General features: G+C 64.7%; 55 protein-coding genes (2 of these 55 running past the window's edge). 32 read left to right on the forward strand and 23 right to left on the reverse strand.

Translation table 11 applies throughout. The annotated features are described in order from the left end of the window. Together msrP and ACT2BZ_RS14980 are read right to left on the reverse strand one after the other, a co-directional pair. On the reverse strand, window positions 1–494 hold the 5' portion of the coding sequence (gene msrP / locus ACT2BZ_RS14975) for a protein-methionine-sulfoxide reductase catalytic subunit MsrP (protein WP_457935931.1). 478 nt of this gene lie to the left of the window's left edge; the window shows 494 of its 972 coding nt (coding positions 1–494); the start codon lies at window positions 492–494; the stop codon falls past the left edge of the window. Window positions 495–615: 121 nt separating this feature from the next. Further along, entirely contained in the window at window positions 616–2,667 is a 2,052-nt protein-coding gene (locus ACT2BZ_RS14980) for an elongation factor G (protein WP_457935932.1), read from the reverse strand. A gap of 192 nt (window positions 2,668–2,859) precedes the next feature. Here ACT2BZ_RS14980 and ACT2BZ_RS14985 point away from each other — a divergent pair, with 192 nt between their 5' ends. Beyond that, window positions 2,860–3,255 (forward strand): (R)-mandelonitrile lyase, encoded by a 396-nt coding sequence (locus ACT2BZ_RS14985; protein WP_457935933.1) that lies wholly within the window; start codon window positions 2,860–2,862, stop codon window positions 3,253–3,255. A 36-nt stretch (window positions 3,256–3,291) separates the two neighbouring features. Here the strand turns inward: ACT2BZ_RS14985 and ACT2BZ_RS14990 are convergent, their stop codons facing one another. The 3 genes from ACT2BZ_RS14990 to ACT2BZ_RS15000 form a co-directional block, all read right to left on the reverse strand. Continuing rightward, complete coding sequence (locus ACT2BZ_RS14990; protein ID WP_457935934.1) at window positions 3,292–5,253, reverse strand: glycosyltransferase; 1,962 nt, start codon at window positions 5,251–5,253, stop codon at window positions 3,292–3,294. 14 nt (window positions 5,254–5,267) lie between these two features. Beyond that, complete coding sequence (locus tag ACT2BZ_RS14995) at window positions 5,268–6,605, reverse strand: HlyD family secretion protein (protein WP_457935935.1); 1,338 nt, start codon at window positions 6,603–6,605, stop codon at window positions 5,268–5,270. Window positions 6,606–6,917: 312 nt separating this feature from the next. Then, the gene (locus ACT2BZ_RS15000; protein ID WP_457941334.1) at window positions 6,918–8,120 is read right to left on the reverse strand and encodes a pyridoxal phosphate-dependent aminotransferase; all 1,203 of its coding nucleotides are present in this window, start codon (window positions 8,118–8,120) and stop codon (window positions 6,918–6,920) included. A 192-nt stretch (window positions 8,121–8,312) separates the two neighbouring features. Here ACT2BZ_RS15000 and ACT2BZ_RS15005 point away from each other — a divergent pair, with 192 nt between their 5' ends. The 3 genes from ACT2BZ_RS15005 to ACT2BZ_RS15015 all read left to right on the forward strand — a co-directional run bounded on the left by ACT2BZ_RS15005 (window position 8,313) and on the right by ACT2BZ_RS15015 (window position 10,766). Continuing rightward, entirely contained in the window at window positions 8,313–9,224 is a 912-nt protein-coding gene (locus ACT2BZ_RS15005; RefSeq protein ID WP_457935936.1) for an EAL domain-containing protein, read from the forward strand. Next, window positions 9,221–10,063 carry an EAL domain-containing protein gene (locus ACT2BZ_RS15010; protein WP_457935937.1) on the forward strand — a complete coding sequence of 281 codons (843 nt, stop codon included), beginning with the start codon at window positions 9,221–9,223 and terminating at the stop codon, window positions 10,061–10,063. Before ACT2BZ_RS15005 ends, ACT2BZ_RS15010 begins: the two co-directional genes overlap by 4 nt. Window positions 10,064–10,154: 91 nt before the next feature. Then, the gene (locus ACT2BZ_RS15015) at window positions 10,155–10,766 is read left to right on the forward strand and encodes a glutathione S-transferase family protein (RefSeq protein ID WP_457935938.1); all 612 of its coding nucleotides are present in this window, start codon (window positions 10,155–10,157) and stop codon (window positions 10,764–10,766) included. Window positions 10,767–10,990: 224 nt separating this feature from the next. Here the strand turns inward: ACT2BZ_RS15015 and ACT2BZ_RS15020 are convergent, their stop codons facing one another. Further along, entirely contained in the window at window positions 10,991–11,203 is a 213-nt protein-coding gene (locus tag ACT2BZ_RS15020) for a cold-shock protein (RefSeq protein WP_457935939.1), read from the reverse strand. A 178-nt stretch (window positions 11,204–11,381) separates the two neighbouring features. Further along, window positions 11,382–12,278 (reverse strand): NAD(P)-dependent oxidoreductase, encoded by an 897-nt coding sequence (locus ACT2BZ_RS15025; RefSeq protein ID WP_457935940.1) that lies wholly within the window; start codon window positions 12,276–12,278, stop codon window positions 11,382–11,384. Between the two features lie 165 nt (window positions 12,279–12,443). On the opposite strand from ACT2BZ_RS15025, the gene ACT2BZ_RS15030 reads away from it, so the two are divergent. After that, the gene (locus ACT2BZ_RS15030; protein ID WP_457935941.1) at window positions 12,444–12,773 is read left to right on the forward strand and encodes a hypothetical protein; all 330 of its coding nucleotides are present in this window, start codon (window positions 12,444–12,446) and stop codon (window positions 12,771–12,773) included. A gap of 6 nt (window positions 12,774–12,779) precedes the next feature. Here ACT2BZ_RS15030 and ACT2BZ_RS15035 read toward each other — a convergent pair whose 3' ends face one another. Further along, complete coding sequence (locus tag ACT2BZ_RS15035) at window positions 12,780–13,352, reverse strand: methylated-DNA--[protein]-cysteine S-methyltransferase (RefSeq protein WP_457935942.1); 573 nt, start codon at window positions 13,350–13,352, stop codon at window positions 12,780–12,782. A 41-nt stretch (window positions 13,353–13,393) separates the two neighbouring features. On the opposite strand from ACT2BZ_RS15035, the gene ACT2BZ_RS15040 reads away from it, so the two are divergent. The 6 genes from ACT2BZ_RS15040 (at window position 13,394) to ACT2BZ_RS15065 (ending at window position 20,449) form a co-directional block, all read left to right on the forward strand. Then, window positions 13,394–14,170: a transglycosylase SLT domain-containing protein gene (locus ACT2BZ_RS15040; protein ID WP_457941335.1), complete on the forward strand. Its 777-nt coding sequence runs from the start codon at window positions 13,394–13,396 to the stop codon at window positions 14,168–14,170. Window positions 14,171–14,350: 180 nt separating this feature from the next. Next, entirely contained in the window at window positions 14,351–14,767 is a 417-nt protein-coding gene (locus ACT2BZ_RS15045) for a hypothetical protein (protein ID WP_457935943.1), read from the forward strand. 254 nt (window positions 14,768–15,021) lie between these two features. Beyond that, window positions 15,022–15,804, forward strand: coding sequence for a FecR domain-containing protein (locus tag ACT2BZ_RS15050; protein WP_457935944.1), 783 nt, complete (start codon window positions 15,022–15,024; stop codon window positions 15,802–15,804). A 208-nt stretch (window positions 15,805–16,012) separates the two neighbouring features. Further along, window positions 16,013–16,912, forward strand: coding sequence for a FecR domain-containing protein (locus ACT2BZ_RS15055; protein ID WP_457935945.1), 900 nt, complete (start codon window positions 16,013–16,015; stop codon window positions 16,910–16,912). A 45-nt stretch (window positions 16,913–16,957) separates the two neighbouring features. After that, the gene (locus ACT2BZ_RS15060; protein WP_457935946.1) at window positions 16,958–19,732 is read left to right on the forward strand and encodes an EAL domain-containing protein; all 2,775 of its coding nucleotides are present in this window, start codon (window positions 16,958–16,960) and stop codon (window positions 19,730–19,732) included. 126 nt (window positions 19,733–19,858) lie between these two features. Beyond that, the gene (locus ACT2BZ_RS15065; RefSeq protein WP_457935947.1) at window positions 19,859–20,449 is read left to right on the forward strand and encodes a hypothetical protein; all 591 of its coding nucleotides are present in this window, start codon (window positions 19,859–19,861) and stop codon (window positions 20,447–20,449) included. Window positions 20,450–20,479: 30 nt separating this feature from the next. Here the strand turns inward: ACT2BZ_RS15065 and ACT2BZ_RS15070 are convergent, their stop codons facing one another. Next, window positions 20,480–20,779, reverse strand: a complete 300-nt coding sequence (locus ACT2BZ_RS15070; protein WP_457935948.1) for a hypothetical protein — start codon at window positions 20,777–20,779, stop codon at window positions 20,480–20,482. A 489-nt stretch (window positions 20,780–21,268) separates the two neighbouring features. On the opposite strand from ACT2BZ_RS15070, the gene ACT2BZ_RS15075 reads away from it, so the two are divergent. The 4 genes from ACT2BZ_RS15075 to ACT2BZ_RS15090 all read left to right on the forward strand — a co-directional run bounded on the left by ACT2BZ_RS15075 (window position 21,269) and on the right by ACT2BZ_RS15090 (window position 23,856). Beyond that, window positions 21,269–21,661: a RidA family protein gene (locus ACT2BZ_RS15075; protein WP_457935949.1), complete on the forward strand. Its 393-nt coding sequence runs from the start codon at window positions 21,269–21,271 to the stop codon at window positions 21,659–21,661. A gap of 63 nt (window positions 21,662–21,724) precedes the next feature. Continuing rightward, entirely contained in the window at window positions 21,725–22,492 is a 768-nt protein-coding gene (locus ACT2BZ_RS15080; protein WP_457935950.1) for a hypothetical protein, read from the forward strand. A gap of 45 nt (window positions 22,493–22,537) precedes the next feature. Next, window positions 22,538–23,266: a DUF5343 domain-containing protein gene (locus ACT2BZ_RS15085; protein WP_457935951.1), complete on the forward strand. Its 729-nt coding sequence runs from the start codon at window positions 22,538–22,540 to the stop codon at window positions 23,264–23,266. Next, a complete protein-coding gene (locus tag ACT2BZ_RS15090) occupies window positions 23,263–23,856 on the forward strand; it encodes a Swt1 family HEPN domain-containing protein (protein WP_457935952.1) in 594 nt (197 codons plus the stop codon). The genes ACT2BZ_RS15085 and ACT2BZ_RS15090 overlap by 4 nt, the downstream gene beginning before the upstream one ends. 350 nt (window positions 23,857–24,206) lie before the next feature. On the opposite strand, the gene ACT2BZ_RS15095 is transcribed toward ACT2BZ_RS15090, so the two are convergent. The 4 genes from ACT2BZ_RS15095 to carB form a co-directional block, all read right to left on the reverse strand. Next, the gene (locus tag ACT2BZ_RS15095) at window positions 24,207–24,356 is read right to left on the reverse strand and encodes a hypothetical protein (RefSeq protein WP_457941453.1); all 150 of its coding nucleotides are present in this window, start codon (window positions 24,354–24,356) and stop codon (window positions 24,207–24,209) included. Window positions 24,357–24,403: 47 nt separating this feature from the next. Beyond that, window positions 24,404–24,682 (reverse strand): type II toxin-antitoxin system HicB family antitoxin, encoded by a 279-nt coding sequence (locus tag ACT2BZ_RS15100; RefSeq protein ID WP_457935953.1) that lies wholly within the window; start codon window positions 24,680–24,682, stop codon window positions 24,404–24,406. A 2-nt stretch (window positions 24,683–24,684) separates the two neighbouring features. Next, a complete protein-coding gene (locus ACT2BZ_RS15105; protein ID WP_457935954.1) occupies window positions 24,685–24,879 on the reverse strand; it encodes a type II toxin-antitoxin system HicA family toxin in 195 nt (64 codons plus the stop codon). An 87-nt stretch (window positions 24,880–24,966) separates the two neighbouring features. Beyond that, the gene (gene carB / locus ACT2BZ_RS15110; protein ID WP_457935955.1) at window positions 24,967–28,449 is read right to left on the reverse strand and encodes a carbamoyl-phosphate synthase large subunit; all 3,483 of its coding nucleotides are present in this window, start codon (window positions 28,447–28,449) and stop codon (window positions 24,967–24,969) included. Between the two features lie 207 nt (window positions 28,450–28,656). On the opposite strand from carB, the gene ACT2BZ_RS15115 reads away from it, so the two are divergent. Further along, complete coding sequence (locus ACT2BZ_RS15115; protein WP_457935956.1) at window positions 28,657–28,881, forward strand: hypothetical protein; 225 nt, start codon at window positions 28,657–28,659, stop codon at window positions 28,879–28,881. Window positions 28,882–28,965: 84 nt separating this feature from the next. Here ACT2BZ_RS15115 and ACT2BZ_RS15120 read toward each other — a convergent pair whose 3' ends face one another. Together ACT2BZ_RS15120 and ACT2BZ_RS15125 are read right to left on the reverse strand one after the other, a co-directional pair. Next, window positions 28,966–30,564: a BCCT family transporter gene (locus ACT2BZ_RS15120; protein ID WP_457935957.1), complete on the reverse strand. Its 1,599-nt coding sequence runs from the start codon at window positions 30,562–30,564 to the stop codon at window positions 28,966–28,968. A gap of 406 nt (window positions 30,565–30,970) precedes the next feature. After that, a complete protein-coding gene (locus tag ACT2BZ_RS15125) occupies window positions 30,971–31,627 on the reverse strand; it encodes a dihydrofolate reductase family protein (protein WP_457935958.1) in 657 nt (218 codons plus the stop codon). A 181-nt stretch (window positions 31,628–31,808) separates the two neighbouring features. On the opposite strand from ACT2BZ_RS15125, the gene ACT2BZ_RS15130 reads away from it, so the two are divergent. Next, on the forward strand, window positions 31,809–31,994 hold the full coding sequence (locus ACT2BZ_RS15130) for a hypothetical protein (protein WP_457935959.1): 186 nt from the start codon (window positions 31,809–31,811) through the stop codon (window positions 31,992–31,994). Between the two features lie 139 nt (window positions 31,995–32,133). Then, a complete protein-coding gene (gene ypfJ / locus ACT2BZ_RS15135; RefSeq protein WP_457935960.1) occupies window positions 32,134–33,048 on the forward strand; it encodes a KPN_02809 family neutral zinc metallopeptidase in 915 nt (304 codons plus the stop codon). Between the two features lie 48 nt (window positions 33,049–33,096). On the opposite strand, the gene ACT2BZ_RS15140 is transcribed toward ypfJ, so the two are convergent. Both ACT2BZ_RS15140 and carA read right to left on the reverse strand, forming a co-directional pair. Next, the gene (locus tag ACT2BZ_RS15140; protein ID WP_457935961.1) at window positions 33,097–34,005 is read right to left on the reverse strand and encodes an SH3 domain-containing protein; all 909 of its coding nucleotides are present in this window, start codon (window positions 34,003–34,005) and stop codon (window positions 33,097–33,099) included. Between the two features lie 186 nt (window positions 34,006–34,191). Continuing rightward, the gene (gene carA / locus ACT2BZ_RS15145; RefSeq protein WP_457935962.1) at window positions 34,192–35,394 is read right to left on the reverse strand and encodes a glutamine-hydrolyzing carbamoyl-phosphate synthase small subunit; all 1,203 of its coding nucleotides are present in this window, start codon (window positions 35,392–35,394) and stop codon (window positions 34,192–34,194) included. A 284-nt stretch (window positions 35,395–35,678) separates the two neighbouring features. Here carA and ACT2BZ_RS15150 point away from each other — a divergent pair, with 284 nt between their 5' ends. Then, window positions 35,679–36,128: a GatB/YqeY domain-containing protein gene (locus tag ACT2BZ_RS15150; RefSeq protein ID WP_457935963.1), complete on the forward strand. Its 450-nt coding sequence runs from the start codon at window positions 35,679–35,681 to the stop codon at window positions 36,126–36,128. A 13-nt stretch (window positions 36,129–36,141) separates the two neighbouring features. After that, window positions 36,142–36,981 carry an aldo/keto reductase gene (locus ACT2BZ_RS15155; RefSeq protein WP_457935964.1) on the forward strand — a complete coding sequence of 280 codons (840 nt, stop codon included), beginning with the start codon at window positions 36,142–36,144 and terminating at the stop codon, window positions 36,979–36,981. A gap of 28 nt (window positions 36,982–37,009) precedes the next feature. Here the strand turns inward: ACT2BZ_RS15155 and ACT2BZ_RS15160 are convergent, their stop codons facing one another. The 3 genes from ACT2BZ_RS15160 to ACT2BZ_RS15170 form a co-directional block, all read right to left on the reverse strand. Then, window positions 37,010–37,237 carry a DUF2061 domain-containing protein gene (locus tag ACT2BZ_RS15160; RefSeq protein WP_457935965.1) on the reverse strand — a complete coding sequence of 76 codons (228 nt, stop codon included), beginning with the start codon at window positions 37,235–37,237 and terminating at the stop codon, window positions 37,010–37,012. Window positions 37,238–37,403: 166 nt separating this feature from the next. Next, on the reverse strand, window positions 37,404–38,600 hold the full coding sequence (locus ACT2BZ_RS15165) for an MFS transporter (RefSeq protein WP_457935966.1): 1,197 nt from the start codon (window positions 38,598–38,600) through the stop codon (window positions 37,404–37,406). A 138-nt stretch (window positions 38,601–38,738) separates the two neighbouring features. Next, window positions 38,739–40,403, reverse strand: a complete 1,665-nt coding sequence (locus ACT2BZ_RS15170) for a Na/Pi cotransporter family protein (RefSeq protein WP_457935967.1) — start codon at window positions 40,401–40,403, stop codon at window positions 38,739–38,741. A 313-nt stretch (window positions 40,404–40,716) separates the two neighbouring features. On the opposite strand from ACT2BZ_RS15170, the gene dnaG reads away from it, so the two are divergent. The 6 genes from dnaG to ACT2BZ_RS15200 all read left to right on the forward strand — a co-directional run bounded on the left by dnaG (window position 40,717) and on the right by ACT2BZ_RS15200 (window position 46,933). Continuing rightward, the gene (dnaG, locus tag ACT2BZ_RS15175) at window positions 40,717–42,651 is read left to right on the forward strand and encodes a DNA primase (RefSeq protein WP_457935968.1); all 1,935 of its coding nucleotides are present in this window, start codon (window positions 40,717–40,719) and stop codon (window positions 42,649–42,651) included. Window positions 42,652–42,947: 296 nt separating this feature from the next. After that, window positions 42,948–44,981: an RNA polymerase sigma factor RpoD gene (rpoD, locus tag ACT2BZ_RS15180; RefSeq protein ID WP_457935969.1), complete on the forward strand. Its 2,034-nt coding sequence runs from the start codon at window positions 42,948–42,950 to the stop codon at window positions 44,979–44,981. 212 nt (window positions 44,982–45,193) lie between these two features. After that, entirely contained in the window at window positions 45,194–45,427 is a 234-nt protein-coding gene (locus ACT2BZ_RS15185; protein ID WP_457935970.1) for a hypothetical protein, read from the forward strand. 103 nt (window positions 45,428–45,530) lie between these two features. Next, on the forward strand, window positions 45,531–45,917 hold the full coding sequence (locus ACT2BZ_RS15190) for a thiol-disulfide oxidoreductase DCC family protein (protein ID WP_457935971.1): 387 nt from the start codon (window positions 45,531–45,533) through the stop codon (window positions 45,915–45,917). 180 nt (window positions 45,918–46,097) lie between these two features. Beyond that, window positions 46,098–46,529 (forward strand): secondary thiamine-phosphate synthase enzyme YjbQ, encoded by a 432-nt coding sequence (locus ACT2BZ_RS15195; protein ID WP_457935972.1) that lies wholly within the window; start codon window positions 46,098–46,100, stop codon window positions 46,527–46,529. Window positions 46,530–46,642: 113 nt separating this feature from the next. After that, window positions 46,643–46,933 (forward strand): HlyU family transcriptional regulator, encoded by a 291-nt coding sequence (locus ACT2BZ_RS15200; RefSeq protein ID WP_457941336.1) that lies wholly within the window; start codon window positions 46,643–46,645, stop codon window positions 46,931–46,933. Between the two features lie 75 nt (window positions 46,934–47,008). On the opposite strand, the gene ACT2BZ_RS15205 is transcribed toward ACT2BZ_RS15200, so the two are convergent. Further along, window positions 47,009–47,641, reverse strand: a complete 633-nt coding sequence (locus tag ACT2BZ_RS15205) for an FMN-dependent NADH-azoreductase (RefSeq protein WP_457935973.1) — start codon at window positions 47,639–47,641, stop codon at window positions 47,009–47,011. Between the two features lie 109 nt (window positions 47,642–47,750). On the opposite strand from ACT2BZ_RS15205, the gene ACT2BZ_RS15210 reads away from it, so the two are divergent. Continuing rightward, complete coding sequence (locus tag ACT2BZ_RS15210) at window positions 47,751–48,695, forward strand: LysR family transcriptional regulator (protein ID WP_457935974.1); 945 nt, start codon at window positions 47,751–47,753, stop codon at window positions 48,693–48,695. 46 nt (window positions 48,696–48,741) lie between these two features. Here ACT2BZ_RS15210 and ACT2BZ_RS15215 read toward each other — a convergent pair whose 3' ends face one another. Further along, window positions 48,742–49,272: an SRPBCC family protein gene (locus tag ACT2BZ_RS15215; RefSeq protein ID WP_457935975.1), complete on the reverse strand. Its 531-nt coding sequence runs from the start codon at window positions 49,270–49,272 to the stop codon at window positions 48,742–48,744. Window positions 49,273–49,392: 120 nt separating this feature from the next. After that, complete coding sequence (locus ACT2BZ_RS15220) at window positions 49,393–50,004, reverse strand: LOG family protein (protein WP_457935976.1); 612 nt, start codon at window positions 50,002–50,004, stop codon at window positions 49,393–49,395. Window positions 50,005–50,117: 113 nt separating this feature from the next. On the opposite strand from ACT2BZ_RS15220, the gene ACT2BZ_RS15225 reads away from it, so the two are divergent. From ACT2BZ_RS15225 to ACT2BZ_RS15245, 5 genes are all read left to right on the forward strand, one after another. Next, window positions 50,118–52,244 carry a LysM peptidoglycan-binding domain-containing protein gene (locus ACT2BZ_RS15225; protein WP_457935977.1) on the forward strand — a complete coding sequence of 709 codons (2,127 nt, stop codon included), beginning with the start codon at window positions 50,118–50,120 and terminating at the stop codon, window positions 52,242–52,244. A 44-nt stretch (window positions 52,245–52,288) separates the two neighbouring features. Then, window positions 52,289–52,621, forward strand: coding sequence for an ArsR/SmtB family transcription factor (locus ACT2BZ_RS15230; protein ID WP_457935978.1), 333 nt, complete (start codon window positions 52,289–52,291; stop codon window positions 52,619–52,621). Window positions 52,622–52,705: 84 nt separating this feature from the next. Then, on the forward strand, window positions 52,706–54,532 hold the full coding sequence (locus tag ACT2BZ_RS15235; protein ID WP_457941337.1) for an ABCB family ABC transporter ATP-binding protein/permease: 1,827 nt from the start codon (window positions 52,706–52,708) through the stop codon (window positions 54,530–54,532). Window positions 54,533–54,638: 106 nt separating this feature from the next. Next, window positions 54,639–54,983, forward strand: a complete 345-nt coding sequence (locus ACT2BZ_RS15240; protein WP_457935979.1) for an antibiotic biosynthesis monooxygenase family protein — start codon at window positions 54,639–54,641, stop codon at window positions 54,981–54,983. Between the two features lie 210 nt (window positions 54,984–55,193). Further along, on the forward strand, window positions 55,194–55,238 hold the beginning of the coding sequence (locus tag ACT2BZ_RS15245) for a phosphatidylserine decarboxylase (protein ID WP_457935980.1). Its footprint extends 654 nt past the window's final position; the window shows 45 of its 699 coding nt (coding positions 1–45); its start codon is at window positions 55,194–55,196; its stop codon lies off the right edge, out of view.

Genomic DNA, 55,238 nt, shown 5'->3' on the forward strand with positions numbered 1-55,238 from the left:
GCCAGAGCCACCAGCGATTTCAGCGGAAAGCCCGCCCACGGGATGGTCATCGACCAGCCCTCGACGCAGCGGTGCCTGTAGAGGCGGGTCTCCAGGGGAATCTTGCGCACGAGATCGTCGAAGGCGAGCGTCATCGGCTGCTCGACCAGGCCGTCTATGGCTATTTCCCAGGGCCGCACAACCAGCTGCTGCGCCGCCGCGGCGATTTCCTTTTGCGTGCCGTATTCGTAGAAATTATTGTAGTTGGCGTTGAACTCCTCGGGCGTCAGATCGCGGTCGAGCGTGTAGCTGTCGTTCTTCGGGGCCGGGTAGAGGTCGGCGGTGGGATCGGCGTCCTGCGCCCGTGCGGGGCCGGGCAGGGCGGCGAGCGCGGTTGCCGACGCCATGGTAATGCCCATCGCCTGCAGGAGGCTGCGGCGGTTGAGATAAGCGGCCTCGGGCGTCGCCAGGGATTCGGCGATCGCCCATGAGGGGCGGCGGTGGATGGCAACCATGTCGATCACTCCTTCGGAACGGCTGGCGGCAATGTCCATTGCCGCGCAGGCGAGAGCAACTCACCTCTGATCACCTTCGCGTGGCGGGCCGCCGATGTTACAGCGGGCCGCGTATTTTTGCCTAGGCGGCCTTGCCGCTCTCGTTCATCACCGCGTCGGCCAGCCGGCCGGAGAGCTCGGTCATATGGTCGAAACTCGCCCGGTAGCTCGCTGCTCCCGCCGTCGCGGAGCGCAGCTCGATGATAAGGTCGCCGATCTCCGACTGCGGCATGGTCGCCTCGACCACATCCCATCCCGGCCAGCCGGGGCGGGCGTCGTAGCCGAGGATCTGGCCGCGCCGCTGTGGCACCAGCGCCGTCACTCTGGCAGTGGCGTCGGACGGCGTCGCGATCTCGACCTTCATCACCGGCTCGAGCAGGATCGGCGAGCATTGCGCCATCCCCTCCTTCATGCCGAGCCTTGCAGCCATCTGGAAAGCCATGTCCGACGAATCGACCGAATGGTAGGAGCCGTCGGAGAGGTTGACCGCGACATCGACGACCGGGAAGCCGAGCGGCCCGGATTTCAGGAAGTCGCGCACGCCGGTCTCGACCGACTGGATGTACTGCTTCGGCACCACGCCGCCGGTGATGGTGTCTGTGAACTCGAAGCCAGAGCCGCGCGGCAGCGGCTTGATGTCGAGCACAACGTCGCCGAACTGGCCATGGCCGCCCGACTGCTTCTTGTGCCGGCCGCGCTGTGTCGCCGCTTTACGGATGGTCTCGCGGTAGGGCACGGCCGGCGGCCGCACCTCGACCGAAATCTGGTTCTTGCCCTCCAGGCGCTCGACGGTGACGCGCAGATGCATCTCGCCATGCCCCGATAGTACGGTCTCGCCGGAGTCCTGGTTGTGGTGCAGCGTCAGCGACGGGTCCTCCTCGGCCAGGCGCTGGATGGCCGCCGACATCTTGACCTCGTCCTTGCGTTCGCGCGAACGCAGCGAGAAGGCATAGACGGGCTGCGGCGGCTCGAGCGATACCAGCGGCGGCATGCCGCCCTTGGCCGACGTGAGCGTCTGCCCGGTTGCCACAGCGTCGAGCTTGCCGAGCGCCACCGTGTCGCCGGCGGCTGCCGAGGCGACCTTCGACTGGTCCTTGCCGAGCATCCGGTAGATGCCGGAAACTTTCGCCGTCTCGCCGTTGGAGAGCCAAAGCTCGGAACCGTCCGCGACTGTGCCGGACAGGATGCGCGAGACCGAGAGCTTGCCCCCATGCGCCGTGTGGATGGTCTTCATCACCTGTGCCACCACGGTGTTGCTGTCGGCGAGGCCGAGGCGCTTGCGCGTCATGGCGGCGTCCGGCGCGTCGTGGCGGATGGCCTTGAGCAGGCGCAGCACGCCATTGCCCTTCTCGGCGGTGCCGATCATCACGGGGATGACCGAGCCCTCGCGAAGATCGGCCGCAAGATCGTCGAACACTTCATCGCGCGGCGGTTCCTGGTCCTCGAGCAGCTGTTCCATGAGCAGGTCGTCGTGGTCGGCGAGCGTCTCGAGCATCGAGAAGCGGGCTTCGATCTCGCGTGCCTTGTCGTCGCCCGGAATCTCGGCGATCTCGCTCTCGGCGAATTCGCGCCAGATATAGGCGCGCTCGAGCGCCAGGTCGATCGAGCCGACGGTCTGCCCGTCCTTGCGCAGCGGGATCTGGCGCAACAGCAGCGGCGCAACGCTCGCCGGCTGCAGCATCTTCAGCGTATCGCGCACGCCGGCCGCCGTCTTGTCGATCTTGTTGAGGAAAAGGATGCGCGGCACGCCGAGATCGTCGAGCTTGCGCATGATGAGCTGGAGGGCAGGGATCTTCTTCTCGTCGGCCTCCGCGACCACGACCGCGATGTCGCAGGCCGCGAGCACGGGCTCGGCTTCGAAGGCGAATTCGACCGAGCCGGGGCAATCGATGAAGGTCAGGCTGTCGCCCATGAAGTCGATGCTGGCGACCGATGCCTCGACGCTCATGCCATGCGCCTTGGCCTCCGGCGAATGGTCGGAGACGGTGTTGCCTGATGAAACTGGATTTTGTCGGGGAATGGTGCCCGTTCGGGCGAGGATGGCTTCAAGAAGTGTCGTCTTGCCGCTTGCGAAGGGACCGACAATGGCAATGCATTTCGGCCCCGTGCATCTTCCTCCGGCGCGGTTTCCCATGATGGCAGACCTCCACTCTAGGCGTTTCCCAGGGAGCGGCGGCCGGCACTCTGGCCGTCGCGCGGCAGGTTTGTTCTCCCCTGCCTTGCCCGCATCGTCCCATGGGATTGACGGCAGGGCAAGAAAAATAGGTGACTGCCCGCGCCGGCTGTCGGACAAGGGCATCGGCTACAACTTCATGAGGAAACCGATATGAACGTCATCCCCTGCGGCAGCGTCACTACCATCGCAGCACCCGAAAAATACTTCACGGGCCGGGTGCTGCAGACGCCGATCATCGAGAACGACGAACCCTCGCGCCTTCGTGCGGTGATGGTTGGCTTCGAACCCGGCGCGCGAACCGCCTGGCACACCCATCCGCTCGGCCAGACGCTTTATGTGGTTTCAGGCGCCGGAAGGGCGCAGAGCTGGGGCCTGCCGATCGTCGAGCTCAAGGCCGGCGACGTCGTTTCCTTCGCCCCCGGTGAAAAGCACTGGCATGGCGCGGGTCCAACGACCGCGATGGCGCATATCGCGATGCACGAGGCGCTGAAGGGCGTCCATGTCGACTGGATGGAGAAGGTCGACGACGAGCAGTTCGGGGCGTGACGGGCCTTTTCCGGCGATCCGGCTCCCGGCGCGGGGTTAGCTGAAAAGCCGCGCCAGGACCCGACGTGCCACGACGGTCGAGCTGATCTGATTGACCGCCGCGCCGAACACGCCTGAATAGACATTGCGGATCATGGCGTTCCGGGCGCCGACACTTTCGTGCATTTCGACCGCGAAATCGGTGTCGGAGCGCCGCACGATCTCGCCTTCGAAGAGCGAGGGACCGATGCTGACCGAAAGCTTGGCGCCGACAGGGGCATCGATCTTTCCGAGAAGCCGCATTCCGCCGACCGACACGTCGGCGGTCATGTAGACCCGCGAGAGGTTTCCGAGGGTCACAGTGACGGCCTGCGCGCCTCTCAAGCGGTCCGTTTTGCGCTTGCGTGGGCGCTCGACGCAGACGGCGATGGCCGAGAGAAGGATCGCCATGTTGTACCACGACCAGTAGAGCGCGACGGCGCTGGAGTCCTGGAAGGAATTGTTGCCGCCGAAATGCATGACGACACCGAGGATTGTGAGCACCAGCAGCACGGCGAACCATGACATCATGCGCCATTGGATGACCGTCTTGCTGCGGTCGCCGCCTTTCGCCGTCACCTCGAATTTCTGGCCCTTCGGGCGAAACAGGCCGACGCCGACCGCGGTCAGGATCTCGCGCGCCGCCAGCAACTGGGACAGGTCGGTCATGACAGGCAGGACACGCTGGTTCGACAGCCAGGCCATGACCATGATCTGCGCGATGTAGTAGGGCAGGAAATGGGCGAGGCCGTCGGCGGTGCCGATGTTGACCGCGTGAATGTCGAACAGCAGATAGAGGATCGGGATCAGCAGGCCGGTGACGCGGAACAAGTAGGCCGCCGACCAGTAGAGCGTCGTCTCGGTGAGCGCGAAGCGGTCGACCCACTGCAGCCCGTTGTTGAGCTTGAACGGGCCGTCGGGGCCGCGGACGATCTGCATGAAGCCAAGGCACCAGCGGCTGCGCTGGGTGATGTATTCGCGCAGGCCCTCCGGTGCGAGGCCCAGCGACAATTGTTCGTTAAGATAGACAGTGCGGAAGCCGTGCCGCTTCAGCCTGAGTGTCAGCAGGTAGTCTTCCGTCACGGATTCGGTCGGAAAACCGCCGCCGGCCGCATCGAGCGCCTGCTTGCGGATGACCGATGAAGTGCCGCAGCAGAATGCGGTGCCCCAGGCGTCCTTGGCCGGCATCAGCACTTCGAAAAAGTACCGCTGCTCGTCCGGCCAAGCATCCGATGCCTGCAGATTGGCCTGGATCGGGTCCGGGTTGATGAAGTGCTGCGGCGTCTGGACGATGCCGACATCTTCCTCGCGAAACAAAGTCAGCGCGCGCGACAGGAATTCGGGCGCGGTTACGAAATCCGCGTCGAGGATCGAGATGAACTCCGGCGGATCGATCAGCGCCGACACGTGGCGGATGGCGTGGTTGATGTTGCCCGCCTTGGCATGTTCGTTGTCCGGCCGGGCCAGGTAGCGGCATCCATGCGCCGCGGCCAGCTCGGCGAGCCACGGCCTGTCGCCGTCGTCGAGTACCCATACCCGGTAGTTCGGATAGGTCATGCCCGTGGCGCCGAGCATCGTGCGCTCCAGAATGTCGCGACCTTCGTTGAAGGTGCAGATGAACACGTCGACAAGCGGCATCTTCGCGTGGCTGAACAGCCATCCGGTGTTGGCCTCGACGTCCTTGGTGCGCTGCCGCGTTCGGGTCAGCGTCACATAGGAGATGACGGAGCCCAGAACGGCGGCGCATTCGATGGCAAAGAACAGGCAACCGGCCGCAAAGTCGACCGGCGTATCCAGTGACGGAATAGTCACGGTGGCCCGCCAGTACAGATAGCGTGCGGTCAGCGCCAGCACGATGGCGACCGGCAGCAGGCGCCAGTCGGAGTCGCGTTTGAGCCAGGGCATGACAAGCAGCAGCGCGCCGCCGACCAGCAGTCCGGGCACGAACCCTTCGACAAGTACCGAGATGATGGGGTTCATGGCCTACCGTACCGTCACGCGGTCGGCTTCTCGAAGACCACGCGACCGGTGCGGCCAACCGCACACGACCCGGACTTGGAAGCGCCGTCGACCGCTACGGCGACCCGGTAGGACTCCTTCGTCAGGGCCGATGGCATGATGGCGAAGTTGGAGGACGCAGGCGAAACGCCTGTGAGCTGCACGATGCGACCGGCAAGGGCAGCGCCCCCTTCGCTGAAGGTGAAACTGGCAGGCATGCCCAGCGTCAAGCCATTGTAGACCGACTCGCTGACGGCCGCGGTCACGACCGTCTTGCTGCAATCGAGCAGCCGGGCGAGATCCTGGCCTTCAATGACCTGTTCGCCTGGCGCGGTAAGCATTTCCCAGAGCTGCCCGTTGACTGGCGCGACGAGCTGCGCCTTGCTGGCGACAGCGAATGCCTCCTCAGCACGCTGCAGCGCCGCTTGCGCGCTGGCGATGCGTTGCTCCTGCAGGCCGATTTCGCCATCGAGCACGGCGATCGTCTGGTTGACCTCGTCGAGCCGGTGTGCCGATTGCGGCTCGTCGTTGTAGCTGTCACCGAAGAAGTGTCCGGCGCGCAGCGCATTGGCCTCGACGGCGAGTGCTGCAATCTGCGCGCGCGCCTCGTCGGCTCCGGCCTGCGCCACTGCCATGTCGCGCCTTGTGTCGTCTTCCGTGGCATTCGACAGGTAGCCCTGGCCAGACAGCTTGGCGTGGCGCTCGAGGCTGGCGCTGGCACGTTCTTCAACCGCCAATGCGGAGGCGAGCCTCGCTTCGGCTTCGTTGGTCTGCGCTTCGATCAGGCGGACGCGGTTGTTGCGAAACGCAACAATGCGCGCCTGCAGATCGCCCTGCAGGCTCTTCTGGCCTTCCAGCCGGATGTCGAGTGCACTGCGGTCGTCCTTGGCCTGCTGCAACCTGTCGATCGCCGCGTTGATCGCACTGCGGTCGATGCGGGCGTTCTCGATGGACAGCAGCGATTTGCCGGGCGAAACAGCGTCGCCGACCTGCAGCACGCCTGGGCCACCGGCGACAATGCCGTTGATCGGCGAGCGAACGGTGACCAGCCTCGCATTGACCACTGCCTCGACGCTCGACACCTGAAACAGGCGCTGCGCGGGCATCCAGCCGACGGCAGCGACGAGAGCCAGGCCAAGCGCGCTCTTTATGAGGCGCGATTTCACATGGGATGGCGGCACACTGGCCGAGGAAACTGGCGCGACCGGGTCGTTGGCGGCATCCGTTTCCGCAAAACGGGTGTCTCCGAAGCGGTCCAACAGCAACGACTGCAGTGCCGAGGCATCCTGTCGCGACAACTCGCCTGGCGCCCGCAGCAAAGTCTGGGGGTACAAGGCTGCAGATTCCGTCGAGGAATTGTCAGGCCCCGAGGTGTCGGCGCTTGCGAGAACTCGAGCAGCCCTGGATCTGTTCATCTAATATTCCGCCTTGGGGCGGGTCCCTGTTTCCGGAGCCTCACCCCAACGGTCTGGTTATTGCCGATGTAAGTTTAAGGCTTCGATGCCAATTCGTACGGGGTTTGAGTTTCATTTGGTTAAACTTGCCGACGAACCATTGAAGATGCCTAAGCATTCGTGAACACACGGCGTCCAAAAGAAAAACCCGGCGCGAGGCCGGGTTTTCTTGGTCGGATAAGGTGACCGGTTTCAGCTCAGCGAGGCGGTGAATCGCTGGATTCGCGTGCACGCCTCTTCGAGCAGATCTTCCGACGTGGCGTAGGAGATGCGGAAATTCGGACCGAGGCCGAAAGCCGTGCCGAACACCACTGCGACTCCCTCGGCCTCGAGCAACTCGCTGCAGAAGGTCTCGTCATTGTCGATCACCTTGCCCGCGGCGGTCTTCTTGCCGATCAGCCCGGCGCAGGACGGGTAGACGTAGAAGGCGCCTTCGGGCGACGGGCAGGTGATGCCGCGCGCCTGGTTCAGCATCGACACGACGAGGTCGCGCCGGTTCTGGAAGATCGTCTTGTTCCTCGCGATGAAGTCCTGCGGACCGTTCAGCGCCTCGACCGAGGCCCATTGCGCGATCGTGCAGGCGCCCGACGTCTGCTGCCCCTGGATCATGTCCATCGCCTTGATGAGCGGCAGCGCGCCGGCGGCATAACCGATGCGCCAGCCGGTCATGGCATAGGCCTTCGAGACGCCGTTCATCGTCAGCGTCCGCTCATAGAGCGCGGGCTCGACTTCGGCGATCGTCTTGAAGACAAAGTCGCCATAGGTCAGGTGCTCGTAAATGTCGTCGGTCAGCACCCAGACATGCGGATGCTTGACGAGCACGTCGGCCAGGGCCCGCAGTTCCGCCTCGGTGTAGGCGGCGCCCGATGGGTTGGACGGCGAATTCAGCATCAGCCACTTGGTCTTCGGCGTGATCGCCTTCTCAAGTGCTGCGGCAGTCAGCTTGAATCCGTTGTCGGTGCTCGTCGGTGCAAACACGGAGGCGCCGCCGCAGATCGCCACCATCTCCGGATAGCTGACCCAGTAGGGTGTCGGGATGATGACCTCGTCGCCGGGGTTAAGCGTCGCCATGAAGGCGTTGAAAAGAATCTGCTTTCCACCGGTGCCGACGATTGTCTGCTCGGGGCGGTAGTCGAGGTTGTTTTCGCGCTTGAACTTCTTCGCGATGGCCTCGCGCAGCGGTGCGATGCCGGATACCGGCGGATACTTGGTCTCGCCGCGCTTGATGGCTGCGATGGCCGCTTCCTTGATATTGTCGGGCGTATCGAAGTCGGGTTCGCCGGCGCCGAGGCCGATCACGTCGCGGCCGGCATTTTTCAGCTCGCGCGCCTTTTGCGTGACCGCGATCGTTGCGGAAGGCTTTACGCGTGAAAGGGCATCGGCAAGGAAGGCCATGACGGAAATCGCTCCGGTTGACAGGGCTTGAGGGTCGCGCATCTCATAGTCCGATCCTCCGCGAATGCGCAAGCTTTAGTACTGTGCTTCTCCTGATGGACTGCCCGCAGCAGGCATGTGTTAACGGATGGTAAAACCTTGCGTGGCATGAGTGACGGCTGAACTTCCAAAGGGATTCGGAGTCACCCGGCCGTGTCGCGCAGCATTGGGCTTGCTCATATCGTCCGCCACGCAGATGGCACCTCGACCGGTGTCTGGGGTGCCCATACGCTCAAAAGCGCCTTCCAGCCGATATTCGCATTCGAGGACGGAAAGCTCGTCGTCGTCGCGTTCGAGGGGCTGATGCGCCCGTTCCGCGGCGACCAGGCGTGGACCCCGGCTGCCTTCCTGAACAGCGTCCCCGCCGCCGCGCGCCTGCATGTCGAGACGCTGACCCGCACGCTGCATCTTCTCAATGCCGCAGTCTGCCTGTCGCCGGATTCGACGATCTTCGTCAATTTCGATCCCTCGGTATTCACGGAACACGCGGTCGCGGAAGCCGCTCTGCGCGACATGAGGCTGGTCCTACACGAAGCCCTCATCGATCCGCGCCGGGTGGTATGCGAGGTGACGGAGCAGAAGTCGGGTTCGCAGGAGGCCCTGTACGATTTCGTCGCAACGCTGAAGCGCAATGGCTTCCGCATCGCGATCGACGACTACGGTGCCGAGGATTCGGACATGAGCCGCATCCAGGAACTGCATCCCGACATCGTCAAGTTCGACGCCAAGTGGATCACCCGGCTGATGGAGTCCGGGCCAGGCTACGCGCTCTTGGCCACCATGGTATCGACCTTCGCCGAGCAGGGCATCCGTACCGTCTTCGAGGGCATTGAGGAGGGATGGCAGCTCGAACTGGCCGAAAGGTCCGGTGCTTCGATGGTGCAAGGCTATGCGCTGGCGCGGCCAGAACTGGCGCCCACCAGCTTCTCCGTGTTCCAGGCCGAGGGGCAGGAGACTAGGTCCGAGCATGCGAGGCCGGCGGCCGCTGGGCCTGAAGCGCACGACAAGGCGGCGGTCCGGCACGAGCGCCCGGCCAGGAAATTCGGACGCAGGCAGCCTTCATGAAGGCTGCGGCCGGCTGGTTCGGGCGGGATGACCGTCTTTGCGTCGACGAAGTGGGCATCGAGTATGGCTCCTTCGAACGAAGCCGGCTTCGCGCCACGTACCGACCGATCTTCGCGCGTTCCGGCGACCGGCTGGCACGCGTTGCACTGGAGGGCGGTACCGTTGCCGCCGTGGCTGGCGAGCCCGTTCGGCTGATCGACCTCCTGGTAGAGCTGCCGGCGACGGAGCATGCAGCGTTGGAACGGCTTCGGCTGGCTCTGCAACTGCGAAACCTGCACCAAACCGACGGCGCGGAAGGCCAACTCCTGCTGGATCTGGAGCCTCTGGCCAACACCAGCCGCGCCAAGGTCCTGGCCGAACTCGATCTGGTCACGGGTGAAATCGGTCGAGCCGATATCGATGCGGCGCAGGTGGTCTGCATGCTGCCGGCACGCCTTGCCGAGACCTGGCCGGCAATCGCGGCGCATCTGCGGCGGCACGGCATCGGCATCGCGATGGGCGGATTCGGCACGGCCGACTGGTCGCAAGCCCTGTTTCACGACATCCGCCCTGACATCGTCCGGGTCGACGGCGAGTGGTTCGGCCAGGTCTGTCGCTTCGACGCGACGGTGCGACTGTTCGGCTCGCTGGTAGCGCGGCTTCAGGAGGAGGCGAGGGTGCTGGTGTCGGGCGTCGACACGCCTGAAATGCTAACCGCCGCGCTGCGCGCGGGCGTCGGTCTGCTGCAGGGCGGCCTGCTCGGCGGCCACGCTCTTGCCGGCGCAGATGCCGACGACCGGTCACTCGATGTCGAAGAACTGCTTCACCCGGACGACGGGGCGGTCGGGGCATTGCGCTGACGCATCAGTCTGGCTGATCGACCCTGCAACAAAACTCGCTGGAAGAGCGTCCGTGTCGCGGGCATCGTGCGAGGGGTTCAGGAGGCACGGCATGACCAAGATCTACGGAATGAGTGACAGTGGCAATTGCTACAAGCCGCGGCTGTTGATGGCGAAGCTTGGCAAGCCGTTCGAGCATGTCGAGGTCAGTTCGCACGACGGCAGCACGCGTTCGCCCGACTATGTCGCCAAGAACCCCAACGCCATGGTGCCGCTGCTCGAGCTGGACGACGGCCGCCGGCTGGCCGAATCGAACGCCATCCTGCTTTATCTTGGAGAGGGCACCCGTTTCGTCCCGCAGGACGCCTACGAGCGCGGGCTTGCCTATCAGTGGCTGTTCTTCGAGCAGTACAGCCACGAACCCTATATCGCGGTGCGCCGTGCGCTACTGACCTTTCCCAACAGGAAGGCAGAGGCGACGGCCGACCGGCTGGCTGCGACGCTGGCGCGCGGCAACAAGGCGCTTGGCGTGATGGAAAGGCATCTGGCTGACAGCCCGTTCTTCGCCGGCGCGGCGATGAGCGTGGCGGACATTGCGCTCTATGCCTACACGCATGTGGCAGGCGAGGGTGGTTTCGAGCTCGGCCAGTATCCCGCGGTGCAGGCCTGGCTTCAAAGGGTTGAGGCCGATCCCGGCCATGTGCCGATTGGCTGGCTCCCCTGACTTGAGGCCGGCCGGAATCCGGACAACAAAAAGGCGGGGAAAAACCCCGCCTTCCGCTCCTCGGTAGCCTGACCGGAAACATTCTCTTCCGAAGCCTGCAGCTATCTGCTGTTCAGGGCACCCGGTACTGAATGCGACCGTCGCGCGCCAACCGGCGCGGCTGCCAGTACATCCGTGACTTGCCGCGCGCTCCCGCCCTTGGGCAGGGGGCGCGCGAAATTAAATCAGGCTGCCTTGGTCAGAGATCCAGCCGAAGACTTGCCGGTACGGCGGTCCTGCTCGATCTCGAAGTTGATCTTCTGGCCTTCGACCAGGTTCGACATGCCAGCGCGCTCGACAGCGGAGATGTGGACGAAAACGTCCTGACCGCCATCATCAGGCTGGATGAAGCCGAAGCCCTTGGTGGCGTTGAACCACTTAACGGTTCCAGTTGCCATGTGTGTATTCCTTCATATGCGACGTTGTGTGTGACGAAGCTACCTGCCTCGCCGTTCGTATCGAGATTTTGGAGATGGACGTCAGCAAACGCGAGAACCGCGGGCCTCTGGATCGATCGGCCGAAATATCAATGGATCGCATATAGGGGAATGCGAAGCGAAATACAATAGTCGGTGATCATTCGGTGAGCTTGACGCCGTTCATCGCGGCGACGGCGTCCGACAGCATGGGCACGAACTCATCGGCGCGTCCGGCCCCGGCAGCCAGCGCGAAGGAATTGCGCACCGCGGCTCCCAGTGGATTGGCCGTGCCGGAGGCGTTGGCGGCAGCCGACAGGTAGGTCAGGTCCTTCAGCGCGTTGGAGATCGAGAAGCGGTGTGCGTTGGGGTCGCGCTCGAGAACCCAGGTGAAAAACGTCCTGTAGAACGCGCAGTCCATCCGCCCGTCCCGGATCACGCTGTCGAATACCTGTGGCGTGAGCCCCGCCTTGGCGCCGAGCGCCAGCGCCTCGGAATAGATCGCTGCATAGCCCAGCGAGACGAAGTTGTTGAGCAGTTTCATCGTATGCCCGCTGCCGACCGGCCCGGTTCGCACGATCCGGCCTGCGAAGGTTTCAAGCACCGGACGCACGCGGTCGAAAAGGATGTCGTCGCCGCCGGCCATGACGTCGAGCGTGCCGGCCTCGGCGTCAGTCGGGGTGCGCGACAGCGGCGCGTCAACGAGGCTGATGCCTTGCGGCTTCAGCGCCTCGGCGAGGCGTACGGTGGATGAGGGATCGGAGGTCGAGCAGTCGCAGATCACCAGTTCCTTGCCTGCCGAGGCAAGGCCGTCCGGCCCGTTGATGGTCGTCTCGACCTGCGGGCTGCCGGTGACGCACAGCACGACGATGTCGCATTTCTCGGCAAGCTCGCGAAGGCTCTTGGCCTCGGCGGCGCCGCGTCGTTTGAGATCCTCCACCGGTTCGCGGTTTCGGTGCGCGATGATCGTGAGCGGAAAGCCCTTTTCGACCACGTTCTTTGCCATTCCATGGCCCATCAGTCCGACGCCGACGAAGCCTACACGATCCTTGGACATGAAAATTCCTCCATTACTGCCTACCGATCATAGGCGTTAGCATGCAGAGCGTCACGACCGACAGGCCCGATGCTGGACTTTATACCGGCAGACGCCATGTCTAGCGTGACGGAAGGGGCGAGGGCTTGAGCCTCGCCTGACCTGGCCGGGATTACGGAGGCAACGATGAAGAGAACCGTCCTGATCGCCATGTGCCTGTCGCTGGTTTCGCTCCAGGCGCACGCGATCTCACGCTACAATTCGACGTCCATGACCTGCAGCCAGGTCAAGGCAAGGCTGCAGAGCGAAGGCGCTGCAATCCTGCGCTGGCGCTCGAAAAGCAACCCGAGCCTGCCGCTCTATGGGCGCTTCGTTGCCAATGGCCGATATTGCGAGTCGGGGACGCGCGCGAAGACGTCTTACGTACCGACATCGGATCGGAAATCTTGCCCGGTGCTCGAATGCCGGTATTACGATCCGGAAGACGACGGCCCGATATTCCGCTTTCGTCGCTGACGCGACCTAGAAGCCGAATGCCTGCTGCGCAGGCGGCGGCGGGCCGATGCTGACACCTTCCAGCGCCAGCATCCGGGCCTTGGACGCGGCGCCGCCGGGTGCCGAGAATCCGCCGATTTTGCCGCCGGCTGCGAGGATGCGGTGGCAGGGAACGACGAGCGGCACAGGATTGGAGCCGAGTGCCGCGCCGGTTTCGCGCGCAAGGCCCGGATGGCCGGCGCGCGCCGCCAGTTCGCCATAGGTGACCGTCTCGCCGAAACGCAGCTTGCGGGCGGCCGCGTAGACGGCCACACGAAACGCGTCGATGCCGGCGAGATCGAGCGGCACGTCAGCGAAATCGGTGTTTTCACCGTTCGCATAGCTGCAGATGCCGCGCATGAGCTCTTCCAGCCATTCCGGCCCCACATGTGCGGTCCCGACCGGCATGGTGTCCGTGTCATGCCTGCTGAGCCGTCGCTCTACCACCGCGCGGCTGGTGTCGGGCAGGCACAGCCGGCGCAGTCCTTGCCCGGTCCATGCAAGGCCGATGAAGCCGAGCGGTGTCTCGAGAATTTCCTGGCCGGTCCGGGAGGGGTTCATCGGCAAAAACTGTCGTCTGGAGTGTACATAGCAAGAACAATATCGCATCATTCCGGACTATCCACCACCCGGTTCCTGCAGGGCGGCCAAGGCAATTGCCCCGGGCAGCCTGCTGGTGTAACAACGTCTTGGGCGGGACAACGAAATTCGAAATTGAGTGCACGTTGCCAGCAATCCGCAGACCATTACTGATCCTTCTGGCCCTTGGCTGCGCGCCTTTGTCCGGCTGCATGTCGAGCCGGCTGAGCTATGCCCTGCAGCCGACCGCGTCAGACTTTGCCTACGCCGCTGACGAATCCGTCGACCTTCCCGACACGGTGTCGGTGGTTCCGGCGTCCTACAATGGTCCGGCGCCTTCCGACGGCAGTTTCCAGGTTGCATCGCTGCCGCCTGGCATGGGCGATCTCGAGACCGACTTCGTCTATGCCTTGCCGGACTCGCCGCGTGGCGAGGTCGACCGGCTTATCGCCAAGTATGCTGACGAGTACGAAGTGCCCGAGGCGCTGGTGCGCCGTGTGGTCGAGCGCGAGAGCAACTTCAACCCGCGGGCGCGCAACCGCGTCTATTACGGTCTCATGCAGATCCGCCACGATACGGCGCGCGGCATGGGCTACAAGGGCAACGCCAACGGCCTGCTCGATGCCGAGACCAATCTGAAATACGCGGTCAAGTATCTGCGCGGCGCCTGGATAGTGGCCGAAGGCGATCCAGACCTGGCCGTTCGCTATTATTCCCGCGGCTATTACTACGACGCCAAGCGCAAGGGCCTGCTCGACGAGACCGGCCTCGGCAAGGACCGCCGCCGCACCCGCGTCTGACATCGGCGCGGCGCGTTTTTCCAGACCAATCAGCCCGTTAACGATCTTGGCGCGAATTTTCGATTCCCTGCGCCGGGGCTGAACGCGCCCGGAACCAACTCCCTGCCAGGTCGTTATCCGGCCAATCGACTATCGGCAACAATTTGGCACCGGGGCAGCCGTTCCGGGCGGGGAGAAACCATGCTCAAGAATATCGTCCTCAAGGCAATGATCGCGGCGGGCCTGATCTGCTCTTCTGCTGGGCTTGCCTCGGCGGCGCCGCTCGTTCTCCCTGAATTCGCGCCGATTCCCATGGCTCGATCGGCCGCCCTGGCCGAACTGCAGGAGGCCTCCATCCCGCATCGCGAGGTGGTGCAGATCGCAACCGTCGCGCAGGCCATTCCGGAAGAGCGGCTTGAAGTCCGCGTCGTTGGAACGCGCTTCTTGCCGCCGGTCGACGAAAGCCTGGCGCTCAACGCTCCGGGCAGCCAGGCGACGGGGTTGGTCTCTTCCATCGAGGCGGCCTCTGTGTGGGTCCTCAAGACCGCATCGGCTGGCATGTTCAGCGAAGCCGTGGCGGCGCCGGACCAAACGATAGCTTCCCTCGAATCGGAATAACGACCGTTCGTTCAGGAAACTCTTGGAGGTTGCTTTCATGTCTCCAAGGTTTCAACCGGCGTGACTTAGCCGAAAGATTTTTTGACGATAGTGTCCAGCGCCTTGACGCAAGGTTACTTCCTCGCGTCTGGCGCGATTATCCCTCGGGTTAACGGAAACGACAGGTTTTCGACCATTTATTGGATTTGGCGCGGCAGAACTACTTGGCCGCCGGAAATCCAAGCGGGGGCGCAGTGCGACTTTCCAGAACCTTCATGCCGGTTTGGGCGGCAATCCTCTTCATCGCATGCCTTTCAGGCGCGACCGCAGCCGAATGGCGCGTCGCCAAGGTGAGCGGTGACGTCTTTATCCAGCAGGGGGCTGTGCATCTCGCTTCGTTGTCGAACGGCGTTTCGCTTGGCGCTGGCGCGGTCGTCGTCACGCAAGGCAACGGACGGGCCCAGCTTGTGCGCGGCCAGCAGACGATGATCGTTTCGCCGAATTCCGTCGTCACATTGCCTGCCGACCGCGGACGGGTGACGACGATCCTGCAGACAGTTGGGCAGGTCGAATTTCACGTGGACAGCAGGCAGGTCCAGCATTTCACCGTCGAAACGCCCTACCTTGCTGCCGCCGTCAAAGGCACCCGCTTCGTGGTCAACGTGCGCCGTGGCAGGGCCAGCGTCGGCGTCTATCGGGGCCGGGTCGAGGTTACGAACCTGAAGTCGGGCGACCGGGCCGATGTGCTGCCCGGACAACGTGGCGCAGTCGGGGCCCGGAAGGGTATCTCGATCAGGGGCAAAGGCGACATTCAGGCGGTCAGGCCAGGGCTTGCCCGTGCAGCCATGGTTGCGGCAGCGAGCGCCAAGGACGTCCTTGCCTCTCTGTCCCAGGGGGCTGTGGCAAGTGCCGGCAAGAGCGCTGCGGCGCAGGGCAAGGCCAACGGAAAGTCGGGAAACAATGGCAAGGGCAACGGTAATGGTAACGGTCATGGCGGCGGCAACGGCAACGGTAACGGCAATGGTGGCGGCAACGGCAACGGCAACGGCCGGAACTGACCATTCTGCCTGACGCCCCGCTTTGATGAACACTTGGACCGGCTCCGCGGGGCGCCCGAACTTGGCGGTTCGGCCATCCGACCGGGCGTCATTCCCAAACGGAACCTTCCACCTTTCGTTAAAATCATCCACGGCAGCTTTCCGGAATAAAAGGGATTTTCGCTTACTGCTCGCTCCACGATTCCTTCGTTGACGGGTGGGTGGTCCAATGATCATGCGATCGATTTCTCTGCTGTCGCTTTGCGCGGCGCTGCTGCTGCTAGGCTTCGTCTCGGTGGTGCAGGCGGCGGATTGGCGTGTCGCACAGACAAGCGGCCGCGTGTTCCTGCAGCATCGCGGCGTTCAACTGGCCTCGCTGGCCAAAGGCGGCCTACTGAAGAGCGGCTCGGTCGTGGTCACCGATCGAAACGGCCGGGCAAAGCTGGTCCGGGGCGACCAGACGATAATTGTTTCGCCCAATTCGATGGTGACGCTGCCTGGGGGCAGGGGCGGTTCGACCAAGATCATCGAGGGCGTCGGCCTTGTCGAATATGACGTCGATCACCGCAAGGTACGGCACTTCTCCGTCGAGACGCCTTTCCTCGCCGCCGTAGTCAAGGGCACCCGCTTCAAGGTCAAGGTCTCCAAGAGCGGCGCCAGCGTTGCCGTGCTGAGGGGCATGGTTGAGGTGACCAACCTCCGGTCTGGCGAGCGCGCCAACATCCTCGCCGGCCAGATGGCCTTTGTGAATTCCTCCAAGGGCATAACCATCAGGGGCAAGGGCAACATCCAGAAAGTCATACCCGGGCCGGTACGCGAGGCACTCGTCGCGCCGCCGACCGGCAACAGCATCGACGCGGCAATTGGCGGCATCTCGGCAAGCGTTGGCACGAGCGGCGTGTCCGCCGGCGTCGGCGGTGTGTCGGCAAGCGTCGGGGTTGGCGGCGTCTCTGCCAGTGTCGGTAGCGGCGTGTCCGCCGGCGTGGGCACCGGCGGGGTTTCCGCAAGTGTCGGCAGCGGCGTGTCGGCTGGCGTTGGAAGCGGCGGCGTTTCTGTCGGCGTCGGTGGCGTTTCAGTCGGCCTCGGGGGTGGCGGTGTATCGGTCGGCGGCCTGGGGGGGCGGCGGTAGAATTTTGGGGAACGCGGCCTTCGGGCCGCGCTGGCGGGGACTTGAATGCCGAAACGGGCGATCGCACTGGTTATGGTCGGTCTGCTTGTGCTCTGGGCCCAGGGCGCAGGCTGGCTGAAGCCGCTCGACGACCGTCTTGGCGACTGGCGCATGGCCAGTCTCGAGCGCGAGCCGACCGGCGGGATCGTGCTGGTCGACATCGACGCAAAGAGCATTTCGGGCCTTGGCCGCTGGCCCTGGCCGCGCAGGATCCACGCTGACCTCATCGACAGGCTGAGCGCCGCCGGCGCCAGCGAGATCGCCTTCGACGTCGATTTCAGCGCACCATCGACGCCTAGCGAGGACAAAGTGCTGCAAGCCGCGCTCGAGCGCGCGGGCGGCTCGGTCATTCTCGTCGCTTTCGACCAGCGCGCCAGCGCGACGGCAGGCGGCTCTTCCTTGCACAACAACCGGCCGATCGCGCGCTTTGCCGATAACGCCTGGCTCGCGGGCGTGAACGTGCTTCCGGACGTTGATGGCCGGATCCGGTCGCTGGATTATGCCCTGCAGGACCCGACGGGCGCATTGCCGTCGCTTGCCGCCATGCTTGCCGGCGGTGCGGCGGACCGGACCAAGTCCTTTCGCGTCGACTTCGGCATAAGGGCGGACCGCATCGACCGCATCTCGGTGCTCGACCTGCTTTCCGGCCGCGTCGAGGACAGCCGCATCGCCGGCAAGAAGATCATCGTCGGCGCCGAGGCGATCGAGCTGCGCGACATATTCCACGTGCCGGTGCACGGTTTCGTCTCGGGATCGATGGTGCATGCATTGGGCGCCGAGAGCATCCTGCAGGGGCGGGCGCTCACCCGCACGGGATCGGTTTCGAGCATTCTGGGTCTGCTGCTCACGCTTCTCGCGGGCGTCCATTTCAGCCGCCGGTTGGGCTGGAAGGGCCTGCTGGCCCTGCTTGCCGGCAGCGCGCTGGCAATCGAACTTGCAGCCGTCGCGGTCCAGCGCCTGGCGCCGCTGGAAATCGCAACCGGGTCATGGCTGCTGGCGCTGGCCGGAATGATGCTGGTGACGCTGGTCAGCGAGATCGACTTCCGCCGCATCATCATCGCCATCTACCGCAACCGCGAAGCCAATGTGCAGACCATCCTGAACCGCGTCATCGCCGACAATTTCGCCGGCGTTCTGGTGGTCGACGGCGAGGGCGCCATCGTGGCGGCCAGCGAGGCCGCCAATGCGATCCTCGCCGCGGAAGAGGGCCTGACCGGCCGGCGCCTCGCCGACGTGCTGCCAACCGAACTCCATGCCGCCTTCATCGAAGCCGCGGCCGCCGGGCAGGAGAAGCGATCCGAGCCCTTCGAGGTCGAGGTGACGATGCCGAGCGGCCAGCGCACCTTCGAACTCGTGGTGACGCACTCCTGGCTGAGCGGCGGGCTCGACGAGGAGGGCCATGAACGTCCCGATGCGCTGGTCACCTGCCTGACCTTCGTCGACACGACCGAGCGCAAGCAGGCCGCAGACCGCATCGCCTACCTCGCCCGCTTCGACCCGATGACCGGCCTTGCCAACCGCAACCAGTTTCTCGAGCGCGCCGCCGCAGGCCTTGCCGGCGCCGGGTACGGCGATCCGCAGACCGTGCTGTGCGTCGATCTCGACCGCTTCAAGTCGGTCAACGATACGCTCGGCCACAGTTTCGGCGACCAGCTGCTCTGTGCGGTGGCCAACCGGCTGGTCTCCATGGCGCCGGAAGGCAGCGTCGTGGCGCGGCTCGGCGGCACCGACTTCGCGATCCTGCTCGGCGGGGCCGACAGCGCCGGACATGCCGTGCAGCTGGCGCAGGAACTGGCGAGCCCGTCGGCGCAGTCCTACCGCATCGGCGACCGCCGCGCCGTGGTGACGCTGAGCATCGGCATCGCCACCGCGACGCAGGGCGAGGCCGACGACGCGCCGGCGCTGCTGAAGCAGGCCGACACCGCCCTGCACCGGGCCAAGGAAGCCGGCGGCAACTGCCACGTCGTCTATGACGCGTCCATGGTTGCCGGCCTCGAAGGCCGCAGGCAGCTCGAGATCGACCTCTGGGACGCCTTCGAGAAGGGCGAGTTCGAGGTCTATTTCCAGCCACAGCTCAGCCTCGACGACGGCCGCGTGATCGGCGCGGAGGCGCTGATGCGCTGGAGCCATCCGGACCGCGGCTTCGTCTCGCCGGCCGAATTCGTTCCGGTGCTGGAATCGATCGGCCTGATGGAGGCGACAGGCAGGCTGGTGCTCGAAGAGGCCTGCCGCGCCGCGATGGAATGGCCCGACGACATCCAGGTCGCCGTCAATGTCTCATCGGTCCAGTTCACCCGCGACGATCTTGCCGGGGCAGTGGCCGACGTGCTGCAGCGCACCGGCCTGCCGGGCGAGCGCCTGGAGCTCGAGATCACCGAATCGCTGTTCCTCAACGAGAACCAGGCGCTGATCGCGACGATGGACAGGATCCGCGCCATGGGCGTGCACTTCTCGCTCGACGATTTCGGCACCGGCTATTCCGCGCTCGCCTATGTGCAGAAGTTCCCGATCGACAAGATCAAGATCGACCGCTCCTTCATCAAGGGTATCCCGCACGACCAGGGTTCGGTCGCCATCGTGCGCGCCGTGGCGGCGATGGCCGAGAGCCTCGACATGCGGCTGATCGCCGAGGGCATCGACCGCGAGGAGCACATTTCGATCCTGCGGCTGCTGGGCTGCCACGAGGGACAGGGCTTCCTGTTTTCCAGGCCGCTGCCGCGGGCCAAGTTCCGGGATTTCCTCGAGAAGCGGTCGCAGCAGCGCGCGGCTGACGTTGCGTAAACTAGACCGCGCCAATACTTGGACACCATAGTCTAGAACGAAGAACATCGGATAAAATCCGTATTCATGCAATTTGCAGGTGGCGCGATTACAACACCTTAACGTCTGGCGTGCTTTAACGCCGGCATGAGCAAGAAACCCGCCAAGACCAAATCCGCCCCCGCAGCCAAGCCCGCCGAGGACGGCGCGCTGGAAGCCGCGCCGAAGAAGCGCTCCAAGCTGAAGCTGGCGCTCGTGGCCCTCGTGCCGCTGCTGCTGGCCGGCGGCGGCTATGCCGGCTGGAGCTTCTTCATGGCGCCGGGCGCCGACGAGGCCCATGCCGAGGCGGCAGAGGGCGAGGAAGGCCACGGCGAGGACGGCCATGGCGCGGCGGACATGATGAAGGTTTCCTCGGTCGAGACCGCGCTCAAGGCCGAGACCTCGGCCACCCACACCTACGCGCTTTCCGTGCTGATCGCCGGCACTTGCGGCGCCTCGCGGACGCCGGCGCTGAAGGCGGCAAGCGACGCCGAGGCGGCGCAAGACGGCATGCTGGTCAGCCTGTCCTGGCAGGGTGCCGCGCGCCGCGCCATGGGCGTCACCGAAAAGGCCTGCAACTACATGGTGGGCGAGATCGAGGAAGCCGAGCTGAAGCTGGCGCCGGGCGCGGACGCCGCCAAGGGCGGCCATGGCGCACCGGCCAAGGGCGACGGCGGCCACGCCAAGCCGGCGCACTAGCACCGTTCCGTCTCTGCCGCCGCCCGGCCGTTACAGCATGCGCGACAGCAGCGGCTCCTCCATCGGCGGGGCAGGCCGGCGCGTCAGCTGGTTCAGCGATTTTTCCGAGAAGAACAGCGCCTGCACGTCATGCGGGTCGGCGCGCAGCAGGAAATAGACCATCGCCATCATGATGGCGCGCGAGCGCGACGTCCGGCACTCGCCGGTTTCCGGCTCCAGCGCGTCGCCGGTCAGCATGGCGGACAGTTCGTGCGCCAGCGCCACGAGGCGGTCATAGGCTTCCATGCATTCATCGCTGAAGTCGATTTCGGGCTTCCTGATGCGCGGCATCGCTCTTCTCCTGTGCAGACATGGGGGATCGTTCCCGCGCTTCGTTTTCGAAGCCGGGGCGTGGGAGGCGGCGCATGGCGGCGACGTCGATCTGATTTTCTATGTGACGCGCTGCCATGCGCCGCCGGCGTCTTACCCGTGCCCGTCCCGGCCCATGAGCATCCGATAGGCTGGATGCCAAGGGCGCTCGGTACGGAGCAGGGCCGGATCCGGCCCGCGCGACCACGCGGACAAGTCCGGCGCCACACTTGCCTGGATGGAGGTCGTGGCCACCCGTTCCCACCGGCAAGCTGCGGGGCAAAGTATGCGCGCGGTCTTGCGGGCGTGGATGAAATGGCGGGGCGGGAGAGCGGCCAGGGCCGGAAAACGGCCGGTACGGGACGACAAGGAGCGGCGGCGGCGAAAAATCTGTCCACGCGGCCAGCGGCACGCGGGACGCGCCGCCACTTGCTCGGCTAGTCTTGCCGCCGGACGCAGGAGGAGCAAGCCGTGAAGAAAGAGATCATCGAGGTGCCGGTGCTGTCGCCGATGATGCGGGAGCTCGGCGTGCCGTGCTCGTCGGTGACGCGGGCCAACGGTTTTGTTTTCGTGGCGGCGACGCCGCCGGTGGACATGGTGACGGGCAAGATCGTCAAGGGCGACATCGAGACCCAGACCGAGGCCTCGCTCAACGCGGTAAAACTATGCCTGGCGGCGGCGGGCTGTTCGTTCGAGGACGTGGTGACACTGCGCATCTACGCCGCCAATGTCGGCCATTACGACGCGATCAACCGCGTCTACATGCGGCACTTTCCCGACAATTTCCCCTCCCGCAGCTTCGTGCCGGTGTCGGGCTGGTTCATGGAATTCGACATCGAGATCGAGTGCATGGCGGTGGGGTGAAGGGGGATTTCTACTTGCGTTTTGGAAGAATCGCCATCAATTTCCTCGAATGAGGGGGATGCGGTGAATAAACTTCCGAAGAAGTTCGTCGAGCGTGTAGGAACTTCACTTAAGCGCTACCAGAAAGTAGCGGCAGCACAGCAAAAAGCAGATGTTGCAGAGCCGGATACGGTGACGCTGGTTAAGGACATTCTGGCCGACATCTTCGGCTACGACAAATACGAAGAACTTACCTCGGAACATCAGATCAAGTCGACCTATTGCGACCTTGCGATCAAGATCGGGGGGAAGCTCAGGCTCCTCATCGAGGTTAAGTCAGCAGGGAGCAGCCTCGCAGACAATCACCTTCGACAGGTGATCGACTATGGCGCCCATCAGGGCATTCACTGGGTCATCTTGACCAATGCAGCCGAATGGCGACTGGTGAAGGTCTATGTGGCCAACCAGATCAGCCACGAAGAGGTCTGCCGCATCGTTCTGGCCGACATCAATCCCAAGTCGCAGGATCACCTTCAACAGCTGTTCCTCTTCGCCAAGGAGGGGCTGACGATCGATGCCATGGATGCGTTCCACCAGCATGCCCAGCTGTTCAACAAGTTCACCGTTGCAGCCATCGTCCGTTCGGAGCCGGTGATTTCGGTGGTGCGCCGCGAACTGAGAAAGCTGTTTCCAGACATCAAGGTCGGAAACGACAATCTCCTGGCAATGATCGAAGAGGAGGTGGTCAAGCGCGAGGTTATTGAAGGAGACAAGGCTAAGGAGGCGGCGACACGGATAAGGAAGGCGCAGGGCAAGCGAGAGAGGGCGAAACGAAAGGAGATGACGGCGTAGAGCTTATGCTGGAAAGCCCGCTGACCAATCCGCCAGGAGAACAAGATGGATGAAAATGAAAAGCAAGACGCAAGAGAACCAGAAGGTCAGGAGGCGCAAGCGGCAAAGAATTCTTCAGATGACAGTTCAAAGTCAGGTCCGAGGCGTGAGATAAAAGGCGGGATACCTTACACGACTTCTCCTGGCGTGCTCAAGAGAGCTCTAGAGCTTATTGTTCAAGCGGAACGTCCCGAAAAATTCAGTGCTAATTATATGGAGACGGTACTCAAGCTCACGGGTGGAGGAGCACGGGCCGTCCCACCGTTTTTGAAGAAGATGCAGTTCATTGGCTCGGACGGGGCGCCAACAAATCTATACTCAAAATTCAAAACTGACGGTGGGAGGTCTCAAGCAGCATACGAAGGTTTAAAAAACTCTTTTTCGGAGTTATTCCGGCGTAACGAGTATATTTACAAAGCTGACGAAGGCGCAGTCAAGGACGTAATTGTTGAAATAACGGGGCTGAAAAAAACTGACCAGATAGTTAGGCTGATGTATTCGTCGTTTGACGCTGTGCGTGGATTTATTTCAGGATCATTATCAAATTCCGATGAAGAGAAAGATGCAATAAAATCATCAAAAGGCAGCGATAAAACAACCGGTGAGTTCGAGGATCTACGTGATGTTGGTAATATAGGGCTATCGTATCAAATAAACATCGTCCTTCCTGAAACCGAGAACATTGCTGTGTTCAATGCCATATTTCGGAGCCTGCGTGAAAATTTGCTAAGATGAAAAACCATTCGGATATCGAGCTGTTCGTTCTCAAAAACGCGGTCATAACTCGGAGCCTGCGGGCTCTGTTTGCGAAGCAGAACTTGAGTAGCGCCCGCGGACCGCTGGAGGCTCAGGCGGATTCTCTGGTATCAGAATATCTTAAGCAGGTTAACTTTGAGATTGTCGCAGCTGCGGAGCGAATGAGTGAGTTCTATAAGCTATTTTATGCGCTTGAGAATGATATCCGGGATTTGATTGAATCGGCACTGGAGGAAAGTAAGGGAGAGGATTGGTGGGAGAGCGCAGTTCCTCAAATTGTGCGTGATAATGCGAAAAAGAATTATGAAAGAGAAGCCGGTGAAGGGCTGCCACCAAGATCAGACCGATTGATTCATTATACTACATTTGGAGAGTTGAGCGAGATTATAAAGGAAAACTGGGAAGTATTTTCCGGTATGTTCTCAAACGCGTCGAGAAACCGCGTCCTTCGTGTTGTAAACCGTCTAAATTTGGTAAGAGGTCCCATAGCGCACTGCAACTTTCTGCCCGAGGAAGAGGCCATTCGTCTTAAGCTGGCAATCCGCGATTGGTATAAATTGATGGAATAGGTACTAGGCTGGGATGTCTGACTGTGGTCCAACGAATGGCTTCAGTCGGTCTTGCTCAGACAGTGAAATCGCCTTCCGCTCGGCAGCTCACTTAGTGGTGGGCATTCCCTGAGCTTGCCAGCACTCGTACAATGCAGCAGCTTCCCACTTGCCCCAACAAGTCTCGCAGGGCCTGATGTGCTCCAGCAGTGTCCGTCGACGTACCACCTGCCAACTTTCAATCGACGTCCAACGCCCAGATCTTTTGAATCTTCTGTGCTTCGTACAGCCGCCTAAATCCTCTGGCAGGTGAAGAGTATGATTACCTCTTCCCTTTCCCCTCATGGTCTCTCTGACATTTAGGTGGAACATCAAAAATACTCCTGCAGCGGCCGCACTTCCAGGCTCCCCGCGTTGAGCGCAGCAATCGCTTCGGCGACGGCGGCCATGCCTGACAGCGTCGTGTAGTAGGGCACCTTCTGCATCAGCGTGGCGCGGCGCAGCGATTTTGAATTCGACACCGCCTTCTGGCCGTCCCGTGGGTGTTGAAGACAATCTGCCGTACGGTTTAAGCCGCCGCGGCCATTCCATTTCCAGGTGAGACCGCGGCAACGACCGCGTCCGCTGACCATTCGAGAAACTCGGCGTCATTGCGCAACTCGTCCAGAGTGCGGGGAGGTGGCCTTTCGCCGCTCCAGTCCTCAAAGGCGAAGCCGAGAGCCACGCCGGCCTCGTGAAGAGCAGAGTCGAGTGTGTCTGCTACTGCGATGACGCCCGGCACGTCCGGAAAGGACACGCCGTAGCCGCTGTCGGCTTCCTTGTGAATTAGGGCGATATAGTGGGTCATGGTCAGTCCTTTGCCCAGCCGGCCTGGGCGTAGATCGAACGGACGGTACCGAGCGGTACGTCCTTGCGCGGATGCGTCACGATCACAATCCGGCCAGTTGCCGGGTGCCTGAACTTGTGATGCGATCCGCGCACAGACATGAGTTCGAAGCCATCAGCCTTCAGTCGTTTGATTATATCGCGACTGTCCTTCAGCATCAAACCCTCGAATGAGAACCGGTCAGTGCCCCACCCGGCGGGCCTTGCCCGCCGACCTCCCCTCAAGGGGGAGGTTAAGAGGTGCTTCTACGCAAAATACTCCTGCAGCGGCCGCACTTCCAAACTCCCCGCCTTCAGCGCGGCAATGGCTTCGGCCACTGCCGCCATGCCCGACAGCGTCGTATAGTAGGGCACTTTCTGCATCAGCGTGGCGCGGCGCAGGGATTTTGAGTCCGACACCGCCTTCTGGCCATCCGTGGTGTTGAACACCAGCTGCACCTGGCGGTTGCGGATGGCGTCCTCGATATGCGGGCGGCCTTCCAGCACCTTGTTGATCTTCTGGGCCTCGACGCCGTTTTCGGCAAGATAGCGCGCCGTGCCGGAGGTGGCGAGCACCCTGAAGCCGAGCTCGGCGAGCCGCTTGACCGAGGGCAGCACGCGCGCCTTGTCCTCGTCGCGCACCGAGACGAACACCGTGCCCGAGCGCGGCAGATCGACGCCGGCGCCGAGCTGCGCCTTGGCGAAGGCCAGCGCATAGTCGTGGTCGAGCCCCATGACCTCGCCGGTCGAGCGCATTTCGGGCCCGAGCAATATGTCGACGCCGGGAAAGCGGTTGAACGGGAAGACGGCTTCCTTGACCGCGATGTGGCCGGGGTTCTTCGGGTCGGGCTTCGGGCCGTAATGGGCAAAGGCGTCGTCGAGGCTCTCGCCGGCCATGATGCGCGCCGCGATCTTGGCGATCGGGCTGCCGATGGTTTTTGCGACGAAGGGCACGGTGCGGGAGGCGCGGGGATTTACTTCCAGCACGTAGATGGTGCCGTCCTTGATGGCGTATTGTACGTTCATCAGCCCGCCGACATGCAGCGCGCGGGCGAGCGCCGCCGTCTGGCGCTCCAGCTCGTCCACCGTTTCGGCCGACAGCGAATGGACGGGCAGCGAGCAGGCCGAGTCGCCCGAATGGATGCCGGCCTCCTCGATATGCTCCATGATGCCCGACACGAAGGTGTCCTTGCCGTCGCAGAGGCAATCGACATCGACCTCGATGGCGTCGGTGAGATAGGTGTCGAAGAGCAGCGGGTTCTTGCCGAGCAGCGTGTTGATCTGGCCGGTCTTGTCGTTGGGGTATTTCTGCTTGATGTCCTCCGGCACCAGGCCCGGCACCGTGTCGAGCAAATAGGACTGCAGCATCGTCTCGTCGTGGATGATCTGCATGGCGCGGCCGCCGAGCACGTAGGAGGGCCGCACGACCAGCGGGAAGCCGAGTTCGGAGGCGACGGTGCGCGCCTGCTCGACCGACCAGGCGATGCCGTTCTTCGGCTGCGCGAGGTCGAGCTTGTGCAGGAGCTTCTGGAAGCGGTCACGGTCTTCGGCGAGGTCGATCATGTCGGGCGAGGTGCCGAGGATCGGGATGCCGGCCTTTTCCAGCGCGTCGGCGAGCTTCAGCGGCGTCTGGCCGCCGAACTGCACGATGACGCCCAAGAGCGTGCCGGCCTGCTTTTCGGCGCGCAGGATTTCGAGCACGTCCTCGGCCGTCAGCGGCTCGAAATAGAGCCGGTCGGAGGTGTCGTAGTCGGTCGAGACGGTTTCCGGGTTGCAGTTGACCATGATCGCCTCATGGCCGGCCTCGCGCAGCGCGAAGGCCGCGTGGCAGCAGCAATAGTCGAACTCGATGCCCTGGCCGATGCGGTTCGGCCCGCCGCCGAGGATGACGACCTTGTTGCGGTCCGAAACCTGCGCCTCGGAGCGCGTCTCGCCGGCGAACGGCGCCTCGTAGGAGGAATACATGTAGGCGGTGGGCGAGGCGAATTCGGCAGCGCAGGTGTCGATGCGCTTGTAGACCGGGTGGACGCCGAGTTTTGCGCGCAGCTCCGCGACGTCCTCGACATCGCCCTTGGTCAGCGAGGCGAGGCGGGCGTCCGAAAAGCCCATCGACTTCAGCATGCGCAGGTTTTCGGTGTCGGCCGGCAGGCCGTGCTCGCGCACCCGTGCCTCCATGGCGATGATGCCGCCGATCTGCTCGAGGAACCACGGGTCTATTCTGCACATGTCGTGCACTTCCTCGAGCGAGGTGCCGGTGCGGATCGCCTGCGCCACCATGCGCAGCCGGTCGGGCGTCGGGGTGCCGAGGGCGGCGCGGATGGCGTTGCGGTCGTCGCCCTGGCCGATGCCGGGAATCTCGATCTCGTCGAGGCCGGTGAGGCCGGTCTCCAGACCACGCAGCGCCTTCTGCAGCGATTCCTGAAAAGTGCGGCCGATCGCCATGACCTCGCCAACCGACTTCATGGCGGTGGTCAGCGTCGAGGAGGCGCCGGGGAATTTTTCGAAGGCAAAGCGCGGGATCTTGGTCACCACGTAATCGATGCTCGGCTCGAAGGAGGCCGGCGTCGCGCCGCCGGTGATGTCGTTCTCCAGCTCGTCGAGCGTGTAGCCGACGGCAAGCTTCGCCGCGATGCGGGCGATCGGGAAGCCGGTGGCCTTGGAGGCGAGTGCCGAGGAGCGCGAGACGCGCGGGTTCATCTCGATGACGACGAGGCGGCCGTCGGCCGGGTTGACGGCGAACTGCACGTTGGAGCCGCCGGTCTCGACGCCAATCTCGCGCAGCACCGCGATCGAGGCGTTGCGCATCATCTGGTATTCCTTGTCCGTCAGCGTCAGCGCCGGCGCGACGGTGATGGAATCGCCGGTGTGCACGCCCATCGGGTCGATGTTCTCGATCGAGCAGACGATGATGCAATTGTCGGCGCGGTCGCGCACGACCTCCATCTCGTACTCCTTCCAGCCGAGCACGGATTCCTCGATCAGCACCTCGGTGGTGGGGGAGGCGTCGAGGCCCGACGCGATGATGTCGAAGAACTCCTCGCGGTTGTAGGCGATGCCGCCGCCGGTGCCGCCCATGGTGAAGGACGGGCGGATGATGGCCGGCAGGCCGACCGTGTCGAGCGCCTGGGCGGCGACCGCCATGGCGTGGCTGATGTAGCGCTGCTTGCGGTCGCCTTCGCCGAGGTTCCACTGCGTCTCGAGCGCGTCGAGGGCTGCGTCCATGTCGGGCGTGCCGGATGCCTTGAGCGCGGTGCGCTCGGCCTCGTGGCGCTTGCGGTCCTCGTCCTTCGGCTGCGTGGCGTTGGCCAGCATCGACTTCGGCGTCTCCAGCCCGATGCGCGCCATCGCCTCGCGAAACAGCGCGCGGTCCTCGGCCATGTCGATGGCGTCGGCGTTGGCGCCGATCATCTCGACATTGTAGCGCTCGAGCACGCCCATGCGGCGCAGCGACAGCGCCGTGTTGAGCGCCGTCTGGCCGCCCATCGTCGGAAGAAGCGCGTCGGGGCGTTCCCGCGCGATGATCTTGGCCACCACTTCCGGCGTGATCGGCTCGATATAGGTGGCGTCGGCAAGCTCCGGGTCGGTCATGATGGTGGCCGGGTTGGAGTTGACCAGGATGACGCGGTAGCCCTCCTCGCGCAGCGCCTTGCAGGCCTGGGTGCCGGAGTAGTCGAACTCGCAGGCCTGCCCGATGACGATGGGGCCGGCCCCGATGATCAGGATCGACTTGATGTCGGTGCGTCTTGGCATGGACAAATCCGTTCAGGCAGGCGTGTTGCGCAAAACACCGGGACGGGAGACCCGGCCGGTTGCGCTCAACGATCATGGTGTCAGGCTAAGGGCGCCTTATAGGGAAAATTCTGCCGGGCGTAACCCCCAAAGATGCCTCATCCCCGGCTGTTGCGCGGGAAATGGCAGGGAACGCTCGCGCCATCCGCCCGTTGGTGACCCGAACCCGTGGCCGAAACGAAGGAGCAGACCATGCGCAACAACCAGAACCCGACGACGCTTGGCGAAGGCGGCACCAGCAAGGACAAGGCCGACCTGCGCGAGATGGACCGCGACGGCAAGTGGAAGGGCGAGGCCCTGAAGGACGCCGAACAGGACGCCAAGCAGGCGCGGCGCCCCGGCGCGACGGACGAGGAAAAGACCGACGGCCTTGCCGTGCCGAAGAACGGCTGAAGCCAACGACGCGCCGGGACATTCCCCGGAGACGAAAAAGGCCGGGCAATTGCCCGGCCTTTTTTTTGTTGGGCGCGAGACGCCTCAGCGCGGTTCGGCGCGCAGGGCCTTCCAGGTTGCCACCATCATCAGCATCAGCAGGATGGCGAAGGGGAAACCCGTCGCGATGGCGCTTGCCTGTAGCGCCGCCAGGCCGCCGCCGAGCAGCAGGGCGATGGCGACAAGACCCTCGAAGGTCGCCCAGAACACGCGCTGCAGAGCCGGCGCGTCGGTCTTGCCGCCGGCCGTGATCGTGTCGATGACCAGCGAAGCCGAGTCCGACGAGGTGACGAAGAACACCAGCACCAGCACGATGCCGATGAGCGAGGTGATGCCGGCAAGCGGCAGCGGCTCGAGCATCCTGAACAGCGACAGTTCCGGCGTGTAGGCGACGACGGTCTCCTGGACGCCCTGGTAGCCGTTGGCGATATATTGCGTCATTGCAGTTTCGCCGAAGGCCGTCATCCAGACGATTGACGCCAGCGACGGGACGAGCAGCACGCAGACGATGAATTCACGCACCGTCCGGCCCTTGGAAATGCGGGCGATGAACATGCCGACAAAGGGCGACCAGGAGATCCACCACGCCCAGTAGAAGGTCGTCCAGCCGTGCACGAAATCACTGTCGGTTCGGCCGAACGGGTTGGACAGCGCAGGCAGGCTGGTGACGTAGGCCGCCGTGTTGCTGAAGAAGCCGGTGACCAGTTCGCCTGTCGGTCCGAGCAGGATGATAAAGGCGAGCAGCAGCACGGCCAGCACCATGTTGATCTCCGACAGGCGCTTCACGCCCGCATCGAGACCGGCAAGGACAGACACCAGTGCCACGCCCGTGATGGCGGCGATCAGCAGCACCTTGGAAGTGTCGGTCACCGGAACGCCATAGAGGAAGTTCAGGCCGGCCAGCGCCTGCTCGGCGCCGAAGCCAAGCGACGTCGCCAGACCGAACAGGGTGGCGAAGACGGCCAGGATGTCGATGCAATGGCCTGTCCAGCCTCGGATCCGTTCGCCGAAGATCGGATAGAAGGCGGAGCGGACCGAGAGCGGCAGTCCCTTGTTGTAGGCGGCAAGCGCCAGCGACAGGGCGACAACCGCATAGATTGCCCAGGGATGAAGGCCCCAATGGAAGATGGTGGCGGCCATGGCCGCCTCGCGGGCTGCTTCGACCGCTTCCGGGATCAGCGCGCCGTCCGGTCCAATGGGACTGGCAAGGCCAAGCGGCGGGTTGTTGAAGTGATACATCGGCTCAAGCACGCCGAAGAACATCAGGCCGATGCCCATGCCGGCCGCAAAGAGCATCGCGAACCAGCCCATGTAGCCATAGTCGGGTACGGCGTCGACGCCGCCGATGCGCACCTTGCCCATCGGCGAGACCACGATCGCCAGGCAGAACAGCACGAACAGGTTGCCGGCGATGAGGAACAGCCAGTCGAAGGTCGAAGTGAGCCAGACGCGCAGGCCGCCAAGTGCCGGGCCGACAGAATCACGGAAGATCAACGTCACGATGACGAAGCCGACGATGATAATCGCAGAGATGAAGAAGACGGGGTTGTGAATATCCAGGCCAAGAACCTGAACATTGTCCTGGCCGGCCTCCAGATTGTGTTCGGTCTCGTCTGGAGAGACGCTCGGTGCGGAATCGGTCATGGTCTTCCCTTTGCCGGAATTGCTGCGGTTCTGAACGGATGGATTTGCCGCAAACTGATACGGATCATCGGGAGTCTCAACCCCTCATGTGCAAGGCGGGGTCGCCGGAGCGCCCGATCTACGGCGCGGCGGGCACTCCGGACCCCGGAAAAGATGCGCGACGTCGGCAAGGCGCATCGTCATGCATGGTCAGGGATTGGCCCTCATGCATCGGAGCGCCGGCGCGCAGCGGGACACGTGCTCCTGAAGCTCCCGGAAACGCCCGAAAAAAAAGTTTTGATGTCGCCGAATTGAGGCCGGTTCAGTCTCTCGAGCAGAATTTCCGGCTGCTTCCCGTGCTTCAGGGTGCTCCTGGGCCGGAATCGGCGAGCGCCGCCTGACGGGGAGGCGCTGCCGGCCAGGGGCGCTATTCGAGGGTGCGGCGGCGCTCCAGTTCGGCTGCGGAGGGTTCGGCAAAGCCGAAGTCGCCTGTCGTGACCTCGCCGGCGCGCTCGTAGGTCACCATGATGACGCCGGTTGACGAGATCGCGGACTTTGCGAGCTTCAGTCCGGCCGGCGCGGCGCCGTGGCCGAAGAGCTTCTTGCCCTTGCCGAGAAGCACCGGGAAGACAAGCAGCCGGTACTGGTCGATCAGGTCGTTCGCGACGAGCGTCTGGATCAGGTCGCTCGAACCCTGGATCAGCAGGTCGGGTCCGTCCGTCTGCTTGAGATCGCGCAGCGCGGCGACGATGTCCTCGCCGAGCGTTCGGCTGTTTTCCCAGTCGAACTGGCGGTCGGGCGAGCGGGTGGCGACAAACTTGGTCGCCTTGCCGAAGGCTTCGCCGATCGGGTCACCTTTCGCATAGGGCCAGTGGGCGGCGAAGATGTCGTAGGTCTTGCGGCCGAGCAGCAGGTCGAAGGGCTGGCTGAACAGGTCGTCCATGGTGGCGCCCATCGCGTCGTCCCAGAAGTGAAAGGTCCAGCCGCCGAAGCGGAAACCTCCGGTCGGGTCCTCGTCCGGACCGCCCGGTGCCTGCATGACGCCGTCCAGGCTGACAAAGGTGGCACAGATTATCTTTCGCATGGTTCTCTCCTCTCGGGTCGGCCGATGCCGGCCGTCCGGCATGATTACCAAGGACGCAGACACGCGCACGGTTCCGACAGGATCGATGCGGCAATCTCGCTCGGCCGAGGTACGCGGAACGCGGTGGAGCATTCGCGCGTTCAGTCACACCACATGGTGTGGAAGGCAGGAGGACACGGCAATGGGCATCAAGGAAGCACCGACCGCCAAGGGCAAGCAGGCGGCAGCCGGGCTGGAAGAAGCCGCAGCGAAGGACGAGCGCAAGACGGAGGCGCGCAAGGGCAGCGACCTGAAGAAGGGCGCCAGCCGTTTCGATGAGCGTTCGCGGAGTTCCGACGGCAAGAGCGCCGCTTCGAAGCAGAAATAGCGCGCGCGGCGGTTCAGGGAATGGTGAGGTCGAACGGTCGAAGCCGGGCAAAAAGCCTGTGACTCGATAAGGCCGTTCGGCTAGGTTCCGGGCATCGGGCGCCGTCGATGGCACGGACGCCCCCACTGGGGAAAATCATATGCGTTGGAGAGGCCGTCGCCAGAGCGACAATATTCAGGATAGTCGCGGGCAGGGCGGTGGCGGGCGCATGCCGGGCGGTTTCGGACGCAATCCGGTGCGCCTGCCGATCGGCCGCGGCGCCCGCGGCGGCGGACTGTCGGGTATTATCATCCTGGTCGTCCTGTTCTTCGTGCTGAAGGCCTGCGGCATCGATCCGCTGCAGATACTGGCCGGCGGCGGTGGCGGAATGGCGCCGGGCGGCGGCGGACAGGTCACCGAGGGCCAGGCGCCCGCCAATGACGAGATGACCCAGTTCGTCGCGACGGTCCTGGCCGAAACCGAGGATGTCTGGAACGGCATATTCCAGTCCCAGGGACTGCAGTATGAGGAGCCGAAACTGGTCCTGTTCGCGGGGCAGGTGCGGTCGGCCTGCGGCTTTGCATCTTCCGCGTCGGGACCATTCTATTGCCCGGGCGACAAGAAGGTTTATCTCGACACGTCCTTCTTCGACCAGCTGTCGAAGCAGTTCGGCGCGTCTGGCGATTTTGCCCAGGCCTACGTGATTGCCCACGAAGTCGGCCACCACATCCAGAACCTCACCGGCATTCTGCCGAAGTTCAACCAGATGCGGCAGAACATGACCGAGGCCGCCGCCAACGAGATGTCGATGCGCGTCGAACTGCAGGCAGACTGCTTCGCCGGAGTCTGGGCGCATTACACGGCCCAGAAGGGGCTACTCGAGGAGGGCGATGTCGAAGAGGCGCTGAATGCCGCCCGGCAGATCGGCGACGACACGCTGCAGAAGAAGATGCAGGGCTACGTCGTACCGGAAAGCTTCAACCACGGCACGTCCGCCCAGCGTCAGGAATGGTTTGCCGCCGGGTTGAAGTCGGGCAAGCTGTCCTCCTGCGACACGTTCAACAACGCGATCTGAGATCGGTTGCGCGCCAAACGCGCGCGGCCGCCTCTGGCGGCCTGTCGCTCAGCGGTCGCCGCCGCGCTGCGACTTGACGACAAAACGGTCTGAACCGGTCGGGGCCTCGTCGGCCGAGGCCTGCTTGTCGGCGGCGGAACTCTCGGCAGCGGCCGCCGAGCCGACGAAGCTCTTGTAAACCCAGCCCTTGCGACCATTGTAGCTGATCTCGCACCAGGACTGGCATCCGTAGAGGCTGACGGCTGTGCCGGCCGGAAGAACGCCCAGCACCTTGGCGCCTTTCTGGCCACGCGCGCGCATGTTGACGGCCTTCACGATGCGGGCAGGCTTGCCCGACCCGGAGCTCTCGCCCGTCAGCCCGCCGACCTCGACGCCCGGAAGCGACGCAAGCTCCTCCTCCGCGGGTTCGGGCGGCAGCGATGCCGACTTCTGCTCTTTGTCGACGCGATCGGAGGAGGGGGACGTCGCAACGTCATCCGAAGCCGGCATGTCCTCTTCCGCGTCGCCCGACAGAACCGGCAGCATATCGGACGGATCGGCAGCGTCGGGGTCGAGCGCCGCGGTCTCGACGGCATCTATGTCGGATTCGGGAACCTCGGATGCCTGCGCCGGGGCAGGCGGGACCGGCAAAGTGGTGACGATTTCCGGCGGCCTGACCACCGGGGGCGAATCCTCACCGTCGATGGCATCGCTGGCGATGCTGCTGTCGGAGGCGATGCGGATTTCGCGCACCACCTTGACGGGGATGGTGTTGGCCGCGCGGGCCATGGCGCGGTCCGCGAGATAATCGACGAACAGCGCACTGCCGGTGCCGACACCGACGATGACCGCGCAGACGGACGAGATGGCGGCAATGCGCCGCGTCTTGGGGGTGACAGGCAGCAGGGGTCGCGGCGGGCCAGGCGGCTCCGGCGACTCGGGTGCTCGGCGGTGGGCGAGCTTGAGGGGACTTCTCACGTATAGCACTCCAAGCAAGCCCCCACCTGCAGGCTCACACCATATTCAGAAATGTGACGAAGCTGGGTCAAAAATGCCGCAGTCAACGGTTTTTCTGCGTAAAAGCGACGCATCACGCAGCGTCACCCGGGGATTGGGCATCCCTCGGGACAGTCGCCGGCCGGCAGACTGCGAATCAGCGGGACGTCAGCGCTCGGCCAGAACCGGCTCGCCGCGGCGCTGGTGAATGAGGTTCACGAAGCGCCGGAACAGGTAGTGGGAGTCCTGCGGGCCGGGCGACGCTTCCGGGTGATGCTGGACGGAAAAGACCGGGCGGCCGGTCAGCGCGATGCCGCAGTTCGAGCCGTCGAACAGTGAGACATGGGTTTCCTCGACGCCGTCGGGCAGCGATTCCGCGTCGACGGCAAAACCGTGGTTCATCGACACGATTTCCACCTTGCCGGTGGTGTGGTCCTTGACCGGGTGGTTGGCGCCGTGATGGCCCTGGTGCATCTTCTCGGTCTTGCCGCCGAGCGCCAGCGCCAGCATCTGGTGGCCGAGGCAGATGCCGAACACCGGGATCTCGGTCTTCAGCAGGTCCTTGATGACCGGCACCGCGTATTCGCCGGTCGCGGCCGGGTCGCCCGGGCCGTTGGACAGGAAAATGCCGTCGGGCTGCATGGCGAGGATCTCGTCCGCGCCGGTGCTGGCCGGAACCACGGTGACCTTGGCGCCGAGACCGGCGAGCAGGCGCAGGATGTTGCGCTTCACGCCGTAGTCGATGGCGACGACATGCATGGACGGTCCGGCCTGTTCACCAAAGCCCTCGTTCCAGACCCAGGGCGTCTCGCTCCACACCGACGACTGGCCGGAGGTGACGTCCTTGGCGAGGTCGAGGCCGACGAGGCCGGACCAGGCGGCGGCGCGCGCCTTGAGGTCGTCGATGTCGAAGACGCCGTCCGGCGCATGCGCGATGACGGCGTTGGGCGTGCCCTTTTCGCGCACCAGCGCGGTCAGCGCACGGGTGTCGATGCCGGACATGGCGACGATGCCGCGCCGCTTCAGCCAGGCATCGAGATGTTCACGCGCCCGGTAGTTGGAAGGCGCCGTGACGTCGGCCTTGAAGACGGCGCCGACCGCGCCGTGGCGGGCCGCCGGCGTCAGGTCCTCGAGATCCTCGTCATTGGTGCCGATATTGCCGATATGCGGGAAGGTGAAGGTGACGATCTGCCCGGTATAGGACGGGTCGGTCAGGATTTCCTCGTAGCCGGTGAGGGCCGTGTTGAAGCAGACTTCGGCGACGGCGCTGCCGATGGCGCCGAGGCCCCGGCCTTCGATCACCGTGCCGTCGGCCAGCACGAGGAGGGCGGTCGGCTTTTCGCTGGCCCAGGGGGCGGTCGATGTGGCCATGTCATTTCTCCTGGTGCGCTGCGGCGCAGCCGGCGGAAGGGCTTCCGCCTGGCAGGCGCGTTGCCGGCTGCGGCGGCAAAATCCGGTGCCTCCGCTGCCAATCGTCATTCAGTCCATGCAAGGCCCAGTACATAGGTGAAGGCACCGCGCCGGTCAATGATTGCGGGGCGTGCTGTGGCAAAATGTTAAAGCGAGGAAAATCAATGGCTTGCCGCGAAGGATTGCGATTTGCCTAGGACCGTCCGCCCGGCTATGTTCTGCGCCTTCCACAGGAGAGACATCTGATGCGCGCAAAAATCGCCGAGGCGCTGAAGTCGGCGCAGAAGGCACAGGACAAGGAACTGGTCTCGACGCTGCGCATGGTCAGCGCCGCGATCCAGGACCGCGACATTCTCAACCGCGGCACCGGCAAGGAGGCGGCGGGCGACGACGAGATCCTGCAGATCCTGACCAAGATGGTGAAGCAGCGCCAGGAATCGGCCAAGGCCTTCGAGGACGGCAACCGTCCGGAACTCGCCGCCAAGGAAAATGCCGAGATCGCCATCATCAGCAATTTCCTGCCGAGCCAGATGAACGAGGCCGAGACTCAGGCAGCCATCGAAGCGACGATCAGCGAGACCGGCGCCAGCGGCCTGCGCGACATGGGCAAGGTGATGAACGCGCTGAAGGAGAAATACCCGGGCCAGATGGATTTCGGCAAGGCAAGCGGCATCGTCAAGAGCCGGCTGCAGTAGGGACGCGCGGGCGATGCTGCAGCGGTCCTTCGGCAGTCTGGCGTGCGACGTGTCGCTGATCGGGCAGGGGACCTGGCTGATCGACGGCGGCGACCACGCCGCAGCGGCCGACGTCCTGGGCAAGGGGCTCGACCTCGGCATGACCCATGTCGACACGGCCGAGATGTATGGCGAGGCCGAACTGGTCGTGGCGGAAGCGATCGAGGGTCGCCGCGACGAGGTGTTCCTGGTGTCGAAGGTGCTGCCGAGCAACGCCTCGCGCACCGGCACCGTCAGGGCCTGCGAGCGCTCGCTCGCCCGCCTCGGCACCGACCGGCTCGACTGCTACCTGCTGCACTGGCGCGGCCAGCACCCGCTGGAAGAGACAATCGCGGGCTTCGAGGAGCTCAGGCAGGCCGGCAAGATCCTGTCCTGGGGTGTCAGCAATTTTGACGAGGACGACCTTGACGAGGCGCTTGCGATAGCCGGCCCCGGCGCCATCGCCTGCAACCAGGTGCTCTACCACCTGGAGGAACGGGCGATCGAGCACGCGGTCATCCCGTGGTGCAAGAAGAACGATGTCGCGGTGGTGGCCTACAGCCCGTTCGGGCATGACCGGTTTCCCGGCCCGCAATCGCGCGGCGGACGGGTGTTGCAGGAAATCGCCGAGGCGCATGGCAGGAGCCCCCGCCAGGTCGCGCTGGCATTCCTGACGCACTGGGAGCCGATCTTCGCCATCCCGAAGGCGTCCAGCGTGCCGCATGCGGCCGACAATGCGGCAGCCGGTGATTTCAGGCTGAGTGCCGAGGAAATCCGGCGCATCGACGCGGCCTTTCCGCGCGGGCCCAAGCCGTACAGCCTGCCGATGATCTAGCGCCGCGGCGCGGCGATCTTTGCCGCAATCAGACCTTTTCGGTTCTGGCGGCAGGCGTTCCCCGGCCATAGGGGATGCGCAGCCATGCCCTTTCGTGGAAGTAGTAGAGCAGAGACTTGGTCACCACCTCGGTAAAGCCGATTGCGGCTGCCAGCTTCACGCTCCCGGTGATGATGAGCGAGATGATCATCGTGTCGATGGTGCCGGTGACGCGCCAACTGATGGCCTTGGCGAAACTTCGCGATCGGGTGTCCATGCGCAGTCCTTCACTTGAGCCGGAAAAGAAAGGTGTAGGCGCTTGCCGACCTGCCCCGCAAGGCAGCATCGCTGCGCCCGGCCGGCGGCACATGGAATTGCCTTCTACGGATTGCCGTCCGATTGGAACGTGACGGCCGGCCGCCGCGCCGCCGGGGTGTCGGGTCCTATGGCGATGCCTGCGCGCCTGCCGCCAGCGGCATCGCGGCGCCGCTGCGCAATTCGCGCAGATAGGACCCGAGCGCCACCGCCGTGGCCACTGTCATCGCCGCGACGCCGACGAGCGGCAGTGCGCGGTAGGAATAGCCCCAAGCCAGGAGCATCGATCCGAAAGAGGCGGCGATCGCGATGCCGATGTTGAAGCCCGACGGGATCAGCGAGGATGCGAGATTCGGCGCGTCGGCGGTCCAGCTCAGGATGCGGGTCTGGATCGGCGTGCCGATGGCGAAGTTGAGCGCTCCCCAGGCGGTCAAGGCAGCGATCATCGGCAGGGGATAGGGGCTGACAAGGTAGACGGTCATCAGGACTGCGCCCTGCAGCGCGAGCATCGAGATGAGCGAGGGCATGAGAAGCCGTCCCGCCGACAGCTTGCCGCCGACGAAGACGCCGATGGTCGCGCCGATGCCGTTGAGCAGCAGGACCCATGGCACGACGCTGGCGTCGAGCTCGGTCACCTGCTGCAGCAACGGCGCGATATAGGTGTAGGGCACGAACTGGCCGAGCATCAGCATCAGCATGAGGATCAGCGAGGTCCAGACCTGCTGGCGGCCGAGTACCCTGACCTCGCTGCCGAAGCTGACGGTCGTTCTTGCAGCGCCGGTCCGCGGCGGCAGCATCAGGGCAATCGCGGCGATTGCCACCAGCCCGAGGCCGAACATCGCCCAGAAGGTCCAGCGCCAGCCCCAGGCATTGCCGATCGCCGTGCCGATGGGCACGCCGACGACGCCTGAGACCGTGAGGCCGGCGAGGATAAGCGCGACCGCCATGCCGCGCCTGTCCTCGTGCACGAGGCCGACGGCAACCACCATGGCGACGCCGAAATAGGTGCCGTGCGCCACCGCGATGGCGATGCGGAACAGCAGCATGGAGGTGAAGTCGGGCGCCAGCGCGCAGGCCAGTTGCCCGATCGTGAAGGCGAGCGTCAGCGCCAGCAGCAGGGGTTTTCGACGAAACCTGTTGGTGGCGAGCGTGAGCAGCGGGCCGCCGACCGCGATGCCGACGGCGTAGCCCGAGACGAGATAGCCGGCCGCCGGGATCGAGACGCCGAGACCTGCTGCGACTTCCGGAAGCACGCCGGCGATCACGAATTCGGTGGTGCCGAAGGCGAAGGCTGCAATGAACAGGGCGACGAGAGGGAGCGACATGGGTGCCTCTGCATGGCGTTGGCTTGCGAGGACGGCGTCAAACCATGGACCCGGCAACCGGGCAATCCAGAAATTCTGGCCGGGCGATCAGTTTATCTCAATCGGGTCGCAAGAGCAGCGCCAAAATCTCGGTGTCCGCTAGCCGGCCTTCAGTCGCGAGCCCCTGAGCAGGCCCTGCTCCTCCAGCACCGGGTAGGCCATCGAGGCGAGCAGCGAGTTGATCTGCTTGAGGTCGCGGATGGTGTCGAGGTGGATGGAACTGGTCTCGACGCTCTTGGCGGAGCCGTCGCGCAGGCGCAGGAAGTGGTTCTGGCTGGTGACCTTCTCGAGGTCGCGCAGCCGGTCCTTCTCGACCACGAGCTGGCTTGCCGTCTGCTGGTCGCGCGAGACGAGAACGTTGAAGGCCATGCGCGCATTGGCCATGACCGACGCGTGGAAGGCGCAGAGCTCCAGCCAGCCTTCCGGCGTGAACTCCAGTCCGCGGTCGAACTTCTTCTTCACGTGCACCAGCATGTTGCGCACGATGATGTCGCCGACCTGCTCGAGCTTGACGCAGGCGCCGATCAGTTCCTGGCAGCGCAGCGCCTCGGCCTCGGTAAGCGTGCGGCTGGTGACCTTGGCGAGGTAGAGCTTGATGGCCGCGTGCTTGCGGTCGACCCGGTCGTCGAGGTCGGCGAGCGCCTTGATCTTCTCGTCGTCGGTCTGCTCGTAGAGCTCGATGATCCGCTTCAGCATGATCTCGACGGTCTCGCAGATGCGCATCACCTCGCGCGTGGCATTGGCGAGCGCCTGGTTCGGCGTGTCGAGCGCGCTTTCCGAAAGCGCCGAGAGTTCCGTCGCCGCCAGTTCCTCGCCGGCCGAAACGGGCTCCTTCATCAGGGTGATGCGTTCGGCAAGGTTGAAGACGAGACCGGCGAGCGGCATGCCGACGATCGCCAGCGCAAGATTGAAGACGATATGGGCATGCACCAGCTGTTCGGGCGCCGAGGCGCCGAGCAGGTCGAGCGGCGGCTTCAGCCAGACCATGGCGACCATGGCAATGAGCGCGCCCGTGCCGCGCATGATGAGGTTTCCGAGCGGGACGATGCGCGCCTTGAGCGGCGCGGCGCGCGACAGCATGACGGCGATGATGCCGCCGCCGATATTGGCGCCGAGCACCAGCACGATGCCGAGTTCGGCGGGGACAAGACCCCGCGACGCGAGTGCGACCAGCAGCAGGATGGCCGCGACGCTCGAATGGAACAGCCAAGTCATGATCGCGGCGAGCAGGAAGGCGGTCACCGGGTCGGCGGAGAGGTAGTTGACCACCACCGGCAGGATGCGGCTTTCGCGCAGCGGCTCGGAAGCCTCGCCGATCATCCTGAGCGACAGGATGAGAAGACCGATGCCGATCAGGATGCGGCCGAGCTGCAGCAGGTTGCGCCGCGACGTCGACATGAACAGCGCGGTACCGGCAACGAGGCAGAGCGGCACCAGCGCCTCGAGGTCGAAGCTGAGCAGCTTGACCACCAGCGCCGAGCCGACATCGGCGCCCAGCACGGCAAGCAGGCCCGATGCGCCGCCGACGATGCCGGAACCGGCGAAGGAGCCGACGATCAGCGCCACGGCCGTGGCACTCTGCAGGCAGATGGCCAGCAGTGCGCCGGCGGCGACCGCAAGCAGCGGGTTCTTGAGGATTGCCCGCAGCTTGAAGCGCAGGACGTCGCCATAGGCGCGCTCGACGCCGGTGCGCACCTGCCGGGTCGCAAACAGGAGCAGCGCGACGGCGCCCGCAAGATGCAGCAGGACGAGCGAGCCGCTCATACGCGGCGCTCCGCAGGATGCGTGGGTGCCGCCGCCAAGGGGCGGCTGGCAGGCGTTGAAAGGGGACGAATCTCAATCATGTCGATATCGTCTATATGTTAGCCGGTTAATAGTAACCGTCCATGAAATTCGGCCCATTGGGCCATGCCGATGGCGCCGCGTCCGGTGTTCTCCGGCGTTTTGGCAACGGCGGTTCGCCCCCCGCAGTTCCGCCGGCCGGCTGTGGAGGGCCTGTGAATACCGGGCAAGCGCGACGATAGGAGTCGAACGCCACGCCCGCCGCGCCTATATAGAAGCCGAGAGAGTCTCCATCATGCGCTTCGACACATCCTTCCTCGACGAGATACGCGACCGCGTGCCGATTTCATCGGTGATCGGGCAGCGTGTGACGTGGGACAGGAAGAAGACCAACGCGCAGCGCGGCGACTACTGGGCGAACTGCCCGTTCCACGGCGAGAAGTCGCCGAGCTTCCACTGCGAGGACCGGAAGGGCCGCTACCATTGCTTCGGCTGCGGCGTTTCGGGCGACCACTTCAAGTTCCTGACCGAGCTTGAGAATGTCAGCTTCCCGGAAGCCGTCGAGCGGATCGCCGAGTTGGCCGGCGTGCCGATGCCGGCGCGCGACGAATATGCCGAGAAGCGCCAGCAGGAGCGCGCCAGCCTCAAGGACGTCATGGAAATGGCGACGAGGTTCTTCGAGGACCGCCTGCAGTCGGCCGACGGCGCAAGGGCGCGCGCCTATCTGCGCGAACGCGGCCTGACGCCGGCCACGCAGCAGGCCTTCCGTCTCGGCTATGCGCCCGAAAGCCGCAACGCGCTGAAGGAGCACCTGGCCTCGAAGGGCATCGCCAAGGCCGATATCGAGGCCTGCGGGCTGGTCCGGCACGGCGACGACATCCCGGTCTCCTATGACTGGTTCCGCGACCGGATCATGTTCCCGATCCCCGATTCGCGGGGCGCCATCATCGCCTTCGGCGGCCGCGCACTGGCACCGGACGCGCTGGCGAAATACATGAACTCGCCCGAGACCGAGCTCTTCCACAAGGGCAACGTGCTCTACAACTTCGCCCGCGCCCGCAAGGCGCAGGGCCGCGGCGGCACCATTCTCGTCGTCGAAGGCTACATGGACGTGATCGCGCTGGCGCAGGCGGGCTTCGAGAACGCGGTGGCCCCGCTCGGTACGGCGCTGACAGAGAACCAGCTGCAACTGCTGTGGCGGATGACCGGAGAACCGATGCTCTGCTTCGATGGGGACCAGGCCGGCCTGAAAGCCGCATGGCGGGTCGCCGACATGGCCCTGCCGATGGTCGAGCCGGGCAAGACGGCGCGCTTTGCCCTGCTGCCGGAAGGCAAGGACCCCGACGATCTGGTCAAGGCGGAAGGGCCGGAGGGCTTTCGCAAGGTGCTGGCCGACGCGCGTCCGCTGGCCGACCTGCTGTGGCTGCGCGAGACCGCCGGCGGCCTGTTCGACACGCCCGAGCGCAAGGCCGAACTCGAAAAGGGGCTGCGCGAGCTGACCGGCCGCATCAAGGACGAGAGCCTGCGCTTCCACTACCAGCAGGAGATGCGCGAGCGCGTCCAGGCCTTCTTCGGCAGGACGCGCGAGAAGCCGCGCGGCAAGGGCGACTGGAACAAGCCGGACAAGGCGCAGGGCGGCCAGTTTGCCAAGCCGGGCGCGGCGGCCAGCCGCTTTGCCGTCTCGGAGAGCCTGGCGCGCTCGGCGCTGGTCAAGCGGGCCGGTGGCATCATGCCCCTGCGCGAGACCGCGATCGTGGCGGCGCTCGTCAACCATCCTGAACTCGTCGAGGAAAATTTCGATCACTGCGAGATGCTCGAATTGTCGCATCCGGATCTGAGGCTGCTTCACACGGCGCTGATCGACGCCATGGCGCATGGTGCCGGCAACGACCGCAGGGCCGTGCTCGAGGCGATAGAGCGCGCCGGCCACAAGGAGCGCTGGGAGCGCGCCGTTGCGCTGATCCGCAGGGCGCGCCTCTGGCCGGTGCTTGAGGACGCCGCGCTGGAGGACGCGCGCGACGCCTTCGCCCAGGCACTGCACTTGCACCGCAGCGCCGGAACGCTACATAAGGAGCTGAAAGCGGCTGAAATGGCGCTGGCTACCGAACCGACCGACGAAAACTACCGTCATCTGGTGGAAATCCAGACGCAGTTCCGCGACGTACAGGCCACCGAGGCGCTGATCGAAGGTTTCGGGATTTCGTCGGGAAGGGCGGGACGCGGCTCCTGACCAATTGATTCGCTTTTTTGGCGCGAATCATGCGACAGGCGCTTGACGTTTCGGCAGAATGCCGGAATCAGGACGATTCGAAAGGTGGACCTGCAGCAGGACTGGGCCCGATGATGAAGGCATGGACTGGCTGCCGGGTGGACGGGGATGGGAACCCGCCCCATTTGACAAGGTTAATCGGTACTTAAGACACGTGCTGGTACTGGCCGTCAGGCGCAGGTTCGGCGAGCGTGTTTCACTATTTCGGTCCCCGGCCGCCGAGGCTTGCAGGGACCGCGGCTTGGAGAAAGCAAAGCATGGCGACTAAGGAAAAGGAAGAGGTCGAAACGGAACGCGAAGGCACAACCGATGGGCCCTTGCTCGACCTTTCCGACGATGCTGTCAAGAAGATGATCAAGGCCGCCAAGAAGCGCGGCTATGTCACGATGGACGAACTGAATTCGGTTCTGCCGTCGGAAGAGGTCACTTCCGAGCAGATCGAGGATACGATGTCGATGCTGTCCGACATGGGCATCAACGTCGTCGAGGATGACGAGACCAGCGACGAGGGCGAGGCCGAGAAGACCGAGGCCGACGCCGAGGAAGACGCCAACGAGCTGGCCGAGCGCACCGGCACGGCCGTCGCCGCCACGACCACCAAGAAAGAGCCGACCGACCGTACCGATGATCCCGTGCGCATGTATCTGCGCGAGATGGGCTCGGTGGAGCTGCTGTCGCGCGAGGGCGAGATCGCCATCGCCAAGCGCATCGAGGCCGGCCGCGAGACGATGATCGCCGGGCTCTGCGAGAGCCCGCTGACCTTCCAGGCCATCATCATCTGGCGCGACGAGCTCAACGAATCGAAGATCCTACTGCGCGAGATCATCGATCTCGAGACGACCTACGCCGGCCCCGAGGCCAAGCAGGCGCCGGCGATCGCGCCGCGCACCGAGGAAGAGGCCAAGCCCGCCGCTGCCGCCGACCGCTTCCGCCGCCCCAACAGAGACGACGACGACGTGACCAATGTCGGCGCCGACACGCGCGGGCTCGAGGAGGAAGAGGACGACGAGGACGAGGCCAGCCTGTCGCTCGCCGCCATGGAGGCGGAACTCAGGCCGCAGGTCATGGAGACCTTCGACCTCATCGCCGACACCTACAAAAAGCTGCGCAAGCTGCAGGACCAGCAGGTCGAGAACCGACTCGCCGCCGCCGGCACGCTGTCGCCGAGCCAAGAGCGCCGCCACAAGGAGCTCAAGGAACAGCTCATCAAGGCTGTGAAGTCGCTGTCGCTCAACAACGCCCGCATCGAGGCGCTGGTCGAGCAGCTTTACGACATCAACAAGCGCCTGGTGCAGAACGAGGGCAAGCTGCTGAGGCTCGCCGAGAGCTACGGCGTGCGCCGCGAGCAGTTCCTCGAGGAATACCAGGGTTCCGAACTCGATCCCAACTGGATCAAGTCGATCTCCAACCTGTCGGCGCGCGGCTGGAAGGAATTCACCCGCAACGAGAAGGACGCCATCCGCGACCTGAGGCAGGAAATCCAGAACCTGGCGACCGAGACCGCGATCTCGATCCAGGAATTCCGCCGCATCGTCAACCAGGTCCAGAAGGGCGAGCGCGAAGCCGCGATCGCCAAGAAGGAAATGGTCGAGGCGAACCTGCGTCTCGTCATCTCGATCGCCAAGAAGTACACGAACCGCGGCCTGCAGTTCCTTGATTTGATTCAGGAAGGCAACATCGGCCTGATGAAGGCCGTGGACAAGTTCGAGTATCGCCGCGGCTACAAGTTCTCGACCTATGCGACGTGGTGGATCCGGCAGGCGATCACGCGCTCGATCGCCGACCAGGCGCGCACCATCCGCATCCCGGTGCACATGATCGAGACGATCAACAAGATCGTGCGCACCTCGCGCCAGATGCTGCACGAGATCGGCCGCGAGCCGACCCCGGAAGAGCTGGCCGAGAAGTTGGCCATGCCGCTCGAAAAGGTCCGCAAGGTCCTGAAGATCGCCAAGGAGCCGATCAGCCTCGAGACGCCGGTCGGCGACGAGGAAGACAGCCACCTCGGCGACTTCATCGAGGACAAGATGGCGATCCTGCCGATCGACGCGGCGATCCAGGCCAATCTGCGCGAAACGACGACGCGCGTTCTGGCCTCGCTGACGCCGCGCGAGGAGCGCGTGCTGCGCATGCGCTTCGGCATCGGCATGAACACCGACCACACGCTGGAAGAAGTCGGGCAGCAGTTCTCGGTGACGCGCGAGCGTATCCGCCAGATCGAGGCGAAGGCGCTCAGGAAGCTGAAGCATCCGAGCCGCTCGCGGAAGCTCAGGAGCTTCCTCGACAGCTGACATCCCGTTCTCTTCGGGAAAAGAACAAGAAAGCCCGGGCCTGACGAATACCAGGTCCGGGCTTTTGCACGTCCGGGGGAGGGCATTGACGGCGCGACATATGCACTCATTTGAATGTTTTGTGCTGGAAAACCGTGATCGCCGGCATGACATGAGGCCGAGCGCTGCCGAAACCTTCCGGCGGCCATGTCATGCTGGGGGCCCGATCCCTTATGCAGCAACTCGTTCAGCTTCTCGACCAGCTCCCCTGGAGCTGGATTCTCATTGCCTGCCTGACGCTTGGCCTGGCGCCCTTCGTGCCGGAGCCGCATATCTGGGAAAAGCTGAAGATGCTCGGCGCCGTAACGCTGGTGCGCCCGCTCGACATCTTCGACCTGCTCTTTCACGCGGCACCCTTCCTCGTGGCGCTGGCCAAGCTCGTGGCCATGCTGGCGGTGGCGAAGTAGCTCGGTCCAGCTCGGATCGGTCCGCAAGGGTCGAGGTGCGGAGAATTGGCTTGAATGCCCTTCCTCGCGCTGCAAGGTTCGGTCTTCGGACGAGGCTGTTCCCATGACGACGACGCTTCCCGCCCTGACCGTCTGGTACAACACACGATGCCCGGTCTGCGACGCCGGCATCAGGCACCAGAAGAAGCGGCTCATCGAGGCGGTGAAGGCCGGTCGCATCGCGTTTCGCGATATCAATCTCGAACCGGACGCGCTGGCGGCCCATGGTGCGGCGCTCGACGATGTCAGGCGCAGGCTGCACGCAACCGAGGCGGACGAACGCCTGCTGGTGGGGGCGGATGTTGCCATCGCCATCTGGCGCGCGACGCCGGGAGAGGGCTGGCTGGCGTCGCTCCTCGGAAACAGGATGCTGCTGCCGGTGACGCGTTTTGCCTACGACCGCTTCGCCGATCTGCTGTTTGCCTGGAATCGTCGCAACGGACGCTGGTGAACGGGGCTGTCTCGGCCGCTTTCCCGGCGTGCTTGACACGTCGCGCTGGCCTGTGGCGTCCTGCGCCCATGCCCAGCGACATCTTCTCCCCATCTGCAAGTATCGTCCGCTGCCACCGGCTTCGCCCGGCGCGCGAAGCGCTTGGCGGGGAGGCAGCCTGATGCCGGCGCAGGCGGACCGATGACAGCGGCACAAACGCTGCTGACGCTGGCGACGCGCAGGCAGGGGCTCTACGAGATCACCGAGCGCGTCGCCTCCTTCGTGGACGAGGCGGGCGTCGAGACCGGCCTGTTGACCGCCTTCGTGCGCCACACCTCCTGCTCGCTGCTGATCCAGGAGAATGCCGACCCCGATGTCCGCCGCGACCTCGAGCAGTTCTTCCGCCGCCTCGTGCCGCCGTCCGACGATCCCTCGATGCGATGGGTGGTCCACACGACAGAAGGCCCCGACGACATGCCGGCCCACATCAAGGCGGCACTGACCGCCGTTTCGCTGTCGATCCCGGTCACGCAGGGGCGGCTGGCGCTTGGCACCTGGCAGGGAATCTACTTGTTCGAGCACCGCGACAGCCCGCATCGCCGGGAAATCGTGCTGCACCTCAGCGGCGACTGAATGCTTCGGCGCTGCAGTCCTAGTGGTCGGGCGACAGCCCCGGCATGCCCCGCATGTCTCGACGCAGCGCGGCGAACCGGGTAGCCTTGCCGGCAAAACAGAGCGAGATGACGATGTCCTTCCTGAAGAGACTTTTTGGCGGCGGCGGTGCGGACGAGGCCGGGCCGGCAAAGCCCGCCAAGGAAATCGAGCACAAGGGGTTCACGATCGCCGCGACCCCCTACAAGAATGACGGGCAGTACCAGACCTGCGGTGTCGTCTCGAAGGAGATCGCCGGCGAGGTCAAGGAACACAAGTTCATTCGCGCCGACCGGTTTGCCGGTCTGGACGAGGCGGTCGACGTCACGCTGCGCAAGGGCCAGCAGATCGTCGACGAGCAGGGCGACAAGATTTTCGGCAGCTAGCCAGGGATAGCTTTCGCAATGAAAAAGGCAGGCGCCGGGTGGCGCCTGCCTTTTTTGTGTTCGCGGGCTGGCCGGTCAGGCGGCCCGGGCGACAGGCTCGGCGACGAGCGCATCGATGCGGGCGGTGGCCTTGCCGAGCGCGGCAGCCGTGGCATCCGCCCCCATGGCGACGCCCTCGACGCGGATGACCTCGACGTCGGTCATGCCGAGGAAGCCGAGCACGCTGCGCAGGTAGGGAACCGCATGGTCCATCTGCACCGCAGCGCCCTCGGAGTAGATGCCGCCGGACGCCAGCACGATGTAGACCTTCTTGCCGGTCACCAGCCCCTTCGGGCCGTTCTCGCCGTAGGAGAAGCTGCGGCCGGCGCGGGCCACGTGGTCGATCCACGACTTCAGCGTCGAGGAGATGTTGAAGTTGATCAGGCCGGTGGCGAGGATGATCGTGTCGGCGTCAAGCACCTGGTCGAGCACTTCGTCCGATACGCCGACCACTTCGGCCTGGCGCGGGGTGCGCGCCTCGGCCGGCGTGTAGATGCCGGTGTAATAGTCGGGGTCGATGTAGGGCAGCGGACTGGCGGCCAGATCCCTGACCACCAGCCTGGAGGCAGGGTTGGCCTCCTGCAGCCTGGCGGCCAGATCGGTGGCGATACGGGTCGAGTGCGACGCCGCGCCGCGCGGGCTGGAGGTGACGAGAAGGGTGGTGGACATTGCGGTAACTCCGGAAGTTCGGGTTGGTGTTGCCGCCAATGTGGGCATTCCAATCAATCGGAAAAACCGCTATAATTTCCGTGTGATCCATCAAGAAATTGGATGAGATATGCGACCCAATCCAACTCTCGACCAGTTGCAGGTGCTGGTTGCCGTGGCCGACGCCGGCAGCTTTTCGGCGGCTGGCCGCAAGCTCAACCGGGCGCAATCGGTCGTCAGCTACGCTATCGGCAACCTGGAGACGCAGCTTGGCCTCAAGCTTTTCGAGCGCGAGGGTACCCGCGAGGCAGCGCTGACTGCAGAAGGCAAGGCGATGGTGGCCGACGCGCGCCGCATGATGAACGTGCTGAGCGACATCCGCTCCCGCGCCGAGGGCCTGAAGCAGGGACTGGAAGCTGAACTGTCGATCGCTGTGGACGTGGCGACGCCGTCGCCGGTTCTGACCGCCGTGCTGACGGCATTCGAGGCCGAGTTTCCGTCGGTCGCGCTCCGGCTGAATGTCGGCGCCCTGGGCGCCGTCTGGGAGCAGTTGCTGACACGCGGCGTCGATCTCAGCATCGGCGGCCAGCCCGTCGCCATCAGCGACGACCTGGTGGCCGAGCGGATTGGCGATGCATCGATGATTCCAATGGCGGCTCCGGATCATCCGCTGGCTACCTACAAGGGCAGGGTGCCGCTTTCTGTCGTGCGCGAGCATTTCCAGCTCGTGATCTCCGACGTGTCGCAGATGACGAAGGGCAAGGATTTCGGCGTATTTGCCTACCGGACATGGCGCATGACGGACATGTCGACCAAGTACAACCTTATCCTGTCCGGCCTCGGCTGGGGCGGCCTTCCCGCCTGGATGATCATCGATGACGTCCTGGCCGGCCGGCTGTCGGTGCTCGATCTCGAACCCTACCCGGTGCGGCCATACGAGATATACGCCTTCCATCGTGCCGACGCGCTGCCGGGTCCGGCCGGACGCTGGCTGCTCGAGCGCTTCAAGCTGGAATTGCCGAGGGTCCGCGCTACGCTTCCGGACGCATTCTTGCGGACCCTTCCCGACGGGTAGCTGCCCAGCGGCTTGCCGGCTGGCGGCCGAATGGCCGGCGACCGCCTTAGTCCTGTTCGGCGACAGTCTTGAGCTTGGCCAGACCCTTCTCGTAGTCAGGCCCGATCCAGCGGTCGAACATCAGGCCGAACCACTTCTCCGGGATGCCCTTGAGATCCGACCTGAACCCCCATGTCGCCGTGGTGCCGGTTTCCGACGGGACGAGGTCCCAACTCGCGATCGCGCGGCCCATCGTGCCGAAATCGAGCGCCAGTTCTGCATAGTTCGGCGGGTCGTATTCGATGATGCGCTGCGATCCTCTGCCGACGTCGGGATTGTCGGACGACCAGCGCATGATCTGGCCGAGACCGCTCTCCGTGCCCTCGAACGAATAGACGATGTCGGGGTCACGGTCCGCCCAGGGCGAGAATTCGTCGAAACGGCGCAGGTCGCCGACGATCGCAAAAACCTTGTCTGGCGGCGCGGCGATCTCGATCGAGCGGCTGACGACCGCCTGGGCCGGTAGCAGAAAGGAGCCGACGACGACGACAAGGGCGACCGCCGCGACCAGATAGAATATCCATTTCAGGAACTTCATAGCGCGATCTCCCCCTGACGCCTGTTCCGGAACAGTGATGCACTGGTGTTCCAGACTCGTCGGGGGCGGGGGCGCCGTCAACCCCGCAGGTTGCAGCCCTGCAGTTTTTCCATTCCAGGGCTACATGTTGTCGATGACGGAGCTGACGCCTTCCATTGGCGCGCCGTCGGCTGCGGCGGCCGCGAGGATGGCCGGCACGATCGCCTCGGCCGTGTCGACCACAAGCGGGTCGACCAGATGCGACGTGTGAATGAAGCCCTCGGCGCGCATATGGTCGAGCAGGGCCAGCATCGGATCCCAGAATCCGCCGATATTGCCGAACACGATCGGCTTGCGGTGATGCCCGAGCTGTCCCCAGGTCATGATCTCGATGATCTCCTCGACCGTGCCGATGCCGCCCGGCAGCGCCACAAAGGCGTCGGATTTCTCGAACATCTTGTGTTTGCGCTGGTGCATGTTGTCGGTGACGATCAATTCGTCGAGGCGCTGGAGCGCGGAACGGGTGGCTTCCTTGTCCATGAGGAACTGCGGGATGATGCCGGTGACCTTGCCGCCCGCACGCAATGCCCCGTCCGCGACGGCGCCCATGATGCCCCTCGTACCGCCACCATAGACCAGTTGCAGGCCGGCGAGCGCCATGGATCGGCCAAGCACGTGGCCGGCCTTGAGATAGGCCTCTCCCTTCCCGGGTGAGGAACCGCAATAGACGCAAATGGATCGAATCGTGTTCATGGAAGTGATTGGTGATTCTCAACGTAACCACGTCAAGACCCGGGGCGGGTCTTTTCTTGTCGGTCTGAAGAAAAAAGGCTAGACCCGGCACAAGGGTCAAGGGGCACGAACATATGGCGATAACGACCAATAGGGCATTGCTTTTTCTGGCTGGCGGCTGCGCCGCGGCCTTGGCGATAGCCTATGCCTCCGGCGCGCTGGACCCATTGTTCAGCAAACCGCCCCAACCGATCGTCGCGCTGCCTGAACCGGCCGACACCACGCAGAAGGACGCGCGCGTGCCGGCGGCCGAGACGCCGGCCGATGCCGCGCCGGAAACTCCTGCCGAGGCCGCTGCGCCCGCAGCCGAGGAACCGAAGGTAACGGCGCCGAGCTTCGACGTCGTGCGCGTCGAGGGCGACGGGTCGATCGTCATTGCAGGACGCACCGTTCCCGGCTCGAAGGTCGAGATCCTGGTCGGCTCGAAGGTCATCGGTTCGGATACCGCCGGCCCGGAGGGCGATTTCGCCGCCGTGCTGGGCGAACCCCTTAAGCCCGGCGACTACCAGATCGTGCTGCGCTCGACCACGCCCGACAATGTCGTGGCCATGTCGGTGGAGACGGCCGTCGTCTCGGTACCCGAAACGGCGGACGGGCAGGTTCTGGCGCTGGTGGAGAAGCCCGGCAAGCCTTCCGAACTGATCATCAAGCCCGAACCCACGGCACCCGCGACCGAGGCGGCTCCCGCTTCGCCTCCTGCCGAGGCACCCGCTGCCGATGCGGCGCCGGCTACGGCACCCGGCGCAGAGGCGCCGGTGGCCGAAGCCCCGGCAGTGGAGGCGCCTGCCGCCGCGCCGGAGACAGGCGGGGAGCAGCAGGCCGCGTTGCAGCCCGAGGCGGAACAGCCGGCGGCGCCCAGTGCGCCGGCGGCCGCGCCTGCCGGCACTGAGGTGGCAGGACCGCATGTATTCGTCGAGGCCGTCGAGATTGACGGCCGCAAGGTGTTCGTCGCCGGCGCTGCCGATCCCGGCAGGCGGGTGCGCGGCTACGCCAATGAGATCCTGCTCGGCGACGCCACCGCATCGCCCGACGGGCGCTTCCTGATCGAGACCGAGCGCGACCTGCCGGTCGGCGACTACATCATCCGCGTCGATGCGCTCGAGCCCGACGGGGTCAAGGTCGCGGCGCGCGCGGCGGTTCCCTTCGAGCGGGAACCCGGAGAATCGATTGCCGCCATTGCGCCCGCCGCCCCGCCGGTTGCCGCGCCGACCGCTCCGGCATCCGCCGAGGCAGTCGCCCCGGCAGACGCGGCCGGCGCACCGACCGAGGTGGCAGAGGCCCCGGCTGTAGCGGCGCCCGAAAGTGCCACGCCACCGCAGACTTCCGGCGAGACGCCGGCGGCTGTCGAGCCGGCGCCGGACGTAACCGCCGCTCCGTCAGAGCCGGCAACGCCGGCAGCGACGCCGGACGCGCCGGCTGCCCCCTCGGCGGTTGCCGAGACCCCGGCCGTTCAGCCGCCGAAGGCCGACGCGCCGGCCACGGCCGAAGCGTCCGGAACCGCGCCGGAGGCTGAGCCGGCCCCGGCCAAGGTGGTCGAAGCAGCCCCGGCTGCACCCGCGCCAGAGGCGTCTGCGCCAGCGCAGCAGGCACCCGCCGAGACGCCGGCGGCCGCCGCGCCCGCAACAAAGGCGCCCGAAGCCGTGGCCGAAGCCGCCGAGGGCACTCCGGCGGTGACAGCGCCGGAAAGCGGGACGCCCGCGGCGCCGCAGACGACCGCGGAAGCGCCGGCAGCCGCGCCCGCTGCGGACAAGCCCGCCAGCGAGACGGAGGCGCCGGCATCAGTCCCGGAGGTGACGACACCTCCCGTTGCCGCGGCACCGGCGGACGGGACACAGCCCGCCGACGCCATGCCTGCCGCGCCTGAGACCGGAACCGACGTCGCCATGGCGCCGGCAGCCGACGGAAACCTGGCGGCACCGCCGCCCGCCGACGTGCCCGAAGTCCTGGCGCCGAAGCTGCAGAACGTCGACAGCGCGGTGATCATCCGCCGCGGCGACACGCTGTGGCGCCTGTCCTACCGGGTTTACGGCCGCGGCGTTCGCTACTCGACGATCTACCTCGCCAACCAGTCGCAGATCGAGGATCCCGACCGGATCTGGCCCGGACAGGTCTTCAAGCTTCCCGAGAAGTCGCTCGATGGGAAGGCCGAGGCCGACCTGGAGCGTCTGGGCGACAGGGTGACAACCGTACCCGGACAGTAAGGCGGGTTGATCGCGGCAACTTCATCGTCTATCGTCGATGGACGATGAACATTGCCGCTCCTTCCGCTGCAACGGCTGACAACGCAGACAGCGTCCGGCAGCTTGCCGCGCGCATGGCGGCGCTCGGCCATCCCGCGCGGGTCGAGATCATACGCCACCTGGCGCGCGCCGAATCCTGCTGCTGCCGCGAGGTGGTCGAAAACTTCGACCTTGCCCAGTCGACGGTGTCCCAGCACCTGAAGGTGCTGGTCGAGGCGGGACTGGTGACTTTTACGCCCGACCGGCAGCGATCGCGCTATCGCGTCGACCGCGACGCACTGGCCGGCCTTTCGGCATCCATGGCGGCCCTCGTGGCCACCTGCTGCTCCGGCCGCTGACGACAACAGAAAGCAAGAGACTTGGCCAAGATTTCCGGCGATTCCGGTTCGACCCTCAGCGCGCTGCGCAGCCTCTGGCCCTATATGTGGCCGGCCGAACGGCCTGACCTCAAGGCGCGCCTCGTCTGGGCAACGATCTTCCTGGTCGTGGCGAAGCTGGTGCTGGTGGTCGTGCCCTATTTCTTCAAGTGGGCAACCGACGCGCTTGCCGGCGACAGCGCGACGGTTCCGCCGTTGCCGGCCTTCCTGCTCGCGCCGGTCATGCTGGTGGTCGCCTACAACGTCCTGCGCATGGTGCAGCTCGGCTTCAACCAGCTGCGCGATGCGCTGTTTGCCCGCGTCGGCCAGAATGCCGTGCGGCAGCTGGCCTTCCGGACCTTCCGGCACATGCACGAACTGTCGTTGCGCTTTCACCTCGAGAGGCGCACCGGCGGCCTGTCGCGCATCATCGAGCGCGGCACCAAGGGCATCGAGTCGATCGTTCGCTTCACCATGCTGGCGACGGCGCCGACGATCCTCGAATTCGTCTTCACGGCGGCGGTCTTCGCCATTGCCTATGACTGGGTCTATGTCGCGGTGATCGCGGTGACGGTTTGGCTCTACACCTGGTACACGGTCAAGGCGAGCGACTGGCGCATCCGCATCCGCCGCGAGATGAACGATTCCGACACCGACGCCAACACCAAGGCGATCGACTCGCTGCTGAACTACGAGACGGTCAAGTATTTCAACAACGAGGCAATGGAGGCCGAGCGCTACGATCAGTCGATGGCGCGCTACGAAAAGGCCGCGACCAAGACCTGGGTATCGCTTGGCTGGCTGAATTTCGGCCAGGGCGTGATCTTCGGCGGCGGCATGACCGTGGTGATGGTCCTGTCGGCACGTGAGGTCATGGCCGGCACGCAGACGATCGGCGATTTCGTCTTCGTCAACGCCATGCTGATGCAGCTCGCCCAGCCGCTGAACTTCATCGGCTCGGTCTACCGCGAGATCCGCCAGAGCCTGACCGACATCGAGCACATGTTCGAACTGCTCGACGTCAAGCGCGAGGTCGTGGACAGGCCGGACGCCCGACCGCTCAAGGTGAGCGACGGCCGCGTGGAGTTCCGCGACGTGCAGTTTTCCTACGATCCGGCGCGCAAGATCCTGAAGGGGATCAGCTTCGACGTGCCGCCGGGCAAGACCGTCGCGATCGTCGGCCCGTCCGGAGCCGGCAAGTCGACGATCTCGCGGCTGCTGTTCCGCTTCTACGATATCCAGTCAGGCAGCATCAGCATCGACGGCCAAGACATCCGCGACGTGACGCAGGAGAGCCTGCGCGCCGTCATCGGCATGGTTCCGCAGGATACGGTGCTGTTCAACGACACCATTGCCTACAACATCCGCTATGGCCGCATGAGCGCCCCGGAGGACGAGGTCAGGCAGGCCGCCGAACTGGCCCAGATCGGCAGTTTCATCGAGCGGCTGCCGGATGGCTATGCCTCCATGGTCGGCGAACGCGGCCTGAAGCTCTCTGGCGGCGAAAAGCAGCGTGTGGCGATTGCGCGCACGATCCTCAAGGCGCCGCCGATCCTGATCCTCGACGAGGCGACCTCGGCGCTGGATTCGCATACCGAGCAGGAAATCCAGGCCGCACTCGACCTGGTGAGCAAGGGGCGCACGACGCTGGTCATCGCCCACCGCCTGTCGACCATCATCACCGCCGACGAGATCATCGTGCTGAAGGATGGCGAGATCACCGAACGCGGCAGGCACGCCGACCTTCTCAAGCTGAAGGGTCTCTATGCCTCGATGTGGGACCGCCAGCGCGAAGCCTCGGAGGCCGAGGAGCGGCTGCGGGTCGCGCGCGAGGCCGACGAGTTCGGCGTCATCGTCAGGCGCCGCACACCCGAAATCACGCCCGAGAACTGAGCCCACAATCCGCCTTGACCTCAACTTCGGTTGAGGTCGTACCGTGCCGGTCAATGCGTCCCCAATGGTGGGGCCGCGTGGCGGGTCAGCACGGGGAAATGCGGAAATGATCGAGAAAAATCAGCAGGATGGCATCGCTCCGGTTTACCGGGTCGACAAGTTCTCGGTGCCGCAGGAAGCGCGCGAGGAGTTTGTCGCGCGGGTGGTCGAGACGCACGAAGTGCTGCGCCGGCAACCGGGTTTCGTGCGCGATCTCCTGCTCGAGCAGGAATCGGGGCCCGGCGAATTCAACCTCGTGACGATGGTCGAGTGGCAAAGCCAGGATGCCATCGACCGGGCCCGCCCGGTCGTCAGGGCAATGCATGAAAGCCGCGGCTTCGATCCGCAGGCGCTGGTGAAGCGGCTAGGCATCAGGGCCGATATCGCCAACTACAGGCGGCTTGCGGACTAAGCCCGGCCGGAATGGCCGGGGCCAAACCCGTCCCCTGCAAGGACGCAACCGCCGTGCGAATCCCGACATCGCGTCTGCGCAAAGACAGCCGCAGCAGGAACCCCGGGCGCGCCGCAACGTTGCTGCTGATCGCGATCTGCCTGCCGCGTTGCGGGTTGGAGTCATTTCCGGTAATCAGGCGCCAACCCGAATGGAGCCCGTCAGCACAGCATGAGCCTTGGCGACACAATCAAGAACGCATTCGTCCCCGTTAAT

Source organism: Mesorhizobium sp. 10J20-29, from assembly GCF_054130485.1.

Bases quoted from the DNA above. Each gene is read 5' to 3' on its own strand.
- ACT2BZ_RS15060 (WP_457935946.1), top strand. From the start codon at position 16,958: ATGCCGAAACGGGCGATCGCACTGGTTATGGTCGGTCTGCTTGTGCTC.
- ACT2BZ_RS15120 (WP_457935957.1), bottom strand. From the start codon at position 30,564: ATGACCGATTCCGCACCGAGCGTCTCTCCAGACGAGACCGAACACAAT.
- ACT2BZ_RS14985 (WP_457935933.1), top strand. From the start codon at position 2,860: ATGAACGTCATCCCCTGCGGCAGCGTCACTACCATCGCAGCACCCGAA.
- ACT2BZ_RS15020 (WP_457935939.1), bottom strand. From the start codon at position 11,203: ATGGCAACTGGAACCGTTAAGTGGTTCAACGCCACCAAGGGCTTCGGC.
- ACT2BZ_RS15235 (WP_457941337.1), top strand. From the start codon at position 52,706: ATGTGGCCGGCCGAACGGCCTGACCTCAAGGCGCGCCTCGTCTGGGCA.
- ACT2BZ_RS15215 (WP_457935975.1), bottom strand. From the start codon at position 49,272: ATGAAGTTCCTGAAATGGATATTCTATCTGGTCGCGGCGGTCGCCCTT.
- ACT2BZ_RS15150 (WP_457935963.1), top strand. From the start codon at position 35,679: ATGCGCGCAAAAATCGCCGAGGCGCTGAAGTCGGCGCAGAAGGCACAG.
- ACT2BZ_RS15125 (WP_457935958.1), bottom strand. From the start codon at position 31,627: ATGCGAAAGATAATCTGTGCCACCTTTGTCAGCCTGGACGGCGTCATG.
- dnaG (WP_457935968.1), top strand. From the start codon at position 40,717: ATGCGCTTCGACACATCCTTCCTCGACGAGATACGCGACCGCGTGCCG.
- ACT2BZ_RS15240 (WP_457935979.1), top strand. From the start codon at position 54,639: ATGATCGAGAAAAATCAGCAGGATGGCATCGCTCCGGTTTACCGGGTC.
- ACT2BZ_RS15130 (WP_457935959.1), top strand. From the start codon at position 31,809: ATGGGCATCAAGGAAGCACCGACCGCCAAGGGCAAGCAGGCGGCAGCC.
- ACT2BZ_RS15195 (WP_457935972.1), top strand. From the start codon at position 46,098: ATGACAGCGGCACAAACGCTGCTGACGCTGGCGACGCGCAGGCAGGGG.
- ACT2BZ_RS15170 (WP_457935967.1), bottom strand. From the start codon at position 40,403: ATGAGCGGCTCGCTCGTCCTGCTGCATCTTGCGGGCGCCGTCGCGCTG.
- ACT2BZ_RS15220 (WP_457935976.1), bottom strand. From the start codon at position 50,004: ATGAACACGATTCGATCCATTTGCGTCTATTGCGGTTCCTCACCCGGG.
- ACT2BZ_RS14990 (WP_457935934.1), bottom strand. From the start codon at position 5,253: ATGAACCCCATCATCTCGGTACTTGTCGAAGGGTTCGTGCCCGGACTG.
- ACT2BZ_RS15035 (WP_457935942.1), bottom strand. From the start codon at position 13,352: ATGAACCCCTCCCGGACCGGCCAGGAAATTCTCGAGACACCGCTCGGC.
- ACT2BZ_RS15200 (WP_457941336.1), top strand. From the start codon at position 46,643: ATGTCCTTCCTGAAGAGACTTTTTGGCGGCGGCGGTGCGGACGAGGCC.
- ACT2BZ_RS15025 (WP_457935940.1), bottom strand. From the start codon at position 12,278: ATGTCCAAGGATCGTGTAGGCTTCGTCGGCGTCGGACTGATGGGCCAT.
- ACT2BZ_RS15065 (WP_457935947.1), top strand. From the start codon at position 19,859: ATGAGCAAGAAACCCGCCAAGACCAAATCCGCCCCCGCAGCCAAGCCC.
- ACT2BZ_RS15045 (WP_457935943.1), top strand. From the start codon at position 14,351: ATGCTCAAGAATATCGTCCTCAAGGCAATGATCGCGGCGGGCCTGATC.
- ACT2BZ_RS15160 (WP_457935965.1), bottom strand. From the start codon at position 37,237: ATGGACACCCGATCGCGAAGTTTCGCCAAGGCCATCAGTTGGCGCGTC.
- ACT2BZ_RS15015 (WP_457935938.1), top strand. From the start codon at position 10,155: ATGACCAAGATCTACGGAATGAGTGACAGTGGCAATTGCTACAAGCCG.
- ACT2BZ_RS15210 (WP_457935974.1), top strand. From the start codon at position 47,751: ATGCGACCCAATCCAACTCTCGACCAGTTGCAGGTGCTGGTTGCCGTG.
- ACT2BZ_RS15030 (WP_457935941.1), top strand. From the start codon at position 12,444: ATGAAGAGAACCGTCCTGATCGCCATGTGCCTGTCGCTGGTTTCGCTC.
- ACT2BZ_RS15105 (WP_457935954.1), bottom strand. From the start codon at position 24,879: ATGCTGAAGGACAGTCGCGATATAATCAAACGACTGAAGGCTGATGGC.
- carA (WP_457935962.1), bottom strand. From the start codon at position 35,394: ATGGCCACATCGACCGCCCCCTGGGCCAGCGAAAAGCCGACCGCCCTC.
- ACT2BZ_RS15090 (WP_457935952.1), top strand. From the start codon at position 23,263: ATGAAAAACCATTCGGATATCGAGCTGTTCGTTCTCAAAAACGCGGTC.
- ACT2BZ_RS15070 (WP_457935948.1), bottom strand. From the start codon at position 20,779: ATGCCGCGCATCAGGAAGCCCGAAATCGACTTCAGCGATGAATGCATG.
- ACT2BZ_RS15085 (WP_457935951.1), top strand. From the start codon at position 22,538: ATGGATGAAAATGAAAAGCAAGACGCAAGAGAACCAGAAGGTCAGGAG.
- ACT2BZ_RS15050 (WP_457935944.1), top strand. From the start codon at position 15,022: ATGCCGGTTTGGGCGGCAATCCTCTTCATCGCATGCCTTTCAGGCGCG.
- ACT2BZ_RS15190 (WP_457935971.1), top strand. From the start codon at position 45,531: ATGACGACGACGCTTCCCGCCCTGACCGTCTGGTACAACACACGATGC.
- ACT2BZ_RS15155 (WP_457935964.1), top strand. From the start codon at position 36,142: ATGCTGCAGCGGTCCTTCGGCAGTCTGGCGTGCGACGTGTCGCTGATC.
- rpoD (WP_457935969.1), top strand. From the start codon at position 42,948: ATGGCGACTAAGGAAAAGGAAGAGGTCGAAACGGAACGCGAAGGCACA.
- ACT2BZ_RS14980 (WP_457935932.1), bottom strand. From the start codon at position 2,667: ATGGGAAACCGCGCCGGAGGAAGATGCACGGGGCCGAAATGCATTGCC.
- ACT2BZ_RS15000 (WP_457941334.1), bottom strand. From the start codon at position 8,120: ATGGCCTTCCTTGCCGATGCCCTTTCACGCGTAAAGCCTTCCGCAACG.
- ACT2BZ_RS15205 (WP_457935973.1), bottom strand. From the start codon at position 47,641: ATGTCCACCACCCTTCTCGTCACCTCCAGCCCGCGCGGCGCGGCGTCG.
- ACT2BZ_RS15100 (WP_457935953.1), bottom strand. From the start codon at position 24,682: ATGACCCACTATATCGCCCTAATTCACAAGGAAGCCGACAGCGGCTAC.
- ACT2BZ_RS15010 (WP_457935937.1), top strand. From the start codon at position 9,221: ATGAAGGCTGCGGCCGGCTGGTTCGGGCGGGATGACCGTCTTTGCGTC.
- ACT2BZ_RS15225 (WP_457935977.1), top strand. From the start codon at position 50,118: ATGGCGATAACGACCAATAGGGCATTGCTTTTTCTGGCTGGCGGCTGC.
- carB (WP_457935955.1), bottom strand. From the start codon at position 28,449: ATGCCAAGACGCACCGACATCAAGTCGATCCTGATCATCGGGGCCGGC.
- ACT2BZ_RS15230 (WP_457935978.1), top strand. From the start codon at position 52,289: ATGAACATTGCCGCTCCTTCCGCTGCAACGGCTGACAACGCAGACAGC.
- ypfJ (WP_457935960.1), top strand. From the start codon at position 32,134: ATGCGTTGGAGAGGCCGTCGCCAGAGCGACAATATTCAGGATAGTCGC.
- ACT2BZ_RS15165 (WP_457935966.1), bottom strand. From the start codon at position 38,600: ATGTCGCTCCCTCTCGTCGCCCTGTTCATTGCAGCCTTCGCCTTCGGC.
- ACT2BZ_RS15055 (WP_457935945.1), top strand. From the start codon at position 16,013: ATGATCATGCGATCGATTTCTCTGCTGTCGCTTTGCGCGGCGCTGCTG.
- ACT2BZ_RS15185 (WP_457935970.1), top strand. From the start codon at position 45,194: ATGCAGCAACTCGTTCAGCTTCTCGACCAGCTCCCCTGGAGCTGGATT.